A 57,671-nucleotide genomic window follows, 5' to 3' on the forward strand; every position below is an offset into this window, starting at 1 on the left:
GATCCCATCCCGAACTCAGCAGTGAAACGCGCATGCGCCGATGGTAGTGTGGCTCAAGCCATGCAAGAGTAGGTCACCGCCAGGGGCTTTATCCAAAACCCCGTTCTCGAAAGAGGACGGGGTTTTTCTTTGTCCAACGACATTTCACTAGGGGTCAGAGTCATAGTGCCATTCACTATGACTCTGACCCCTAATGGTTTTTTGCCTGGGCGGTCGCCGTTGGTGGGTGCGACCCGGTAAAGTAGCTGGTATGACGGTTGGCAACGAAGCCCTGCACACACTCGTTTTCGGGACGCCACCTGCGCCGGCCGGGGCATTCGTGTCTGCGCGTGTCGAAGCGCTGGTTGCCTTGCTACGAGAGCGCGTGGCGCGGCCGGCCGGCGCCCTGCTGGTGATCACTGGTGCCGCGGGCGCTGGCAAAACCTACCGCTTGGGAATTGAATCCGAGGCGCCCGCCAAGGGTGGCCGGCAGCTCCTGGTGATCGATGCCGGCGGCGGCCGGGTGACCGGGCGGGAATTGATCAAGATCAGTGCCGTGATGCTGGGCCTGGGTGCCATCACCGGCGCACCCGAGCAAGGCCTGGAGGAATGGCAATCCGCATGGGAACGCCGTCCGCGTGAACTTCCCCTGCCGTCGATCGTGGTCGACCACGCCGATGCGCTCGATGCGCAAGGGCTCGAAACACTGTCTGCCCTGCTCGCCATGGGTGCGCCGCGGGGCCTGTCGTTCGTCCTGGTGGGCCGTCCCCGCTTGCAGGCGCGGATTCCTCGTCCGCCGGGTGTGGATGTGGAAACACTTGGCTTCCCATCCCTCACCAGCGCCGAGAGCGAAGCGTATCTCCGTCATCGCTTTGCCCTGGCCGGTATCAATCGGCTGCCATTCACGCGATTGGCCATTCGCCTGATTGGAAGCTACGCCGGTGGCAATCCGGGATTGATCGACCGCATTGCCTCGCGCGCCTTGCAGCGCGGCGAGGCCACCGACGAAACGACCATCGGCGAACGCACCACGGTTCGCGCCGCGCACGATGTCGTGCCGCGGCATATATCCGACTGGCTGCGCCGCTACCCACGCACCGCCACGCTTGCCTCGGCCGCCATCATCGCCCTGGCCTGCTGGTGGCTGGTATCACGCTACGAAATCACCGGCGGCCAGGTACCGATCGTGACGGCGCCAGCCGTTGACGAAACAAAGGTGATCGATCGCTTCCGCACATCATTGCCGCCCATGGCCACCGCGAACGTGCAGGTGTGGAGCGAACTTCTGGCACGCTGGCAGGTGGCCTCGAAGGACGCCTCGGTGACCGATGCCATCCGTTGCAACGCGCAGATATATACCGGTCTGAATTGCCTGTCCGGACGCGGCAGCCTGGAACAGCTGCGTCGATTCGATCGGCCCATCGTGCTCGAGCTCAATGACCCCGCCAAACAGCAGGTCCTGCTCGTGGGCGCGGGCGATTCCGACGTGCGCCTGTTCACCGGCCGTAATTACCTGGATATCCCGCAAGCCTTGCTGGCGAAGGTTTGGAGCGGTCGCTTCTATGCGATCTACACCATTGATCCTGCCGTGCCGCTGCATACTCGTCTTGGCGACCGCGGCGCCGGCGCGGCGTGGCTTGCCATAAGGCTCAAAGCCGGAGGAGCCACCGGCAGCAACGCGGTGTTCGATCACAACCAGCAGCAGGCACTGCGCCAGGTGCAGCGCCAGTTCGGCATCAGCGACGACGGCATTGCTGGTCCGGAAACCCTGTTCGCGGTAGCGGCGGCCGATGCCGCCGGTCCGCATCTCGCCCGCAACGTGCGCTGACCGAACCCGATGTTCGTCCGCGTCGACACCCGCCGCCGAACCCGCATCTGCTGGGCGACCTTGCTGCTGGTGGTCGCCTGCGTGGCCTGCTTCATCGGTCTGGCCCTGGCAAATGTCCCACAGCGTGACCTGCTGATCCGTCAGTGGGGCACGGTGCCTGCGAACATCTTCAACGAAAACGTACCGTTCTGGCAGCAACTGGCCGATCCTGCGCTTCTGCGGCTGGGCACGGCGCTCTTCATCCACGTGCAGTGGCTACACCTTCTGTCAAACCTGCTGTTCCTGGTGATCTTCGGCATGCCGGCTGAGCGCACCCTCGGCGGATGGCGGTTCCTGGCCTTGTTCCTGGTGGGCGGCGTCATCGCCAATCTCGTCGGTGCCTTGTCGCTCTCCGGCGCGCGCGCGCCGATTATCGGCTGCAGTGGCTCGGTGTCTGCCGTGGTGGGCGCTTACTTTGCGCTGTTTCCCCGCACCCATCTCGGGTTGGTGTTGCCGCTTGGCGTGTACCTGGAATTCGTGCGTGTGCCGGCCTATGTGCTGATCGGCATCTGGGTGTTGGTGCAATTGCTCTTCAGTTATGCCGGCGCCAGCTACGGCGGCGCGGTGTGGTGGACCCACATCGGCGGCTTCCTCTTCGGCATCGTCTTCGCTTTCTTGTCGCGGCCGGCGATCGCCCGCCGGCTGCGTAACTAGGCTTCGTTCATGCTGGTTGCAGGTGCTGCTGCGCACCGGCCACATGGTGCCGCACGAAGGCGCGCAGGATATTCCTGGCGACGGGCGTCGGCGCCACACCGGCGTAAAGCGGTGCCGGAGGCTGGCCTTCAGCGGTGAGCGCACTGGACTTGCGGCGGATGTATGCGCGCATGATGTCGGCGCTGAATTCCGGATGGAACTGCGTGCTGACCGCGTTCGCGCCGTAGCGAAGCAACTGGTGTGGGTCGCGCGCCGACCGCGCCAGCACTATCGTGCCCGGCGGAACTTCCAGCACGCTTTGCTCGTGGGTCAGGTGCGCGCGGAACGACGCCGGCAGCTTCGATGCCAGCGGGTCGTGGTGGCCAGCGTCGAGCCGCTCCACCGCGTGCGTGCCCATTTCCCGGCCACCGGGAAGATAGTCGACCAGGCCGCCTAGCGCGTGCGACATCAGCTGGTGGCCGTAGCAGACGCCGAACATCGGAAGATCCACGTCCATGGCGTTGCGGATCCAGCCGGCGGCGCGTTCGCTCCAAGAAAGCCGCTCGGTCACCATGGATGCGGAGCCGGTGATCACTGCGCCGGAGCACTGGTCCGGTGGCGGCAATTCGTCGCCGCGCTCCACGTCCACCACATGCAGGCGGTCGTGGCCGACGCGCAGGCCGAGGCGGAACCACAGGGGAAAATCACCATGCCGCGCGCGGATGGGGTCGGGCGCGCGGCCAGTGCGGATGATCAGTAGCGGTTTGCTCATGCCGGGGTGTTGGTCTCGGGCAGGTCGTCGTCTTCGATGTCGGTAGGAGGCAGCACGGCCAGTACTTCGGCCACGGTGGTGACCCCACGCGCCACTTGCTCGGCCGCCGAGATGCGCAGTGGGCGCAGGCCTTCGCTGGTGGCCGCCTGGGAAAGCCGCGCCAGGTCCAGTTGCGCGGTGATCAGGCGGCGCAGCTTCGCCGACATCGGCAGCATCTCGTAGATGCCGGTCCGACCGAGGAAGCCGGTGCGCCGGCATTCCAGGCAACCCACCGGGGCGTATACGCGCTCAGGTAGCGGCAGGTCCCAGCCGCGCGTGAGCACCGCCCATTCGTCGGCATCCTGTGTGGCTTCGGTCTTGCAGTGCGGGCACAGCGTGCGCACCAGGCGCTGGGCCACGACACCCGCCAACGTGGACTGGATCAGATAATGGGGTACGCCCAGGTCCAGCAGGCGGGTGATCGCGCTGGGTGTGTCGTTGGTGTGCAGCGTCGAAAGCACCAGATGGCCGGTAAGCGAGGCCTGCACCGCCATCTGCGCGGTTTCAAGGTCGCGGATTTCGCCGATCATGATGATGTCCGGATCCTGGCGCAGCAGGGTGCGCACGCCGGTAGCGAAATCCAGGTCGATGGCCGGCTGCACCTGCATCTGGTTCAGTTCCGGCGACACCATTTCGATGGGGTCTTCCACCGTGCAGACGTTGATCTCCGGCCGCGCCAGGTGTTTGAGTGTGGAATAGAGCGTTGTCGTTTTGCCCGAACCGGTGGGGCCGGTTACCAGCACGATGCCGTGTGGTCGTTCCACCATCGCGCGCCAGGCGGTATCTTCGCTGGGAGAAAATCCCAGCTGCACGAATTGCTTGACCACGATGTCGGGATCGAAGATTCGCATCACCACCTTCTCGCCGAAGGCGGTGGGCATGGTGGAGATGCGCAGTTCCACTTCACGGCCCAGGGTGGAGCGTGTCTTGATGCGGCCGTCCTGCGGCCGGCGTTTCTCGGCCACGTCCATGCGCGAGAGGATCTTCACGCGGGCGGTCACGGCCGTCATCACCGGTGGCGGCAGTTCGAACACCTTCTGCATCACGCCATCGATGCGAAAGCGCATCTGGCCGGCATCGCGGCGCGGTTCCAGGTGGATATCCGATGCGCGCTGTTCGAAGGCATATTGCAGCAGCCAGTCGACGATGTGCACCACGTGGCGGTCGTCGGCACCGACTTCACCGGCCTTGCCCAGTTCCAGCAGCTGTTCGTAATTGATGATCTTGGAGGTGTCGATGCCCGCCTTGGCATCCTGGGCCAGCTGGATGGAGCGTTGCACGCCGTAGAACTCGACCAGGTACCGGTTGATGTCCAGGGGGCTGGACACCACCCGCTTGACCTCGCGCCGGAGCATGTGGGCAAGGTCGCCCGCCCAGGCAATGTCGAAGGGTTCCGCGCTGGCAAAGGTGACCTCGCCCGGGGACACCGCCACCGGCAGGATGCGGTGGCGCTGCGCGTAGGCGCTGGAGACCACCTGGGTCACCGCCGCCACGTTCACTTTCATCGGGTCGATCTTCAGGTAGGGGAGGTCCGCCTTGCGGGCCAGCCATTCCACCAGCCATTCCACGCTTATCGGCCTGCCAGGCTCGCGCTGATTGGCCAGCTTGGCGTTGGCAATCACCACCACGGGGTGCAGTTCCACCGTGCTGCGGCCGCCGCGGGCACCGACCCGCACACGCTGGGCGTCTTCGCCAAGGACCGCGCCATCGGCCACCAGGTTCGCCAGCACCTCGTCCAGTTCCAGGCGGCCACGGCGGCCGAGCAGGCTGGTCGATTGCGGATGGGCTGCCATGTATACCTCGCCAATGGACATTTACCCGCCGCCGTGCCGGCGGGTCGCGCCGTTATACTAGCCCGCTTTACCGCCGGACTCGCGCCACACCATGCAAGCGCTTACCTTCCAGGACATCATCCAGACGCTGAACCGCTATTGGGCGGAGCAGGGCTGCGTGCTCCTGCAGCCACTCGATACCGAGGTCGGCGCGGGCACCTTCCATCCGGCGACGTTCCTGCGCGCGCTGGGCCCCGAGCCCTGGGCTGCCGCTTACGTGCAGCCAAGCCGCCGGCCGACGGACGGACGCTACGGCGAGAATCCCAACCGCCTGCAGCACTACTACCAGTACCAGGTGGTATTGAAACCCAATCCCGACGACATCCTGGAGCTTTACGTAGGCTCCCTCAAGGCGCTGGGCATCGATCCCTTGGTGCACGACCTGCGCTTTGTCGAGGACAACTGGGAATCGCCCACGCTCGGTGCCTGGGGCCTGGGCTGGGAGGTATGGCTCAATGGTATGGAAGTGACCCAGTTCACTTATTTCCAGCAGGCCGGCGGCATGGAATGCCGTCCCGTCACCGGTGAGATCACCTATGGCCTGGAGCGCCTGGCCATGTACCTGCAGAACGTGGACAGCGTGTACGACCTCATCTGGACGCGTGCACCCCATGGCGCGGTGACCTACGGCGATGTCTTCCACCAGAACGAGGTGGAACAGAGCACCTACAACTTCCAGTACGCCAACGTCCCGGAGCTCTTCCACTGGTTCGACGTATGCGAAGGCGAAGCCGCCAAACTGATCGAAGTGGGCCTGCCGTTGCCTGCCTACGAACAGGTGTGCAAGGCCAGCCACGCCTTCAACCTGCTCGATGCGCGGCGCGCGATCAGCGTCACCGAGCGCCAGCGCTACATCCTGCGCGTGCGTACGCTCTCCCGCGGCGTCGCCGAAGCCTACGTTGCCCAGCGCGAAAAACTCCGCTTCCCGGGCTTGCGCCAGAAGGAGGCCGCGCATGGCTGAGTTGAACAAATCGCTGCTGGTTGAGCTGGGCACTGAGGAACTGCCGCCCAAGGCCCTGGATGAGCTGGCCGAGGCCTTCCTGGCCGGCGTGTGCGAGGGACTTGGCAAGCTCGGTGTCAGCTTCGATACCGAAGGGGCGAAGGCGCTGGCGTCACCGCGCCGCCTGGCGGTGTACCTACCTGGCGTGGCCATGGCGCAACCCGATCAATCGGTGGAGCGTCGCGGCCCGGCCGTGAATGCCTCGATCGATGCCGAGGGCAATCCGTCCAGAGCCCTGGTGGGCTTCGCGCAGTCATGCGGCGTCGATGTGTCGGCACTGGAGAAGCTCCAGACCGACAAGGGCGCGTGGTTTGTATTCCGTGCAGTGAAGCCCGGCCAGCCCACCGCGGAACTCATTCCCGACCTCGTGCGTGATGCGCTCAAGGCGCTGCCCATTCCCCGTCCGATGCGGTGGGGCGACCGTGACGACAGTTTCGTGCGTCCGGTGCACTGGCTGGTGATGCTGCTGGGCGCCGACGTGGTACCGGGCACCATCCTTGGGCTTGAAAGCGGCCGTCAATCGCGGGGACATCGCTTCATGCACCCGCGTAACGTGCACATCGCCGACGCCGATAGCTACGTCGATGCCCTGCGCAATGCGCGCGTTTTGGTCGACCGCCACGAGCGTCGTGCCCGCGTACGCAGCGAAGTGGCGCGCGTGGCCGCCGGTGGCGAGCCGCGACTGTCCGACGAACTGCTCAATGAAATCGCCAACCTCGCCGAATGGCCGGTGGGCGTGGCCTGCACGTTCGAGACGCAGTTCCTCCAGGTGCCGCCCGAGGCGCTGGTGACCACCATGGAAACCAACCAGAAGTTCGTACCGGTGTTCGATGCTGAAGGAAAGCTCACCGAGCATTTCGTCGGCGTCGCCAACATCGAGAGCAAGGATGTTGCCGAAGTACGCAAGGGCTACGAGCGGGTGATCCGTCCGCGCTTCGCCGACGCGAAATTCTTTTGGGAAGAAGACCTCAAATCTCCCCTGGCCGCGCAGCACGAGGTGCTGAAGTCCGTGGTGTACCAGCAGGCGCTGGGCTCGCTATGGGACAAGACAGTGCGCGTGGCGGAACTTGCGCGCGTGATCGCCAATCGCGTGGGTGTGGATGCCGGCATGGCCACCGCCGCCGCGGCGCTTGCCAAGTGCGACCTGATGACCCGGATGGTGGGCGAATTCCCCGAACTGCAGGGCGTGATGGGTCGTTATTACGCGCAGCGGCAGGGAGAGACCGCCGAAGTGTCTGAGGCACTGGACCAGTACTACCAGCCGCGCTTCGGTGGCGATGCCATCGCCCACGGCAAGGTGGCCCAGGTACTGGCGGTCGCCGAACGCCTGGATACACTTGCCGGGATCTTCGCCGTGGGCATGAAGCCCAGCGGCAACAAGGATCCCTTCGCTCTTCGCCGCGCGGCACTGGGCCTGGCCCGCACCCTGGTGGAGGGCGGCCTGGATATCGATCTGGCCGCGGCGTTTACCGAGGCACTGGAGCTGGTGCCCGAAGCGGCGTTCGCCGCCGGCATCAAGCCGAACAAGGATGGTTCCACCCCGGCGCTCGACATCGGCAAGCGTCGCGCAGCCCTGCGCGAAGAACTGGTGGGCTTCGTCTTCGACCGCCTGCGTGGTTATTACGCCGACCAGGGATTGGGTACCGAGTGGTTCGATGCGGCGCTGGCCGCACGGCCTGCGACCCTGCCGGATTTCGATCGGCGCCTGCGCGCGGTGGGCGCTTTCGCAGGCCTGCCTGCAGCGGCGAGCCTGGCTGCCGCCAACAAGCGCGTAGCCAACATCCTGCGCAAGCAGGAAGACGAAAGCGGTCCGGTATCCACCACGGTGGATGCGGCGCATTTCGAGTCGGATGCAGAGCGGGAACTGGCTGCGGCGCTGGAATCCGCGCGACGCGATGTCGAGGCTTCCGCCGACTACCAGGCCTCATTGGCGCGGCTGGCGCAATTGCAGGCACCGGTGGACCGGTTCTTCGACGAAGTGCTGGTAAACGCCGATTCCGCCGCGGTGCGTATCAACCGGCTGGCCCTGTTGGCCCAGCTTCGCGCGCTGTTCGGCGGCATCGCGGATATTTCCCGGCTGGGCTAGGCCCGGCCGGGCGTTTTACCTCACGCCACTTTGCTGCGGATGCGCTCGCCGACCTTATGGTTGAAGGCGACGATCATGTCCGTGTAAACCGGATCATTGGCCTGGCCTAGGATGTCGTAGAGCTCGCTGAGCAGGTCGGCGTTTTTCGGCAGTTCGAAATTGCCGCCGGCAAGTTCCACGTTCGACTTCAATAGCTTCACGGCGCTGGCCAGGCGATCGGCATCAAGGCCGCCGATCTCGGTGGTCCCGTCCGCGGCCAGCACGCGCGAAGGGCCGCCGCGCTCGTACGTCTCGCCGCTGCGGGTGGCTTGCCTGCCGCCTTCGCGCGCCGCGCCGTCGATTTCCATCGAGCCTTCGCCGGCCACCAGCCACACCAGGCTGATACCCAGGGTCTTCGCCATGGTGACGCAGCGAGCGCGTGACGGATCGGTATGGCCGTCGCGCCAGCTGCGCACGACTCCTTCTGAGAAGCCACAGCGACGGGCGATTTCGCTCACGCTGCCGACCATGCCGATGACTGTTTTGACGCGTTGGGCGAACGTGGCGCCGGCGTTGCTGTTCATGTCTTCCACTTCCATTGGCAAGGGGATATCGATCGTGGGCGGGCGAGGCGCCTGGCGACTGGGAACGCGAACCGCCCTGCGCAGGTTGACCGCGATCGGTCATCAACCGGATGAAAGATTGTTCATCCAGGAAATTCCCATGCGCGAGAGCCCGCTCCCGCACCGTGAAGTTACGCCCTGCCGGCTTTCTCCATACTTTCGCAAGTTCCGGCGGTCCATGAAAGTTTTTTCATTTCTCCTCCGGAACGCAGGATTTCGCCGGTATCCGGTGCGCGAAATAGCAATCATCCAATGACAAGAAACATTCTATTTATCAGGTGGTTGAGCTCAATGTTCCTCGACCTAGGAAAAATTCCTAGCAAGAACTTGTTGAATTTGCGTTGTGGTTGCGTGACGAATGGGCTATTTATTTACGCAGGAAATCGCGGCGGCTAACACCTCTGCGCAATATATTCCGTTTCGTCATGTTCCGGGTGGGGGAAACAAACCCGTTGCGTGGCGGCTCGGAGCACGTCGCGGCCCGCCCGCCTTGGGCAGTCGCATTTGGCTTGTTTGGCCCTTCGGGGTCATTGGGGAGATTTCAATGAATTTGGTCAACTCACAGCGCAGGCTTGTCCTGCGTCGTACGGCTTTGACTGTCGCGTTGATCGCCGGTCTGGCCGGTGGCGCCGACGTCCTGGCGCAGTCCAACGCGTCGGGCGTGATCTTCGGTCGCACCGACACGGCAGCGGGCACCACGATCCACCTGGAAAACGTCGACACCGGTTTCTCGCGTGACCTGACGCCGGGTTCGGACGGCCGCTACCGCGCATCATCGCTGCCGATCGGTCGCTACCGCGTGGCCCTGCAGCACGACGGCAAGACCGTCGATACGCGCGACAACGTCGAAGTGCAGGTCAACACCGGTACCGACGTGTCCTTTGCTTCCTCCGTGAACGCACAGAACCTGGAAGGCGTGGCCGTGGTTGCCAATGCACTGCCGGCGATCGACGTGTCCTCGGTGGACTCGCGCACGGTGCTCACTGCCGAGCAGCTGCAGAAGGTACCGGTAGCCCGCAACATTACCGCCGCCGCCCTGCTGGCGCCCGGCACCGTTGCCGGTGACTCGCGCTACGGCAACGTGGCTTCGTTCGGCGGCGCGTCGGCGGCTGAGAACCAGTACTACATCAACGGCTACGCTGTGACCAACTCGCTGACGGGTATTGGCCTCAGCCAGCTGCCGTTCGATGCGATCGACCAGCAGCAGGTGTACATCGGCGGCTATGGCGCCGAGTACGGTCGTTCCACCGGTGGCGTGGTCAACATCATCACCAAGCGCGGTACCAATACGTGGAAGGCTGGCGCGCAGGTGTTGTGGACTCCCGGCTTCGCCCGCCAGAATCCGCGCTCGGTGTACCTGCCCAGCGACGGCTCGCTCTATCAGTACCGCGGCAAGAACAACAGTGATACCCAGCAGTACTCGGCCTACGTGAGCGGCCCGCTGATCAAGGATCGCCTGTTCTTCTATGCCACGGGTGACTTCACCCGCCAGATTGGCCGGACCACCAACAGCATCGCGGCCGGCACAGATCAGAACTACGACAGCAAGGCCACCCGCTGGTTGGGCAAGATCGACTGGAACATCACCGACAGTCATATTCTTGAATTCACCGGCTTCGGCGACAAGACCGAGGAACACGATCAGGTCTATGCCTACGACTACGACACGCTGAAGAAGGGTAACTTCCTCGGTTCGTACGACCTGAAGAATTATGACGGCGGCGCCGGCGCAACCCCTGGCGGCAACTTCTACATCGGCAAGTACACCGGTTACATCACCGACAACCTGACCATCAACGCGCTGTACGGCGAAAGCAAGTCCGAACACGTGCAGAACCCGACCAGCGCGTCGGGTGCCACCTGCCCGTTGGTCAGCGGCACGTACACCAATGCCGCCGGCGATGTCCTGCGTCCGCCGGCGTGCTACTTGCTGGGCAGCCTGCTGTCGCCAGGCGCCAACGACAAGACCAAGGGCTGGCGCCTTGACGTCGAATACCACCTGGGCGATCACGATGTGCGCGTGGGCGTGGACAACCAGACGCTGAAGTCGTTCTCCGGTACGTCCTATGAGAACAACCAGCGCTTCATCTACACCGTCGCACCCGCCACTGGGTTGATCCCGAGCCGTCCTGATGTCGCCTTCGCACCCGGCACCCTCAACTACGTCGACTATCGCGTGTTCTCGGCGGCAGCGAAGGTGAAGGTGGAGCAGGAAGCACAGTTCATCGAAGACCGCTGGCAGATCACCGACCGCTGGCTTGCGATTCTTGGCCTGCGTAATGAGCAGTTCAAGAACTTCAACGGCAACGGTGACGTGTACGTGAAGCAGCGCCACCAGCTGGCCCCGCGCCTGGGCGTGAGCTGGGATGTGTTCGGCGATTCGTCGCTGAAGGTCTACGCCAACGCCGGTCGTTACCACCTGGCGGTGCCCGCCAATGTCGCCATTCGTGGCGCCTCGGCCCAGCTGTACAGCAGCCAGTACGGCACCTTCACCGGCATCAACGCCGATGGTTCGCCGCAGGGCTTCACGCCCAACGGCGGCACCTACTTCCTCAATGGCGCCAACAACGTTTCCCCGGATCCGCGCACGGTCGCCGCCAAGGGCCTGGGCGCCTACTACCAGGATGAATACATCCTGGGCTTCGACAAGCAGCTGGGCAACAACTACACGTTCGGCGCCAAGGTGATCTACCGCAAGCTGCGTAACATCATCGACGACATGTGCGATGCCCGTCCGTTCGAGAAGTACGCCGCGCGCAACAACATCGACATCTCCAACGCAACGATATCCGGTTGCTACCTGTTCAACCCGGGCAAGAACAATACCTTCCTGGTCGACACCGGTGGCGGCAACTTCCAGGAGTTCAAGCTCACCAAGGACGACTTCGTCACGCCCGAAGGCGTGGGCTTCCCGGACCTCAAGCGCAAGTACTACGCGCTGGACATGTACATGGAGCACCAGTTCACCGACCGTTGGTACGGCAAGCTGGAATACGTGTTCTCGCGTAGCTATGGCAACTCCGAAGGCCTGCTGAAGTCGGACATCGGCCAGCGCGACCCCTCGGTCACGCAGGACTGGGATGCACCGGAACTGATGATCGGTTCAAACGGTCCGCTGCCAAACGACCGTACGCACCAGCTGAAGGGTTACGGCTGGTTCCAGATGAACGAGCAGTGGTTGTTCGGCGCGAACCTTGCGATTCTTTCAGGTCGTCCGAAGAACTGCATCGGCGCGTCGCCCAACGATCCGATCCAGTACGGCGAGTCGTATTTCTACTGCGACGGGAAGATCGCGCCGCGTGGCTCGAAGGGTCGCCTGCCGTACACCTACCAGCTCGACCTGAGCGCGCAGTGGACCCCGGCGTTCGCCAACCACCAGCTTGCCTTCACCGCGGACGTCTTCAACGTCACGGGCAAGCAGCGCGTGACCTCTCAGTCGGAATACGGCAATACCGACGTCGGCGTGGCCGATCCGGATTACCAACGTCCGCTGAGCTTCCAGACGCCGCGTTACCTGCGCCTGGGCGCCCGTTGGGATTTCTCGCTGTAACCAAAACAACAATATGAGGTGCGGGCCTGCAAAGGCCCGCGAACTCCCCAGACTCTTGCCGCCGGCTTCCCACCGGCGGCTTTTTTTATCCCGGCATAGGAAAAATTCCTAGGGGTAATTTCTTACGTTTTCGTTGTGTCGGCGTTACTTCTGGGCTATATGGGAATCGTAAGTTCCTGCGCTGGCGGGGCTTGCGAGACCTCGCCGGGGAGCGACGGGGTCGGGACGTCGAAATCCACGGAGCCCTTGGTCACGCGACCACACCTTGACGTACTTGCCGGCCGCCGCGCCGGAATTTTGGGGAGACAACCATGAATCTCGTTCTCAAGCGACGCGGTACCGCCCTTAGGCGTACCGCGCTAGCTCTCGGTCTTGTCGCCGGTTTTGCCGGCTCGGCCGACATTTACGCGCAGTCCAATGCCTCGGGCGTGATCTTCGGTCGTGCCGAGGGCGGCACGATCCATCTGGAAAACACCGACACGGGCCTTACCCGTGACATCGAAGTGGGCGCCGACGGCCGTTACCGCGCCTCGTCACTGCCCATTGGCGTTTACAAGGTAAGCCTGGTACGCAATGGCGCCACCGTCGATAGCCGCAGCAGCGTGCAGGTGACAGTCGGCCAGGGTACTGACGTCTCGTTCGCCGGCGGTTCCAGCGCCGCCAACGCACAGAACCTGGAAGGCGTGCAGGTGATCGGCACGGCGCTGCCCTCGATCGACGTCTCGAACGTCGATTCCCGCACGGTGCTTACCTCCCAGCAACTGCAGAAGCTGCCCATCGGCCAGAACGTCAACGCGGCAGCCCTGCTGGCGCCGGGTTCGGTCAGCGCCGATAGCCGCTACGGCAACGCCATCTCGCTCGGCGGCGCCTCCGCGGCCGAGAATCAGTACTACGTCAACGGTTTCCCGGTCACCAATCCGTTGACCGGCCTGGGCTTCTCCAGCCTGCCGTTCGACTCGATCGACCAGGAGCAGGTGTTCACCGGCGGCTATGGCGCCGAGTACGGCCGCTCCACCGGCGGCGTGGTCAACATCATCACCAAGCGCGGCAGCAATACCTGGAAGGGCTCGGTCGAGGCGCAAGTGGTGCCGCGCAAGCTCAAGGCTTCCCCGCGGTCGATCTATTACCCCAAGACGGGTAATTTCCCCAATACGGACGGCACCATCTACCAGTACCGCAACGAGAACAGGACCTCGCAGGTGCTGTACAACGCATCCATCGGCGGCCCGCTGATCAAGGACAAGCTGTTCATTTACGCGGCCGGTGAATACACGCGCGACGAAGGACAGAAGGGCGTCAATAGCGTGCTGGCGCGCACGCAGAGCAACGACACCACCAAGGTCACGCGCTGGTTGGGCAAGATCGACTGGAACATCACCGATAGCAACATCCTTGAGCTGACCGGCGCCGGCGATGACAACATCATCGACAGCCAGATATACGGTTATAGCTACGCCGACGGATCCAGGGGCCGCTACATCGGCTCGGAGCACCGCAAGAACACCGGTACCGCCAATTCCTCTCCGGGCGGCACCATGTGGGTGGGCAAGTACACCGGCTACGTGACTGATGATCTCACCGTCAGTGCGCTGTACGGCAAGAGCAAGGCACCACATCTTGACGTCCCGCTGGGACTGAGCGGCGGTATTTGCCCGAACATTACCGACAACCGTACCTTCGGCTCGCCGCGTGTCAGCTGTGCTCCCGTGCAGGGCAACCTGATCGTGCCCGGTGCCAATGACAAGACCAAGGCGCTGCGCTTCGATGTCGAATACCGCCTTGGCTCCCATGACCTGCGCGCAGGTATCGATAACCAGACACTGGAATCGTTCGCCGGTCTTGCCAGCCAGGGTGGCGCTACCTGGGTGTATACCGACGCTCCCGACGACGGCATCATCGAAGGCTATCCGGACCTGGTCGTACCGCCCGGTGCTACTGAAATCGCCCAGCGCGTGATCTTCAGCGCTTCGGGCAACACCAAGGTGGAGCAGGAAGCACAGTTCATCGAAGACCATTGGCAGGTGACCGACCGCTGGCTGGCGTACATCGGCCTGCGAAACGAGCAGTTCAAGAACTTCAACACCGATGGCGACGTCTATGTGAAGCAGCGCCACCAGCTGGCGCCTCGCCTGGGTGTCACCTGGGATGTCTACGGCGACTCCACGCTGAAGATCTATGCCAACGCCGGCCGTTATCACCTGGCCGTGCCGTCCAACGTGGCCATCCGAGGCGCCGGTCCCAGCCGCTTCGAGCGCCAGTGGTTCTACTACACGTCGGTCGATCCCACCACGGGTGCGCCGGCCAACCCGACGGCCATCAGCGGCGTATCCTTCGCAAACGGTGCCAATGGTTCCTCACCGAACCCGGTGACACTGTCGAAGAAGGGTCTGTCGGCTTACTACCAGGATGAGTTCATCGTCGGCTTCGACAGGCAGCTGGGCACCGAGTGGACCGTGGGCGCCAAGGCCACCTACCGAAAGCTCAAGAGCATCATCGACGACTTCTGCGATGCCCGTCCGTTCCTGAACTACGCCGCCGCCAACAACATCGAGTTCACCAACCCGGCGTTTACCGATTACCTGTCCAACGGTTCGCCCTGCCTGTTGTTCAATCCAGGTTCTGGCGGTACGTTCAATGTCGATACCACGGGCAATGGCGACATCCAGCAGTGGAAGCTCAGCGGCGCGGATCTCGGCTTTCCGCACCTCAAGCGCAAGTACCTGGCAGTGAGCCTCTACGCCGAACACCAGTTCGCCGACAAGCTCTATGGCAAGGTCGAGTACGTATGGTCAAAGAGCTACGGCAACTCCGAAGGCCTGCTGCTTTCGGACATCGGCCAGCAGGATCCATCGGTTACGCAGGCCTGGGACTTCCCGGAACTGATGAACGCGGCCAGCGGCTACCTGCCCAACGACCGTCGCCACACGCTTAAAGCGTACGGCTACTACCAGCTCACTCCGGAATGGCTGTTCGGTGCGACCTTCGTCGCGGCGTCCGGCCGTCCGAAGAACTGCCTTGGCCAATACCCGGAAGATCCGTATGGCTATGGTGCGGCGTTCTTCTACTGCAATGGCCAGTTCGTGCCGCGCGGTACCGCTGGCCGCCTGCCCTGGACGTACAACCTGGGCCTGTCGACCGAGTACCGTCCGGCGTTCGCCAACCACCAGCTGGCGTTCTCGGCGGATGTGATCAATGTGTTCAACCAGCAGCGCATGCAGAACCGTGTGGAGACGTCCACGACGGCCGCTGGCAGCCCCCTCAACACCTACGGTCGAGCGCTCTCCTATAGCGATCCGCGTTACTTCCGTTTCGCCGTGAAGTACGACTTCTCGCTGTAACCCACAAAAAAAAGATGCAGTCGGGTCCAAGGGCCCGTGACTCCCCAGACCTGGCCGCCGGCTTCCCACCGGCGGCTTTTTTTTATCGCCGATTTGCCGAAAGATTCTGCGACAGGCCCTACTTAAGAAAAGTTTCATGCGATTTCATGCGCATTAATTTACGTTAAGAAACAAGCTGTTTCCTGCCGTATTGGCTGCCTGAATTGGCTTTCCTAGGAATTATTCCTAGGGAAACCTCATAAATCTCGTTGAGACGGCTTAATGAATGGGCTATAGATACGCCGCAATTATTTGCTAACGCGACATCTATCGGTTCGCAAATTTTTCGCAAGTAAGGGGGCGGGTAGCCGGGGAGCGGTTGCCTTGCTTGTTGGTCATTAATTGGTAAACGGGGATGCGCCGGCTCCATTGGTCGACGCAACAATCTGATTTGCTTGCCCAGTCTTCTGGGTCTTGGGGAGAAATACTCAATGAATGCTAATTCGCAGCGCAGGCTTTGCCTGCGCCGTACGGTGCTGGCTGTCGCCCTGGTTTCCGGCCTTGCCGGCACCAGCGCGGTCCTGGCGCAGTCCAATGCTTCCGGCGCCATGTTCGGCAACGCGCCGGCCGATTCCAGCAGCACCATCCTGATCGAGAACACCGATACCGGCTTTTCGCGTGAGGTTGCCGTTGATTCGAGCGGCCGCTACCGTATTTCATCGCTGCCCGTGGGCACCTACCGGGTCAGCCTGAAGAGCGCTGGCAAGACGGTATCCACGCGTGACAACGTGGCTATTAACGTCGGCGGCGGCTCGGAAGTCTCCTTTACCGGAGAAGGTACCGCCACCAAGGCACAGACCCTGGAAGGCGTGTCCGTGGTCGCTTCCGCGCTTCCGACCATCGACGTATCGGTGGCCGATGCGCGCACCGTGCTGACTGCCACCCAGTTGGCCCGCGTGCCCGTGGCCCGCAACATCACCGCCGCCGCCCTGCTGGCGCCGGGTGTCGTCGCCGGCGACTCGCGCTATGGCCCACAGGCACTGAGCATCGGTGGTTCGGCAGCTTCCGAGAACGCGACCTTCATCAACGGTTACGCCGTAACGAACACGCTGAACAACATCGGTTCAACCTCGCTGCCGTTCGACGCGATCGACCAGGAGCAGGTACTGACTGGCGGCTACGGCGCTGAGTTCGGCCGTTCTACCGGTGGCGTGATCAATATCATCACCAAACGCGGCACCAACGAGTGGAAGGGCAGCATCGCCGCCTATTGGGACCCGAAGTCGCTGCAGGCGAACCCGAAGAACATCTACTACCCGAACAATGGCAGTGCCCAGGGCGGCGTTCTGTTCACCGACCGCAATGTAAACAAGCGCTACATCGGTTCAGAGATGATCGCCATCGGTGGTCCGCTGATCAAGGATCGTCTGTTCTTCTACGGCAACGTGGAAACCACCCGCCAGGAAGGCGTGAACAACGGCAGCGTGCTGGTCGGTCCGAACACGCGCTACCAGCAACAGGTGATCAAGGACCCACGCTGGTTGGGCAAGATCGACTGGAACATCAACGACAACAACATCGTTGAACTGACCGGCATCGGCGACAAGGAAACGCGGGAATTCACCAACTATCCGTTCGACTACGACACCCTTCAGCAGGGTGATGTGGCCAAGAGCGGCACGTATCAGAAGATCGGTGGCGAGACTTACATCGGCAAGTATACCGGCTATGTCACCGACGACTTTACCGTCACCGCGCTGTACGGCAAGCAGGACAGTGTGAACTACCTGGTGCCGACGCTCGGCTACAGCACGGCGTATCCATTTGTAAGTGACGGCCGCACAGGCACGACGGCGAGTGGGCCCTATGCGATGACTTGCCTCCCCGGCCAGCCAGCACCGTGCAAGGTGTCCGACTTCAACAACCTGCAGTCGTCTATCCAGGATCCGGGTGCGATAAACAAGTCCCATGGTTACCGCGTCGACTTTGAGTACCGCATCGGAGGCCACGATCTGCGCCTGGGCTACGACCAGCAGACGCTGGAAGCCCAGAACGGTACCCAGGTCGGTGGCGTGGGCTATCGCTGGGCTTACGCGGAAACGTCCGATCCGGCCTCACGTCCTGCCAACAGCCCGTTCTTCCTGCCCATAGGCAGCAACGAATACGTGCAGCAGGTATTCAACACCACGGGCGGTTCGTTCCGCGTGGATCAGGAAGCGGTGTACCTGGAAGATCGCTGGCAGGTGACCGACCAGTGGCTGTTGTCTCTCGGCCTGCGTAATGAGCAGTTCAAGAACTTCAATGCTGACGGCGACGTGTATGTGAAGCAGCGCCATCAGCTGGCCCCACGCCTGGGCGCCACCTGGGACGTGTTTGGCGATTCCACCTTCAAGGTGTTCGCCAACGCCGGTCGCTACCACCTGGCCATGCCCAACAACGTGGCTTTGCGTGGCGCCGCGGGATCGTCGATCTACTCCACGTACTACAGTTTCAGCGGCATCGATGCCAATGGCGTGCCGCAGAACCTGGTGTCACTTGCCAATCCGGGCAACCACCAGGTGTGCAAGGGCGTCGATCATTACCCGTATCTCTCGGCCAACTGCGAATACGGCGATGCCCCGGACCCGAAGACGGTTGCTGCCAAGGGCATCAAGGCACACTTCCAGGATGAATATGTGCTGGGCATGGAGAAGGCCCTCAACGACCACCTCGTGTTCGGTGCGCGCGGTACCTACCGCAAGCTGCGTAGCGCCGTGGACGACACCTGCGCTGCCGTCCTGGGTGGCTCGTGCTATCTGTTCAACCCGGGCCGGGCCAATGACTTCCTGGTCGACAACGGTGACGGTACCTACACCACCGAACACTTCAGCAGCGAAGACCTGACGCACTTCCCGCTCAAGCGTAAATACGCCGCGCTGGACCTGTGGCTTGAGCATCAATTCGACGGCAAGTTCTTCTACCGCCTGGACTACACCTTCTCGAAGAACTACGGCAACACCGAAGGCCAGCTGCTTTCGGACCTTGGCCAGGCCGACGTATCGCAAAGCCAGGCCTGGGATGACGTATCACTGATGGTCGGCTCCAACGGCCTTCTGCCCAACAACCGCAAGCACCAGTTCAAGGCCTTCGGCTATTGGCAGGCCTCGGATGAATGGATGTTCGGTGCCAACGTGCTGGTCCGTTCGGGTCGTCCCAAACAGTGCCTGAGCTATATCGGTCCTGATCAAGCGGATCCGGTGAGCTACTTGGACAGCTATTTCTTCTGTGTGGATAGCACGAAGGTGCACCCGCGCGGCACGTTCGGCAGCCTGCCATGGGAATACAAGCTTGACCTGACCGCGGCCTACTCGCCGCGCTGGGTCACCGGTCTGCGCTTCCGCCTGGACGTGTTCAATGTGCTCAACAAGCAGGTCGTGCAGAACCAGGTGGTGCAATACCACGGTGGCAATACGGTCGAGCAGACCACGCCGGGCATCTCGCCAGCCTATGGCCGCACGATCTCGTTCTCCGATCCGCGCACGTTCCGCATCTCCGCGCAGTACGACTTCTCGCTGTAAGGCACCACAACAATAAGATCCAGCCGGGCCAAAAGCCTGTCGTTAACTCCCTAGACTTGGCCGCCGGTATCCCACCGGCGGCCTTTTTTTGCCCAAGACGGGGCGAAGTACCCCTTCTTAAAATATTATTTATCCAGATCAAGAGCTTGCGATGGCACTTGACGACCAGTACGCCTCCACGGTTTGCTAAGAAAACGTTGACTTCGCGTATTTATTGGCTTAGTTTCCGTCGCGGAGGATTCCTTTCGGTTTCCTGTCAATCGGAATTTCATGCGGCGCTTTGCGCCGGTCCGATGCAGGAGAAAAAGGGAGTTTCGGGGCCAAGGCGGCCCGGGACAGGGGAAAACGATCCGTGGGTGCGGGAACACCTGCGATAGTCGATACCCCAAGTGGCAAACGGGCGGGAACCCGTTAGCCAATCACTCGTCCCGGACCACACCAGACCCAGCTCCAAGGCCGGCTGCGCCGGCCCGTACGCTGTGATTTCGACCTGTGCGCAGCAGGGTCTTTTATTCTTGGTCTGGGGAGTGCTTTTCCATGCGTTCTAATTCAATGTTCCGCAGCCGTGCGTTCAAGCGCACGGTGCTTGCCGTCGCCCTGAGCTCCACGCTCGCCGGCGGCGTAGCGTTCGCGCAGTCCACCACCGGTAGCATCTTCGGCCAGGCGCCGGCAGCTACGGGTGAGACCGTCACCATCAGTGGCAACGGCATCAACCGCCAGACGACAGTCGACGCGTCCGGCCGCTACACCTTCGGCACGCTGCCCACCGGCACGTACACCGTGAACCTGGTGCGCGACGGTGCGGTGGTCGACAGCCGCAAGGATGTCGCCATCCGCATCGGTGCCGGTACCGAAGTTTCCTTTGCCGCGGGTAACTCGCCGTCGGGTGCGCAGACCCTCGAGGGCGTGACGGTTTCCGCCGCTTCGCTTCCGGCAATCGACGTCAGCGCAGTGGATTCGCGCACGGTGATCACTTCCAAGCAGCTGCAGCAGCTTCCCTTGGGTCGCTCCGCCGAGGCGATTGCCCTTCTGGCGCCTGGTGTGGTCTCCGGCAGTAATGGTGGCGGTAACTTCGCCAGCCCGACTGGCGGCCGACTGGTTTCGTTCGCCGGCTCGTCCGTCGTCGAGAACGCGTACTACATCAATGGTATGAACGTAACCGACCCGCTCAACGGCATGGGCGGCATCACGCTCCCGTACGGCTCGATCGACCAGCAGGAAATCCTTACCGGTGGTTACAGCGCTGCCTACGGCCGTTCGGACGGTGGCGTGATCAGCCAGGTGGGTAAGCGCGGCACAAACGAATGGCACTTCGGCGGCCAGTTGCTCTACACGCCCAAGTCGCTGCGCGGTGATCCGAAGAATGTGTACCAGCCGTCCGATGGCAGCCTTTATCAGTACCGCGAGGACAACAAGGGTTGGACCGCGGTCGAGAGCGCCTATGCCGGCGGCCCGCTTATCAAGGATAAGCTGTTCTTCTTCGGTTCCGTGGAAGCTGAGCGTACGCACGACCAGAACGTTGCCGTCAACAGTTCGCCTTCCAGCGTGACGGAGCGTCGTTACTCCGATCCGAAGTACTACGCCAAGCTTGACTGGAATATCAACGACAGCAATATCCTGGAATTGACCGGCGCCGGTACCAAGGAAGAGTTCAACGGCAATACCTACGTTTACGATTACGACACGCTCTCGAAGGGTGACTTCACCAACCAGGCGACGCATTTCAAGAATGCCGCCAACATGTGGATCGCCAAGTACACCGGCTACCTGACCGACGATCTGACGCTGACCGCGCAGTTCGGCAAGCAGGTGACGGACTACTACGAGCAGCTGGGCGACAGCTATAACCCTGACCTGATCTACATCTCGTCTCCTGTCAACCAGGACCCGGCCCTCAATGGCGGTCGTCCAGGCGGCATTCGCAATGCGCAGACGGTAATCCAGGCCAACGATCCCAAGCACCAGACTCGCGGCGCCAACTATCGCATCGACTTGACGTACAAGCTTGGTGATCACAGCATTGCTGCCGGTATCGATAACCAGCGTACGCAGGATCTGGATGACGGCGCCACCATGGCTGGTAACGCCGGCTTCATGTATCGCTACTACACGCATGCGCCCGATACGGACATTCTCGCTGGTCGCGTAGGTCCCCCGGGTGGCAATGGTTACTACGTTACCAAGTACATCCAGGAGTCGGCCGCTAGCGTCCGCGTTGACCAGCGCGCGCAGTATCTGGAAGACACCTGGCAGGTCAGTGACCGCTGGTTGCTGAAACTGGGCATTCGCAACGACCAGTTCACCAACTACAACAGCGACAACCAGCCGTACATCCGCCAGCACAACCGCCAGTGGGCCCCGCGCCTCGGCGCTAGCTGGGACGTCAATGGCGACTCCACCTTCAAGGTGTACGCCAATGCGGGGCGCTACTATCTTGCCCTGCCGACCTCGGTGGCGCTGCGCGGCGCTTCGGGCTCGACGTACACGGAGCAGTACTACACCTATACCGGCATCGACCCGACCAACGGTTATCCGACCGGCCTGACTCCAATCCAGACAGAGAAGGGTCCTGGCGCGCCGATTTCGGCGAACAATGAGTACGGCCAGGCGCCAGATCCGAAGACCGTGACTTCCAAGTCACTCAAGGCCCAGTATCAGGATGAATACATCCTTGGCTTCGACAAGGCCCTTAACGACCAGTGGAATTATGGTGCCAAGGCTACCTATCGCTCGCTGAAGAATGCGATCGATGACACCTGCAATATCCAGCTGTTCGAGGAGCGTGCCGAGGAGCAGGGGCTGCCGACGGACAACCTCCGTGGCTGTTACTTCTTCAATCCAGGTCGCGCGGTCGACTTCACCGTGGCCGACGGCAACGGCGGATTCCAGGACCTGCACATCAATAACCACGACCTCGGGTTCCCCCACGTCAAGCGCAACTATTACGGCTTGAACATGTACCTCGAGCATCCGTTCGATGGCACGTGGTTCGGTCGTATCGACTACACCTATTCGAAGAGCTATGGCAACACGGAAGGCCAGGTGAAGTCGGATATCGGCCAGGCTGATATCGCCGCGACACAGGACTGGGATTATCCTGAACTGATGGATTACTCCAACGGTTTGTTGCCGAACGACCGCAAGCATGTGTTCAAGATCTATGGCGGCTACCAGGTAACTCCGGAAATTCTTGTGTCGGCAAACGTGAGCCTGAGTTCGGGTGCGCCGAAGAGCTGTCAGGGCTTCTACGGTCCGCTTGAGTCGTCTCCCGCGTACCCCGGCAACTACTACCACTTCTGCGGCGGCGTGCCGTCGCCGGCCGGTAGTGCAGGCCGTACGCCTTGGCAGCATATCTTCTCGCTGAACGCTGAGTATCGCCCGGACTTCGCGGACAAGAAGCTTGCTTTCAACGTGCTGGTTTACAACCTGCTCAACGAGCGTAAGCCGAACTACTACGATCCGGCATTCGGTACGATTGCCGAGCCAGAGCCGACTTACAACCTGCCCGGCGGCACCGGCACGCCGGACTTCGAAACCCCGCGTTACGTCCAGTTCGGTATCACCTACGACTTCTGATCCATCGAGTCGGAAAAAACGGAAGACGCCGGGCCTCGCGCCCGGCGTTTTTTTTGGAGGCTGGTCCGAGAACGCCTCCTAATGAAAATACGATATAAGCCATTGTATATATGTAATAATTGTCGCCTGCCAAGGTAATCTCGCAAGACGGTCGGTTGACACTTCTCGGGACGCATGTCCTTGACTTTGCGAACGTGGCGTTTCCCGTTTATATTTGGATCTTCCCCCGGTAAGCATTCACGGACGTTCACGCGCCCTGTATGCCCATCGCGCTCTTTTGTCGTTTTCCAATGAGGTATTTCCATGCGCAGGATCATTCTGCCGTTGCTTTCGGCGGCTTCGCTGGCACTGGCCGGTTGTAATTCTTCTTCCGACAATGCCCAGCAGAACGCCGCTCCACCGGCACCGACTTCGGTTTCCGGGACGGTGAGCCTGCGTGATCCGTCGATCCAGGTGTCGCCAAACGCCAAGCTCGACGTGAAGCTCGTCGACGTTTCCCGCCAGGGTTCCTCGCCGGTCGCCACCAAGAGCTTCCAGCCGGTGACCCTGCCGCAGCAGTACAAGCTCGACTTCGATGCTGCTGCAGTCAACGCGAACGACATCTACGTGGTGCAGGCCTCCATGGTCGACGGCGACCGCACCTTCGACATGCCGCTGCAGGCGCCCGTGCTGACCAAGGGCAAGCCCGCCACCGCCGACATCGCGCTGCAGGCCAAAGCCACGCCGGGCGAGAAGGAAATGGCTGGCTTCAAGGATCTGCAAAAGCGCATCGGCGGCCTGAAGGTCACCAACGGCACGCAGTTGCAGGAAGGCGTATCGCGCGGCTGGCAGGTGTTCCGCAGCGGCACGGACGTCGTCTTCATCCGTGAGCTCGTCGACTACGGCGACAAGGGCTTCACCAGCACCGATTACGCCTACAAGAACGGTAAGGTTTGGGTGGCCGAGCAGCAGAAGAAGCCCAGCAAGGACGGCAAGGCCACCTCCACCGAGCGTGCCGCTTGGAACGACGCTGGAGAGCTGGTGTTCAAGACCAACGATGCGGGTGGCAAAACTTCTCCCCTCGGCGACGATGAAGCGGCCAACCTCAAGAAGCAGGGTGAGTCGATCCTTGCCAAGGGCAAGGGCGGCAAGTAAGCCTCGTTTTGTTCTGGACAAAAAAACGCCGGCGGAAGCCGGCGTTTTTCTTTGCCTGTTGGAAAGAGATCAGAACCCGATCTTCATCCCCAGGTTCACGCTGCTGTACTTCTGCGAGTCGTCGCTGAAGCGGCCGCTGTAACCGATCCAGCTGACCACGCTGTCGGAGAGCTGGGCCATCAGGCCGAGGTCGGCCGTGCCCCAGGTCTTGTCGGGGCTGAAGCCCTGCAGCACGAAGGTACCGTTCATCGATACCAGGCCTGCTTCGATGTCGCGGGGGTCGGCCTTGCTGTCGCGGTTGAAGGACACTTCGGCGTAGGGGTGCAGCGCCAGTTCGTGCGCCGTCCAGTTGCCCTGCAGGCGCCAACCCACGGTGGAGATCAGTGCCTTGCGCTCCTGGCGGCCGAATGTCATCGCTGAAGAGTCGTTGCCGTCTTCGTTGTACGGGTCGACCTTGTTGTTCTGCCATTCGAAGTTCACGAACGGGCCGGTCTTGATCGACTCCGAGCCGAACCACCAGCCGCCGGTCAGCGCGGCATCCAGGTGCGAGCCACTGGTGTCGCCTTCCTCGGTACGGGTAGCGGTGCCAAGGGCGAACTTTCGGTCGATGTCGTTGTAGCTGAGCTGGCCGAAGCTGCCGATGGCGCCGAAGTAACCGCCACCCTGGTGGTAGAAGGCGTACAGGGAGCCTGCCAGATCCTGCATCTTGTAACCGCCCTGGCCGCCGCGGAAATCCGCATCGGTCTGGCCCAGGCCCAGGGCGACGCCCGCGGACCAGTGCTCGGCAAGCTTGGCGTCGGCGCCCACGGTAAGGTTCACGTTGTCCGCGTCGGTCTTCACCGAGTTGCCGTTGCCTTCGTACTTCTGCTTGCCGTAGTCGACCACGGCGAACAGGCGGCTGTCGCTGCCGAAGTTGTCGGCCAGCATCTGGTTGGTCAGCGCGTGTACGTGCGCTGCATGCGTGGCCATCGGGGCCTCGCCCAGCAGGGAGATCTTCTCCGGTGCGCTCAGGATCGACACCGCGTACTGGCCCAGCAGGGCATGGGCGGCGCCGGTCGGGTGGATGCCATCGGCGAACAGGTAGTTCGAACCGGCATCGGGCGCCACCAGGGTGGCGGGAGAGCACTGGATGGAACTGGGCGTGGTGCAGGCCGGGGTGGTGACGTTGGTGAAGCCATACTTGCCGGGCTCGGCAATGATTTCGTTCAATAGGGAATAGGTGTTGATCGGCACGATGCCCTTGCCCAGCTGGGCGATGCCGCCGTTGAGCACGCCGTTATAGGCCAGGGCCAGGGTGCTGGCGCCGGAGGCAGCTTCTGCGCCCTGCGACATGGCGGCCGGTGTTTTGCCGATGTCAGGAATATTGAAAACGACGATGGTCTTGGCGCCGGCGGCCTGCAGCGCCTTGATCGCGCCTACTTCCTGCGTAGCGGCCACGGCGGCGGTCTGAAGCGCGGCGGCCTGTGAGGGGGCGGCCGCGGCACCGAGCAGATCGTTGGCGCCGATCCAGACGCTGTACAGAGCGTGCGGGTCGGCATGGCCGCCGTTGGCGGCGAGGTAACCACCCACCTGGTTCAGTACGGAGGGCGCCGGCGGCAGGGCAACATCGGTGGCCACCATGGCACCGCCATAGGCGTAGTCCGTGCCGCCGCTCAGTGAGGCGGTGAGGTTATAGCCGTAGGCGTTGGCGATGTTCTCGATCGCCGTGGTGCTGGGGTTGGTGGTGAAGCGCTGCGGCGAGGTCGGCGGAATGCCGAGCTCGGCCGAGATGTTGCCGGCATCGCTCAGGCTGTCGCCAAATGCGACCACCTTGGTGAAGTCGGTGGCCTGGGCCGCAGCGGAAAACACCAGCGCCGTGGTGACGGCCGCTGCAAGGTGGCGAAGACGTGGCATGCGTAGGACCCCTGGTCGAGCTGTGTTAGAGAATCGTTACGTTAATGCAACACATACGGAAGCGCATGTTGCGGTGCGCCATAAGAAATCGCTCAAGTCTGGGCAAAGAAAAGCCGGCTTTCGCCGGCTCTTCAATGTTTCCTTGCGTCATCGAATCTCGCGGCGCACGTCGTATTCGGCCTGCATGCTCACCGCTTCAACGCTTTGGAAAACGCATCGGCGAACGCACTATTGCCCGGAGCCGGGGTAGGCTTCGGCGCTATAGGTGCGCGGCGATCACCGCCACCACCACCACGCGGCCCACGATTGTCGTTGCCGCCACGGTTATCGCGGCCACCATCACGCGCCGCGGGCTTGCCACCACGTGCCTCACCGGGCACATCATCCAGTCGCATCGACAACCCGATCCGCTTTCGCGGCAGATCCACTTCCATCACTTTGACCTTGACGATGTCACCGGCCTTCACCGCGTCACGAGGATCCTTGACGAAGGTGTGCGACAGCGCCGACACATGGACCAAACCATCCTGGTGCACGCCGATGTCGACGAAGGCGCCGAACGCGGCTACGTTGGTGACGCGGCCTTCCAGCACCATGCCCACGGCGAGGTCTTTCAAGTCTTCCACGCCTTCGGCGAATGACGGCGCCACGAATTCCGGGCGTGGGTCACGGCCGGGTTTTTCCAGCTCTTTAAGGATGTCGCGCACCGTGGGCACGCCGAAGGTTTCGTCGGTGAACTGCTCGGGTTTCAATCCGCGCAGGAACGAGGTGTCGCCGATGATGTTGCGCACCTCGCGGCCGCACTGCTTCAGGATACGCTCGACCACCGGGTAGGCTTCCGGATGCACGGAGCTTGCATCGAGCGGATTGCTGCCATTGGCGATGCGCAGGAAGCCTGCGCACTGTTCGAAGGCCTTGTCGCCCAGGCGTGGCACCTTCAACAAGGCCTTGCGGCTGTCGAAAGCGCCGTGTGCGTCACGATGCTTGACCACGTTCTCGGCCACGCTCGACGACAGGCCCGCCACGCGGGCCAGCAGCGGAGCGGAGGCCGTGTTCACATCCACGCCCACGGCGTTCACGCAGTCTTCCACGCGCGCATCGAGCGCGCGGGCCAGCTTCACCTGGTTCACGTCGTGCTGGTACTGGCCCACGCCGATCGCCTTGGGTTCGATCTTCACCAGCTCCGCCAGGGGATCCTGCAGTCGGCGGGCGATGGATACCGCGCCGCGGATGGATACATCCAGTTCCGGGAATTCCTTCGAGGCAAGTTCCGATGCGGAATAGACCGAGGCGCCGGCTTCGCTCACCACGATTTTGGAGAGCTTTAGGTCGGCGTGTTTCTTCATCACTTCGCCGGCGAGCTTGTCCGTCTCGCGTGAGGCAGTGCCGTTGCCGATGGCGATCAGGTTCACGCCATGCTGCTTCGACAGCGCCGCGATGCGGGCGAGGGACTGGTCCCACTGGTTGCGCGGTTCGTGCGGGTAGATGGTGTCGTGGGCCAGCAGCTTGCCGGTGGCATCGACGATGGCGAGCTTGCAACCGGTGCGGATGCCCGGGTCAAGGCCCATCACCACCTTGTTGCCGGCGGGTGCGGCGAGCAGGAGATCCTTCATGTTCTCGCTGAACACGCGGATGGCTTCGTCCTCGGCGCCTTCGCGCACGCGGCCGAAGAGGTCGAGGGTAAGGTGAAGATGCAGCTTCACGCGCCAGGTCAGCCGTACCGTTTCACGCAGGAAGTCATCGGCCGGGCGTTTGCGGTCGACGATGCCGGCGCGCGCGGCCACACGGCCCTCGCCCTCGGCGTGACCCTGCTCGGCATCGCTTCCAGGCACCAGGTCCAGTTCGAGGATGCCTTCGTTGCGCGCGCGCATCAGTGCCAGTAGACGGTGCGAGGGAATTTTCGCCACGCTTTCCATGTGGTCGAAGTAGTCGCGGAACTTCGCGCCTTCGTTTTCCTTGCCTTCCAACACGCGGGCCTTGATCTGGCCGACGTCCCACATCCAGTCGCGCAGCTCGCCCACCAGATGGGCGTCTTCGGCGATGGTTTCCATCAGGATGGCGCGGGCGCCGTCGAGCGCGGCGCGGATATCGGCCACGCCCTTTTCTGCATCCACGAAGGTGGCGGCCAATGCATCGGGATCCTGCGTGGGATCCTCGCGCAGCGTCGTGGCCAGCGGTTCGAGGCCCGCCTCGCGTGCAATTTGCGCCTTGGTACGGCGCTTGGGCTTGTAAGGCAGGTAGAGGTCTTCCAGGCGCGCCTTGGTGTCGGCTTCGCTGATATCGGCCTTCAGTGCGTCGGTGAGCTTGCCCTGCTCGGTAATGGAGTCGAGGATGGCCTTGCGGCGATCTTCCAGTTCGCGCAGGTAGCGCAGGCGCTCTTCGAGCAGGCGCAGCTGGATGTCATCCAGCCCGCCGGTGACTTCCTTGCGGTAGCGGGCGATGAACGGCACGGTGGCGCCGCCGTCGAGCAGTTCCACCGCCGCGCGCACCTGTTCGGGCTTGGCGGCGACGTCCTGGGCAATGCGTTGTTCGATCGAGAGCATGCTTGATGCGGGTTCCGTTGATACGAACCCCGCATCATAGCAAGCGCGGTCAGGCGCTGAACGAGCCGTCGTCGCTGCGCGGTGCAGGCTGTTGCGGGTTGTTGCGGGCGGCGCTGGCGCGCCCGTTCACCACCAGGGTGCTGGCCATCATGTCGTGCAGGGCCTGCTTGCGCTCGGTCCATCCGGCCATCATGAAGCCGATGCACAAGGTCAGTGAGCTGATGATCTTGCCGAAATGACGGCCGGTGGCCCGCAGGAAAGTGATCCGCCGGCCCTCGTAATCGGTAACGCGGATGCCCATGGCGAGCTTGCCGGGCGTGGCCTGCATGGCGGAGCTTTCACACAAGGCGAAGTAGGCCCAGGTCACCAGCGACTGTACGCCGATCACCGGCAGCATCGCACTCCAGAAGGCGCCGTAGGCAGCCATCAGCACCGCCGGGTCGTTATTGGCGTTTTCGATGGTGTGCATCATCGCCAGCTGGGCGGCAGTGCCACCGAGCAGGTTGCCGATGATGATGTTCGGGATCCACAGGATGAACCCGTCCAGGATGTAGGCCACCAGGCGCTTCCAAAAGCCGGCGTAGGGCTGCGGGTCGGCCACCCATGGCTGCGCTGGCGGTGGCGGTGGCGGCATTGGCGTGGCGCTGCCCCCAGCGGGAGCTTCACCCGGGAACAGGTCGCCGGCCGGCTGCCAGTCGGTGAGGCCCGCGTGCCAGGCCAATTCCCCGGGCTTGAGCGACCCCTCGCGCAGCCACTGGCGGATGTCGGCCTCGCTGTAGGGGCCGAACCGCTCGCCGTTTCGGCCAATCCAGACTTCCATGATGAACTCCGTGTAGGACTGGCCCGATGATCGCACGGGGCGTCAGCCGTCCGTAACCGTCGGAAGTCAGGCGGCGCGTCGTTTGATGTGTACCAGCAATAGCGAGATCGCGGCGGGGGTGACGCCGCTGATGCGCGATGCCTGGCCGATGGTCGCCGGCTGGCCGCGCTTGAGTTTGAGCAGTACTTCGGCGGAGAGCCCGCGCACACGGTCGTAATCGAAGCCGGCGGGGATGGCCAGGGCCTCGTGCTTGCGCTGGCGGGCGATTTCCTCGTGCTGGCGCTCCAGGTAACCGGCGTATTTGGCTTGCACCTGGACCTGTGTGGCCACGTGCTCGTCGGCCACGGCCGGGCCCATGCCGGGAACGGCCATCAGCGCGGTGTAGTCGATCTCCGGACGACGCAGGAGGTCCAGCGCATTCGTCTCGCGGCTGAGCGGCAGGCCCAGGGTGGCCGTGACGGCGGCACCCAGGGCGTTGCCAGGCGCTGCCCAGGTGGCGCGCAGGCGGGCGGTCTCGGCGTCGGTGGCCTCGCGCTTGGCGAGCAGGCGGGAAAGGCGCTGGTCGTCGACCACGCCTAGTGCGTGGCCGGTTTCGGTAAGGCGCAGGTCCGCGTTGTCCTCGCGCAGGTGCAGGCGGTATTCCGCCCGCGAGGTAAACATGCGGTAGGGCTCGATGGTGCCGTTGGTGGTGAGGTCGTCGATCAGCACGCCGATATACGCCTCGTCGCGCCGCGGGAACCACGGGGCCTCGCCACGCGCCTGGCGGGCGGCGTTCAGCCCGGCCACCAGGCCCTGCGCGCCAGCTTCTTCGTATCCGGTGGTGCCGTTGATCTGGCCGGCGAAGAACAGGCCGCCGATCGCACGGGTTTCCAGCCACGGGTTCAGGCCGCGCGGGTCGAAGTAGTCGTATTCGATGGCATAGCCCGGCCGCGTGATGTGCGCGTTCTCGAAGCCGCGGATGGAACGAACCAGTTCAAGCTGCACGTCGAAGGGCAGCGAGGTGGAGATGCCGTTGGGGTAGACCTCGAAGGTGTCCAGCCCCTCGGGCTCGACGAATACCTGGTGCGAGGACTTATCGGCGAAGCGGACCACCTTGTCTTCGATGGAAGGGCAATAACGTGGACCGATACCCTCGATCTGGCCGCTGTACAGTGGGGAGCGATCCAGTGCGCCACGGATGATCTGGTGCGTGCGCTCGCTGGTATGGGTGATCCAGCAGCTCACCTGGCGCGGGTGTTCGCTACGGGTTCCCATGAAGGAGAACACCGGCGCAGGGTTGTCACCGGGTTGTTCATCCATCACCGAGGTGTCGATGCTGCGCAGGTCGATGCGCGGCGGCGTGCCGGTCTTCAGGCGATCGGCGCCCAGGGACAGTTCGCGCAGGCGGCTGGCCAGGGTGGACGCCGGGGGATCGCCCGCTCGGCCGCCCGCGTACTGCGCCGGGCCGATGTGGATCTTGCCGGCCAGGAACGTGCCTGCGGTGAGCACGACGGTCGCCGCATGGAAGGCCAGGCCCATCTGCGTACGTACGCCGACCACGCGGTCGCCTTCGAGCAGGAGGTCGTCCACGGCTTGCTGGAAAAGCTCAAGGTTCGGCTGCGTTTCAACCATCCGGCGGATGGCGGCCTTGTAGAGCACGCGGTCGGCCTGGCAGCGCGTGGCCCGTACAGCCGGGCCTTTGGAGGCATTGAGCGTGCGCCACTGGATGCCCGCACGGTCTGCCGCATGCGCCATCGCCCCGCCCAGGGCATCGATCTCGCGCACCAGGTGGCCCTTGCCGATGCCGCCGATGGCCGGGTTGCAGCTCATCTGGCCGATGGTTTCGATGTTGTGCGAAAGCAGCAACGTACGCGCACCGCTGCGCGCGGCCGCCAGGGCCGCCTCGGTACCGGCGTGGCCGCCGCCCACGACGATCACGTCGTAGCGGGTGGGATGGGTGAGCGACATGGAGAAAAGTGACGCGTAAGGGCAGGAGATGCCGATTTTAACCCGTGTAGGGCCCGTGTACGGCAACCATGGTCAAGACGGACTGATCGAATGCCAGACGCGCATAAACGAGCTTAACGAATGCCTTTCTGGCATGGCTGATGCATGAATGGCCGGGCACTTCCCCCGGGCAGATGCTGCGCATGATGCGCGCTGAGGTCAGGCGACAGGGGCCGGACCGCGTGCCGGGGAGGGTAGCAAGCTGGAAAAGGAGGATCTGGCGCCCGGCGGTCTCAGGAACAGGGGGAATCCAGGATGACCGTGTGCCGGGCGCCAGAAACCGTTTAAGGCTGGCATCAAAAGAACCGCACTTGTTGCGGTTTTTTGTTACCCCGAATATTTACGCTGTTCGAATGAACGGCGTGTGACTTTTTCGTTGTCGATATGCCGGTATGCGGCATCTCGTGACGCAGTACGTCAGGTTTTTGTCTATGCCTTAAATAGTGTGATGTAGATCACATTCGTGGCATGACCCATGCATCGTCCTGCTTACCAAGTGCTTCGGGAGGAGAATTGCCATGGGATCTCATGAACTGGAACCTGTCTACAGGCACCACGATCTGCTGATCGAGCTAGGTCGTCTGGAAATGGCGATGGAGCACCTGGAAGGCCGCGACGAGGAAAAACGTGCTGCCGTGGCGCCCCGCCTTGAGCAGCGTATCGTCCGCGTCCGCCAGGAAATTTCGCTGCTCGCTGCCTGACCGGCTCGCGTTTGACAGCCAGGAGCGCCCCGCCACGCGGGGCGTTTTGCTGTTCAGTCCCCGACCACGCGATCCAGGATGTCGGCCAGGTCCCGTGAAAGCCCTTCGTGGCCCTGCATCCGGTTGACCGCCGTGCGCGCCAGTTCACGTTGGGGCTCAACCAGGCGCGCCCAGCCGTTGAACGCAGTGCCCAGCCGCGCGCTCACCTGTGGATTGATGGCATCGATCTGCAACAGGCGATCGGCGAACCAGTCATAGGCGGCGCCATCGACGCGGTGGAAGCCGGTGGGATTGGAGCGTGCGAAAGCGCCCATCAGCGATTGCACCCGATTGGGATTCTTGAGGTTGAACGCGTGATCGGTTTCCAGCCGCTGCATGCGGGCAAGCGCGCCTTCGCCGGGCAGGGCAGCCTGCAACATGAACCACTTGTCCAGGGCCAGCGGATTGGCATCGTAGCGTGCGCGATAGTGTGCAAGCTGGCTGGCAGCGCCGGCTTCGTCCGTACGCGCAAGGGTGGCCAGTGCCGCGAGGCGGTCGGTCATGCCGGGGGCACTCTCGTATTGCCGCGCGGCAAGCGAAGCGGCCCTGGCCGGTTCCACCGCGGCGAGAAGATCGAGCACGCGGCGTTGCAGGCGCCGCCTGGCTTGCGCAGCTGAGTCCAGATCAGCGCTGGCACGGGCGAGCAGACCCGCATAACGCGCCTCCAGATTGCTGGCGCCCACACGCATGGCCAGGCGCGACAGCAGGCGCTGGCGCGCCCCGTGTACGGCGACCGGATCGTGCCGTGGCTGGCGATCGGCAAGCTCGATCTCGCCTGGCGGCGTGAGCAATTCGGCCAGCAAGGCATCATCCATCGATGGATCGGCAAAGATCGACGCGATCGATGCAGTCCAGGCATCAGTAGCACCGTGGGCGTCCCCACCCGAAAGGCAGGCATCGAACGCCAGCGCGGCCAGCTGCTGCCCGGCCTCCCAGCGATTGAAGCCGTCCACGTCGTGGCGAAGGAGCAGTGCAAGCTCGCTGGGCGCGTAGTCGTACTCCAGCATGACCGGAGCGGAGAAACCACGCAGCAGGGAGGGCACGACTTCCTCACCGATGTCCTCAAAGACGAAGTCGCGCTCGGCATGGCTGAGCACGATCACGCGTTCGTCGGCCGCGGCCTGGCGCGATTCACCGGGCATGCGCAGTGGCAGCATGCGCCCGTCATTGGCGAACAGGGCCAGTTTCACCGGGATCGGCAAGGCCTGCTTGGCGCCCTGGCCCGGCGTGGGTGAGGTCTCCTGGGACAGGTGCAGCGTATAGCGGCGTTGGCCCGGATCGAACGAGCCGCGGCCGCGCAGGCGCGGCGTGCCGGCTTGTGCATACCAGGCCAGGTAAGGGGTGAGGTCCACGCCGTTTGCATCGCCCAGCGCGGCCAGGAAATCCTCGATGGTCGCGGCCTCGCCGTCGTGGCGTTCGAAATAGGCATCCATGCCGCGGCGGAAACCCGTCCGCCCCAGCGAGCCTGCGATCATGCGCACCAGCTCTGAACCTTTCTCGTACACCGTGGCCGTATAGAAATTATTGATCTCGCGGTACTCGGCCGGGCGTACCGGATGCGACAGGGGGCCTGCGTCTTCGGGAAATTGCGCGCGGCGCAGCAGGGCGACGTCTTCGATGCGCTTCAACGCCGCCGAATTCATGTCGGCAGAAAAACTCTGCTCGCGATACACGGTGAGCCCTTCCTTGAGGCTCAACTGGAACCAGTCGCGGCAGGTGACCCGGTTCCCGCTCCAGTTGTGGAAGTACTCATGTGCCACCACCGCTTCCACGTGCAGGTATTCATCGTCCGTGCTGCTGTCAGGGTCCGCCAGCAGGTATTTGGCGTTGAAGATATTCAGGCCCTTGTTTTCCATCGCACCCATGTTGAAGTCATGGGTGGCGACCACGTGGAAGACATCCAGGTCGTAGTTGCGTCCGTAGGTTTTTTCATCCCACCGCATCGAACGCACCAGGGCATCCATGGCGTAGTGGCAGCGATCGACCACATCGGCCTCGGCCCAGATGTGGATCTGCACGGCGCGGCCGTTGGCGGTGACGTAGTCGTGGCTGATCCGCTCCAGGTGCCCTGCCACCAGCGCAAACAGGTAACTGGGCTTGGGATGCGGATCGACGAAGCGTGCCCAGTGGCGGCCGTCGCCAAGTTCCCCGCAGCCGGCGGGGTTTCCACCGGCCAGCAATACCGGGAAGCGCCGGGCATCGGCGTTCAAGGTGACGGTGTAGCGCGCCAGCACGTCCGGGCGGTCCGGGAAATAGGTGATGTGGCGGAAACCCTGGGCTTCGCACTGGGTAAGCAGGAAGCCGGCCTCGCGGCTGCCGGAGAGGTAAAGACCCTCCAGCGCGGTATTGGTCGACGGCTTGATGCGGACACGGGTGGTCAGCACGAACTCATCGGGTACGTCGTGCACTACCAGGCCGCGCTCGCTCGCTTCGTAGCGCGTGGGCGGCACAGCTTCGCCATCGATCAGTACTTCGAGCAGTTCGAGGTCTTCCCCGTCGAGCTCCAGCGGGGCGCCCGGTTCGCCATCGCGGCTGAGGTCGAGCCTGGCGATCACCTCGGTCTGGTCGATCCCCAGGGAAAAGTCGAGATCCACGTGGGCCACACGCCAGGCGGGTCGCGCGTACTCGGCCAGCCGCACGGCGGGGGCGGCACTATCGTTGCGTGCATTCATGTCGTTGATCGCGCCAAGGCTGAACCGGCAGGCTAACATGCGGCTTTTCGGCTTGGCAGGACCTTTCGATGAACCGATTCAGCATCACCCGGGCCTTCATGGGGGGATTTCCCCTGGTTGTGCTTACCGACCATGAGCGGGGGCTGGTATTGCGCGTGGCCGAACGCGGGGCCACGGTAGTGGGCATCGAGGTGCCCCTGGCTGGCGGAGCCTTCCAGGTAGCCGACGGTTTCCATGACGAGGCAGAACTGGCGGCCGGCAAGAGTGCGCGTTTCGCCATCATGGCCCCATTCGCCAACCGCATCGTGGATGGCCGATACCGGTTCGATGGCGTCGAACACGACATGCAACCCGGGGTCACGGCCGACCGGGGTGTGCGCCACGGCTTCCTGCGCACGGCCGATTTCACCATCGCCGATGAATTCGTCGGCGAGGACAGGGTTTCGGTGGCCTTCTTCAATGGCAGCATCCGGCCGGGTGTGTACCCGGGCTATCCCTTTGCCATCGACACTACCATCCGCTTCACACTCGACGCCGACGGCATCACCCTGCAAGCGGTGCTTCGCAACGTGGGCGACGAAGACGCGCCCTGCTTCTTCGGCTGGCACCCGTATTTCCGCATGCCGAACGGCCAGGTGGACGAATGGCTGCTGCAGGTCGACGCGGCATCGCTCGTGCGCACGGATGCCGGCACCATCCCGCTGCCGGGCAAGGCCGCGTTCGCATCGTTGGACGAGGTCGACCCATCGCTCGATTTCCGCGCCATGCACGCTATTGGCGCTACCCGGGTGGACAATGCCTACGCGAACCTGCAGCGTGAAGCCGATGGTCGTGCGCGCATGCGGCTGCGCGATCCACAAGGCGCGCTGGAAGTACGCGTCTGGCAAACCGACGGCGTGGGCCTGGTGTTCACCGGCGACACGGTGCCGCGCGAGCCGCGCACATCGGTTGCCATGGAACCGATGGAAACGCTGACCAACGCTTTCAATCGTGATGACAGTGCGGATCTTGTGCGCCTGGCGTCCGGCGCCGAGCGCAGCTTTACCTGCGGGATCGAACTGACATGGTAACGGCGCCCACGTTCGACCATGTTCGCGATGCCGCCGCGCGCATCGCAGGCCATGCGGTGGTGACACCGGTGATGCGCCATGACGCCCTTGATGCCCTGGCGGGAGCGGAGCTGTTCTTCAAATGCGAAAACCTGCAGCGGGGCGGCGCGTTCAAATTCCGCGGTGCGTGCAATGCCGTGTGGGCACTGGACGAAGTCGCCGCCGCGCGGGGGGTGGTAACGCATTCGTCCGGTAACCACGGCACCGCGCTGGCGATGGCGGCGGCTACGCGAGGCATCGCCGCGCATGTCATCGTGCCCGAAGGCGCCGTGCGCGCGAAGCTGGCGTTGATCGAAGAGGCCGGTGCGGTGGTGCACCGCTGCGCGCCGACCCAGGCCGCGCGTGAGGCCATGACCGCGCAGGTGCAGGAGGAGACCGGCGCGGTGCTGGTGCACCCCTATGCCGATACGCAGGTGATGGCCGGGCAGGGCACGGCGACCCTTGAACTGATGGCGCAAGCGCCTGGCCTGCACATGATCGTGATACCGGTAGGCGGTGGCGGCCTCGCAGCCGGCACCACGATCGCCGCGCAAGGATTGGATGCTTCGGTGGTCGTCCACGCGGCCGAGCCCGCTGGCGCTGCCGATGCCAGCCGGTCGCTAACGTCGGGCAGGCGCGATGTCGACTTCGTGCCCGATACGATCTGCGACGGCCTTCGCGCTGCCATCGGCGAAACGAACTTCACCGTGCTATCCGGTCATGGCGTGAAGGTGACCACGGTGACCGACGAAGAGTGCATCACCGCCATGCGGTTGGTGTGGACACACATGAAGATGATCGTTGAAGTCTCAAGCGCTACCGTATTGGCGGCCGTGCTGAAGGAACCGCGGTTATTCGCCGGCAAGCGGATCGGACTGGTGCTTACCGGTGGAAACGTGGATCTGGACTCACTTCCCTGGTGAGCGGCCCAGGCCCGTCACGGCCACGAGGCCTGCGACGATGAAGGCGATGCCCACGACGCCCATCGGCGAAACCGTTTCGCCAAGCAGAAGCCAGGCCAGGCCCACGCTCGTCACCGGCACGGCCAGGGTTGATATTGCCGCCACCGCGGTCGGCAACCGCTTGACCACGAGTGCCCAGAGCGCCCACGCGATGCTGGAGGCGGCCACCACGCTATAGGCGAGCCCGGCGATGAACGCGGGCACCCATTCGATCGGGCGTTGCGGTATGCAAAGGGCCGCGATCGATAACGCGACGGCACCGAAGGCCATCTGCCAGGCGGTGAGGGAGAGCGGTTGAACCGGATGCCTCTGGAACAGCCGCTTGGAGGCGACCGTGGCGCCCGCCCAGCAAAGCCCGCCCGCCAGCGCCAGCAAGGTGCTGGTGGCATTGCCCAGCCCGTTCCAGGGCTCGATCACGCAGACCAGCCCGATGGCCGCAAGGGCTACACCCGTCCACTGTCTTCGCGTGGGCGCCTCGCCCAGCCCGACCCAGGCGATCAGCACGGCCCAGAAGGGCATGGCGTAGGCCAGCAGCGCCACGTGTCCGGCGCCACCGGCGATCAGCGCAAGCTGGCCCAGGCCCTGGAACGCAGCGGTCTGCAACAGGCCGATAAGGATCGTCGGTCCAAGCGGCGGCGGCCGCAGCGACTGACGCGTCACCGCCATGCCGGCGAACAGCAGCACAGCCCCGCCGACATAGCGCAATGCGGCAAAGTCGAACGGGCCGGCGTGGCGCAGCACCTGCTTCATCACGATCCAGCTATAGGACCAGATCAGCACGGTGACACCCATCGCGACCAGGGCGCCGCGTCGGCTGGACATGTCGTTCATGGATGAGTGCGGGCCGTGCGAAAACCACGAGCTTACCCGACACCGAAACATTCACGGGCCCACCATCGCCCTCGCGTTTGCATTCGACGACATGAAGGTCAAGGCGCCGCGGGATACGGCGCGGTTGTCGGCAACGCTCGGATAAGCCGGCAAGCAGGAAGCCGCTTGCCGGCCGTGAAGCCTACCGTCCCTTGCCGGCGGCCGGCGCTGCCGCGGCGGAGCGTGCCGGCGCGCTTGTCTGGCGTACCGCCGGGCTGAATGAGCGGGCCCCGTAGGCCGGGGCATCGTAGTAGTGCCGGTACCCATTGCCATGCATGTCGATCGGGAACGGCAACGCATGCCCGAAGTCCTGCGGGCCAAGTTCCGCGACGAGGTCGGAGTTGTCGTAGTCGGCGTAGATATTCCACACGTTGGCGTAATACGTGTAGGTATTGCCGGTGGACCCGGCGGACAGGTGGCGCAATTCGCGGTGCAGGCGGGTCTTGGCCCGCTTAAGGGCCACGGCATCGGCATACTTCACTTTCAGCTTTTGCATTTCCTGCCATCCCTGCTGACGCTCGGCCTCGGTGGCATGCTCGATCGCCGAACGTTGGGTGGCCGCGTAGACTGGCGTCTTGCGCTCGGCGGCAAGGGTAAGCCATGCCAGTCCCAACGGACGGTTCTTCGGCAGCTGGTCGCCGTTGAAATAGGCCACGCCCAATGCGTACTGGGCTCGCTTGCTGCCCCAGGACGCCGCTTCCTGCAGGTTGTAGAGCGCCGCATTCCGGTTACCGTCCCAGAAAGAGCGAACGCCTTCGCAGAAGTAGTAGTTGCCAGGAAGCATGCGTTCGAGCCCATCGGGGCAGGGCTGCTGGTCCATGGCGGCGTTTTTTTCCTGGCCTGGAAGAGGCTTGGGTTCCTCACCTGCCATGGCGGTCATGCCGACACCGGAAAGCGCAAGTGCAATGACAAGACTGATTCGTTTCATGACTTCCTCCATTGCTCCCCCGAGCTGGGCTAGATCTTACGCCTGCTTTGCGGCGGCGCGGATGAAGCTCATTTCATCCAGGAAGTTGCCGGAAAGGCGCAGGGCCATGCTCGAAACATCCTCCGCGGGGCGCGTTATTCGCGTGGCCTCCGCGAGCCGCGGAGCTTGTCGATCGGGAAACTCGCCACTTCGCCGCCGGCGCTGGCCCGGGCCTGGCCGTCGGGAGCGCCCCACGCGTGCGCCGTGACCACTTCCCAGGTAGCCGGGATACGGCCATCCACGCGCAAGGCCTCGTAGCGCTCGAGCATGCGCCGATAGTGCCCCTTGCCGGTGAGTCCGCGCTGGCGTGATGCATCGGCGTTGGTGGCACCGAGGCCTTTGAGGTCCTTCATCAGGCCGGTGGGGTCGGCGTAGGTGAGGGTGTATCGCTCCACACTGAGCACCGGGTCCTTGAAGCCTGCCGAAAGCATGGCATCGCCGACATCGTGCATGTCCAGGAAGCGGGCCACATGAGGCTGCCCGTCGCTTTCGGCCCACGCCTGGCGCAACTCCTTGAGCGTGTCCGGTCCAAAGGTGGTAAAGGCGAAGAAGCCACCCGGACGCACCACACGCACGCATTCGGCGAAGAGCCGCGGAAGATCCTCGCACCACTGGAAGCACAGGTTCGAATGCAGCAGGTCGACGCTGCGGTCGTGCACGGGCAACGCATGGGCATCGGCGCAGACGCGGCCGAAGGGTTTGAGCCATCCGGAGTGGGACTTCGCCTGCCGCAGCATCGGCAGTGACAGGTCGATGGCCACGACCTGTGCCTTGCCATAGGCTTTCTTGAGGAGCGCCGTGCCCCGACCGGTACCCGCGCCGACATCGACGATGCGTTCGGGCGTTTCGGTAAAGAACGCCAGCCGCTCGAGCAGGCCCTGCTGCACTTCGCGTTGCAACACATCGTGTTCTTCATAGGTAGCCGCCGCCCGCGAGAAACTGCGTTGCACCTGGCGGTGGTCGAAATGGAAGTCGCTCATGGCAGTGTGTCGATGAAGGTCGTGATGGCGGAGGCAACAACGTCGGCGTGGCCGATGAAGGGGGCGTGCCCCGCATGGGGGATATCGATGAAGCTGCCGCCACATAACGCCGCGGACGCCTGCATGGCGGCAGGATGGATCACGCGGTCGCGATGGCCGGCAAGCCAGAGGCTCGGGGGTTTAAGCATGGGCAAGCGCCCGCGCAGATCGGTGTTTTCGAGCAGGGCGATGCCTTCCATCAGCACGCGGGCATCGGGTTCGCCGCGTGAGAACACCAGTTCACGCAGGTGGCGTGCCTCGCCGCGCGGATCGCCGCTGCCCATGGCTTCCAGGGCGATGAAACGTTCCAGCGTGGCGTGGTAATCGCCGGCCAGGTCGCTGGCCAGTTGGCGCACAAGGGCTGGATCGCTGCCGTGGGGCCAGTCGTCGGCACGGACGAAGCGCGGGGAGGTATCGACCATCACCAGCGTCGTCACTTGCCCGGGCAGGTCAAGCGCGGCGGTCAGCGCGACCAGTCCGCCCATCGACCATCCCAGCCACGCTGCTGGCGGCGTGGCCGAAGCCACCGCGCGCGCGATCGCCAGCGGCTCGAGCGGCAGCAAGGACGAGCGGGAGCGGCCGTGGCCGGGAAGATCCACGACGTACATCGTGAAACGGTCACGCAAACGCTCGACCAGTGAATCGAACACGCCGCCGTGCATCGCCCAGCCGTGCAGCATGACCAGCGACGTAGGTCCCCGGCCCTGGACATCGATGGAAAGCTTGCTCACGCCTTGGTCGCCGGCCGGAGCGATGGATCCAGTGCGATGCGGTCGTCGAAGACGAAACATTCGCCATTGAAATGCACGCCGCCGACTTCCTCGAAGTATTTCAGGATGCCACCTTCAAGCTGGTAGACATGGTCGATGCCGATATCCTGCATGTGGATGGCGGCTTTCTCGCAGCGGATGCCGCCGGTGCAGAACGATACGACCGTCTTGCCGGTGAAACGCCCCCGGTCGGCGGCAACCGCTTCGGGGAAATCACCGAAGCTCGCCAGCCGGTAGTCGACCACATGGCTGAAGGTGCCCTGGTCCACTTCGAAATCGTTTCGGGTATCGAGCATCACCACTTCACGCCCGTCGTCGTCGCGTCCGGTATCGAGCCAGCGGGCGAGCGTTGCCGGGGGCACCGAGGGTGCACGCCCAAGTTCCGGCCGCACCAGCGGATGGCGCATGGTGATGATTTCCTTCTTCAGGCGCACGCGCATGCGCCTGAAGGGTGGCAGCGCCGAATGGCTTTCCTTCGGTGCAATGTCGGCGAAGCGCGGATCGGCATGCAGGAAGACCATGAACGCGTCGACCGCCTCGCGGGGGCCGGCCAGGAACAGGTTGATGCCTTCCGGCGCCACCAGGATCGTGCCCATGAGTGCCAGCGCCGTGCATTGTTCGAGCAGGCGGTCACGCAAGGCCGGTGCATCGTCGATGCCGACGAACTTGTAAGCGGAGATATTGAGCGTGGACATGACCGCCTATTGTACCGCGTGGCCCCGTGCGGCCCCGGGCACGGCCCGTTCCAATGCATCGAGCAGGCGATCGACGTCCGATGGCTCGTGCAGGGCCGAAAACGTCAGGCGCAGCCGGGCTTTGCCTGCAGGCACGGTGGGTGGCCGGATGGCCGTGGCAAGGATACCGTCCGCCGCAAGTGCAGCGGCCACGCCGCTGGCGAGGGTCGCCTCGCCCAGGATCAGCGGCTGGATCGGCGTAGCCGACGGCAGCAATGTCAGGCCCAGTTGACCAGCACCGGCCCGGAACCGCGAAACGAGGCTCGCAAGCCTGGCGCGGCGGTCGTCGGCAGCCTGGGCGAGGCCAACCGCCACCCGGCTGGCCGCGGCCAGCGCCGGAGGCATGGCCGTGGTGTAGATATAAGTGCGAGCAAATTGCACCAGCCCATCGATCAGGCTGGCGCTTCCGGCCACGAACGCACCGGAGGTGCCCAGGGCCTTGCCCAGCGTGCCCATCAGCACCGGGACGTCAGTCGCGTCCAGCTTCGCCGCGGCGACACTGCCGGCCCCGTGTTGGCCGACCACGCCCAGGCCATGGGCGTCATCCACATGCAGCAAGGCGCCTTCGCCACGGCAAATGCCGGCCAGTTCCACCAGTGGTGCGATATCACCGTCCATGCTGAATACACCATCGGTCGACACCAGCGCCGCCTGGGCGGAGCGCAGGGCCAGTTGCCGCGCCGCCCCGTCGGCATCGCCATGGGGATACCGCCGAAGTTCGGCGCCCACGGCGCGCGCGCCATCGATCAGGCTGGCATGGTTCAGGCGGTCCTGGATCGATATCGATCCGGCGACGGAACCCAGCAACACCTGCATCACGCCGGCGTTGGCCATCATGCCTGTGGAAAACAACAACGCTTTCTCGCGTCCGGTCCAGGCCGCCAGGGCTTCCTCGAGCGCCGCGTGTTCACGCGTATGCCCGTTGACCAGGTGTGCGGCACCCGAGCCCGCCTGGATCGCGCGAGTGAGCGCGGCAACCACATCCGGGTGATGGGCCAGGCCCAGGTAGTCGTTGCTGCCGAATATCAGGTAACGGCGCCCCTCGACCATGGCATGCCGTCCGTCGCCGGCATCGACCGTGCGCAGGCGCCGATAAAGGCCGTCCGCTTCCCGCTTGCTGGCCGCCGCCGCCAGTGCAGCCAGCAGCGAAGGCCTCACGCGGCGCAGGGTTCGACGATATCGGCGTGCACGGTACTGGTGTCGGCGGCGATGTCCATCGCATGGATGCCCAGCCGCTTGAACAACTGGCGGTCGTGTTCGACGTCGGGATTGCCGGTGGTCAACAGCTTCTCGCCGTAGAAGATCGAATTCGCCCCGGCGTGGAAGCAAAGCGCCTGCACGGCATCGTCCATCTGCTGGCGTCCGGCCGACAAACGCACCATCGAAGCCGGCATCAGGATCCGCGCTACCGCGATGGTGCGCACGAAGTCGAACGGATCCAGCGGCGCGGCATCGGCCAGCGGCGTGCCCGGTACCCGCACCAGCTGGTTGATCGGCACCGATTCGGGGTGCTGGGGCAGGTTGGCCAACGCCTGCAGCAGGCCAGACCGGCCGTCAGGCGACTCGCCCATGCCGACGATGCCGCCGCAGCAGGTTCGAAGGCCCGCGTCGCGCACGTGGCCGAGCGTATCCAGGCGATCCTGGTAGTCGCGCGTGTGGATGATCTCGCCGTAGAACTCCGGCGCGGTGTCCAGGTTGTGGTTGTAGTAGTCCAGCCCGGCATCCTTCAGTGCGGATGCCTGCGGACCGGTGAGCATGCCCAGGGTGGCGCAGGTTTCCAGGCCCAGCGCCTTTACCGCGGTGACGATCTGCGCCACCTTTTCCACATCGCGATCCTTCGGTGCACGCCAGGCGGCGCCCATGCAGAAGCGGCTGGCGCCGGCCTCGCGGGCGGCTATCGCCCGCGCCACCACGGCATCCACGCTCATCAGTTTTTCGGCCTTCACCCCCGTGTCGTAACGCTGGGCCTGCGGACAATAGGCGCAGTCCTCCGGGCAGCCGCCGGTCTTGATCGACAGCAAGGTGGATACCTGCACCGCCTGGGGGTCGTGATGCTCGCGATGAACGAGGTGGGCGCGATGGAGCAGTTCGCCGAAGGGAAGATCGAACAACGCCTGGATTTCCTCGCGGGACCAGTCGTGGCGGAGGGTGGCAGGCATCGGCGACTCCGGGGGATGGGGAAAGGCGAAGTGTGGAAAGGGCGTGCCATTGTGTCAACCAACATAATCATCAGAAGGTTTACAGCGGTCCTCGACCGCCTGATTCCCGCCCGTTGCCTGCTTTGCGACGCGCCAGGCGACGGCATGGACCTGTGCATGGCGTGCCTGGCCGACATGGGCGCCAATCATCACGCCTGCCGGCGTTGCGGCCTGCCGGTCCCACCGAGCCTGTCGCTATGCAGCGGCTGTGTCCGCCAGCCACCCCCCTGGTCCGGCGCCTGGGTACCGTTCCGCTATGCATGGCCACTGGACCTCCTGGAAGCGCGGTTCAAGTTCCATGGCGATCTCGCGTGCGGACGGGTGCTGGCGTGGATGTGGTGCGCTGCCGAGCCGCCACCACAGTTGCCCGATGCGATCGTGCCGGTCCCCCTGCATCGTTCCCGGCTTCGGACGCGTGGCTACAACCAGGCACTGGAACTGGCGCGACCGCTGGCCCGGCACCTGGGGTTACCCCTGGTCCCTTGCCTGGGGCGTTCGCGGCGCACCGTGGCCCAGACCGAACTCGACGCCCAGGCGCGACGCGGCAACCTGCGGGATGCCTTTTCCGTCGCAGGCCCAGTGCCTGCGCATGTGGCTGTCCTGGACGACGTGATGACCACCGGTGCCACCATGGAGGCCTGTACGCGAGCTTTGCTGGCAGCCGGCGCAACAACCGTCGATGCCTGGGCGCTGGCGCGCGCGTAAGGGGCTACTTCAGGGCCAGCGCCAGCACAATGCCCACCCACAACACCAGACCCACCCAGTTGTTGTGGCGGAAGGCGGCAAGGCACGCCAGGCGCTCACGGCCGCGGGTGAGCCATTGCTGCCAGCCGAACAGGCCGCACGTGGCAACGATCGACAGCCAGTAGGGCCAGCCCAGCGAGGCACGCGTACCCACCATCACCATGGCCAGTACGAACGTGCCCATCAGGATCCACAGGATGGCCAGGTCCGCATCGCCGAAGAGGATCGCGGTGGACTTCGCGCCCACCTTGATGTCGTCTTCGCGGTCGACCATGGCGTATTGGGTGTCGTACATCGTCGACCACACGATATTGGCCAGGAACAGCAACCATGCCACCGGCGGCACCGTGTTGGTGACCGCGGCGAAGGCCATCGGGATCGACCAGCCGAAGGCAGCGCCCAGCACCACCTGCGGCAGGTTGGTATAGCGCTTGGTAAAGGGATAGATCGCCGCCAGCGCGGCGCCGGCGAACGACAGGTAGATGGTAAGCCGGTTGGTGAAGAGCACCAGCACGAACGACGCCAGCAGCAGCACGCCGAACACGGCCAGCGCTTCACGTGGTGTTACCCGCCCCGTGGCCAGCGGCCGCCCGGCGGTGCGCGCCACGTGCGGATCGAGCTTGCGATCGGCGAAGTCGTTGATGGCGCAGCCCGCCGCGCGCATGAAGAACACGCCCAGGGTAAAGATGACCCAGGGCCCGAAGGGCGGGAAGTCACCGGCGGCGATCCATAGTGCCCACCAGGTGGGCCAAAGCAATAGCAGCGCGCCGATCGGCCGGTCCATCCGGGTGAGTACCAGATAATCCCGGGCCTTCCCGCGCCATGCGGGGGGCAGGCGGGAAAGCAGCCAGTCGACCACCTTCGATGCACCCGCAGTAGCGTCCGCCGGACGTGCAGACGGCGGTGCCGCGGCGGCTGGCGCCTTGCGGGCCGGGGCTTTCCTGGTGGCGGCGGTCGCGGGGCGACGGCGCGGTTTGCGCGGCGGACTCATCGGCATGAGTCTAGCGCCGCGCGATGTCCCGGTTAAGCGTCAGATCTCATCTTCATCTACTTCTTCATCGCCTACATCCGGATCGGCGTCGTGTTCGGGCTTGTAGTGGCCGGGCTCCCGCATGTCGCCGTCGGGGCGTTCCTTGCCGGGTTCGGCGATGGGTGGCTGGGGGTTCATGGGGTTGTTGGGCATGGGAAATTCCTTACATGGACAGACGCTTTACCATCCCGGACCCCACGTGAAGCGGCCGAAATTCATTCGTGATGCCGAGGTAAGGCCAACACCGCCCACGTAACGCAAGGCAGCGCCGACCGTATCAAAAGCAGGTGCGGCGTAGCGGGCTGCCCCCGCGAGCAGGAGATAGGCTGAAAGAAGCACACCGGTGCGCGCCAGTTCGGCGGCCCCTTCCCGAATTCCCGGCGCGTCGTCGTGGACGGCATCGCGGGTGGCGGTCACGGCGGCCAGTGCCGCTGGCACGAACGCGGTAAGCGTAGCGATCGTGACGGCACCCGCCGGCGTGGCAAGCTTGCGAAAGCCCGCGGGCAAGTAAACAAGTGCCCGACACGCCGCCTGTCCTGCCTGCCGCGCAACGCGGCCAACATGTCCGGCAGGCCCATCGCGAAGTCGCGGCAGGATGGAAGCCAGGTCTTCGCGCATCAGGATCGCGCCCTGGCGCTTACGGACTCCGGGAAGGGAAAGCTGCTGCATCGCATGGCCGGTCGTTACGGTGGCGAGCAAGCCGCCGGCGACCTCGATGCCATTGTCGATATCTCCCGCGAGCTCAGGCCTTCCAGCCAACACCAGGGACGCATGGGCAAAGGCGCGCACGAGGTTGCGCAACGTCAGCGGAAGCGTCGTGGCGACGAGATAGGGCGCAGCAGGTATCTTTGAAGCAAGCGTGGCCGGGACATAGGTCATGCCTTCGAACATGTGCTGGAACTGTTCGTCAAGCACGACAATCGCCGAGCCCAGGCAGGTACCGTACAGGGCGGCAGCCGCGGCCGTATCGCCGGTCAGTTCGGCAAAGCCCTCGAAGCCCCAGAGGTTGAGTGCCAGTGTTACCAGGGCCGAAGGGAGACCGTCGCGCAATGCATAGCGTGCGACGTCGGTCCAGGCATCGCGCCCCATGGCGCGGCAAAGTAGCACTTCCAGCTCCTGGGCTGATACCCCTGCCTGCGCAAGTTCGCCAGCGATGCGATCGGCTATGTCTTTATCGTCCACGATCGCCGCGACGGCTTCCCGGAGCGATGAACCAGGTACATTGGCGACCTCTTTCATCGATTGAGCGGGAAACGCAATAGAGGAGTGTGCTTCGACGCGTGAGACTTCGGCGGCCAAGGCAGGGTAGCCATCGACATCGAGGACTACGTGGGGCAAGGCGTTGCAGCCATTGGCTAGGGAGAGCATGCGTCGGATCCGTCATCTGGGTGGACGTGACCCTACGCATGCATCCAAACCGACGCGATCAAGAAGCGCTTGTCGTCGTAGCAAAATTGTCGGAAAAAGACCTTACGAAGCGAGCGCGGCCAGGCCGCTGCGCGCTACACCGTCCAAGGTTGCGCGGCTAGCCAACTGGGCCAGGAATTCATCCACATCGTCCGTGTGGCCGCTGAATTCGGCCACGCAGTGCTCGCCATCGCTGGTGAGCACGCGGGCGTGGTTGCTGGCCCAGGCCAGCCCTGAGGCTGCGAAGCGCACCACCACCAGTTCGCGCTCCACATGGTCGCGAGTGGTGAGCTCCTCGATGGTAATCACGTCCACCAGCTTGCGCGACTGCTTGACGATCTGCTCCACCACGGCGTCGTCGCCATAGACCACCAACGACAGCCGCGACGCTTCCTCATCGCCCGTGGCGGCAACGGTAAGCGATTCGATGTTGTAGCCGCGCGCGGCGAACAGGCCCGCTACCCGCGCCAGTGCACCGGCTTCGTTCTGCAGCAGGATGGAAATCAAATGCCTCATGCTCAGAACATCCCCGTGGGACTGGCGACAGTGGGGGACGGTGCGGCGGGCGCCGCACCGCGGTTGGCAATGAAGTCGCCGGTGACCATCTCCGCGTAGCAGGCGCCGGGGCCGACCATGGGGTAAACGCCGGCATCGGGGTCGATCATCACTTCAAGGAACGCAGGGCCTTCGAAGGCAAGGAACTGGGCGATGGTGGATTCGATGGCTGAAGGGTCGTCCAGGCGCCGGGCCCAGTCGAAGCCGTCGGCCTCGGCGGCCTTGACGAAATCCTTCTTGTGCAGGCTCTTGTCGGAAGCTGAGAACCTTCCCTTGAAAAAGAGTTTCTGCCATTGCCGCACCATGCCGTCACCGACATTGTTCAGCACCACCACCTTCACAGGCAGGTTGTAGGTGGTGACGGTTTCGAGCTCACCTATGTTCATGCGGATCGATGCATCGCCATCGATATCGATCACTACCAGGTCCGGTCGGGCGAATTGCGCGCCGATCGCGGCGGGCAGGCCGAAGCCCATCGTTCCCATGGATCCTGAGGTAAGCCAGCGGCGCGGTTCGCGAAAATCGAAATATTGCGCCGACCACATCTGGTGCTGGCCCACACCCGTGCTGATGATGGCGTGCCCCTTCGTGATGCGGTTGATCGCCTCGATCACCGCGTAGGGCTGGATCAGCGGGCTTTCCCGGTCGTAGTTGAGGCAGTGCCGGGACTTCAGCTGTGCAATGTGTTCATGCCAGGCGGAATAGTCCGCCTGGAAGCCATGGGCGATACCCCATGCACGCAGGCGTTCGAGCGATGTGCGCAACGTGCCGGCGTGGAACCAGTCCGCTTGCTTGACCTTGCCGATCTCCGCCGGATCGATGTCGATCTGGGCAATGGTGCGGGCCCGAGGCGCGAACTTGCCAGGCACGCCCACTACGCGGTCGTCGAAACGGGCGCCGAGCGCGAAGATGAAATCGCAGTCGTCCACGGCGTAATTCGCATAGGCCGTGCCATGCATGCCCAGCATATGCAGGGCCAGTGGATCGGTGGTGTCGAAGCCGCCAATGCCCATCAAGGTGGTGGTCACGGGAAAGCCGAAACTGTGCGCGAAATCGCGCAACGCGTCGCGGGCCCCATCGGTGATGATGCCGCCACCGGCGTAGATAAGCGGCCGGCTCGATGCCTTGAGTGCGGCGAAGAACTCCGCGCAGCGGGCGTCGCTGAGCGGCGTCTGCTCGATGGCGCGCAGGCGCGCGCGATAACCGGGCACCGGCAACTGGCCCGTGCCTTTGAAGGTAACCACGGTGTTTTGCACGTCCTTGGGAATATCCACCACCACGGGGCCGGGACGGCCGCTGCGGGCGATGTGGAACGCGGTGCGCAAGGTGGCCTCGAGGGTGCCGGCATCGGTCACCAGGAACACATGCTTGGCACACGCGCCCATGATGGTGCTGATCGGCGCCTCCTGGAAGGCATCGGTGCCGATGGCCGCGGTGGGCACCTGGCCGCTGATCACCACAAGCGGGATGGAATCGGCGGTGCAGTCGCGCACCGGGGTGACGGCGTTGGTGGCGCCGGGGCCGGATGTCACCAGGGCCGCGCCCACTTTGCCCGAGGCACGCGCATAACCTGCGGCCATGAAGCACGCGCCCTGTTCGTTGGCAGGCACGATCAACGGCAGCGGCTCGCTGCCGTCGGCCCGGGGGTTCTCAAGGTTGTGGCGGAAGAGCGCGTCGTACACCGGCAGGATGGCGCCGCCGGAATAACCAAACAAAACATCCAGGCCTTCGTCGGCCAGTACCTGCACCACGACATCGGCACCGGTCAGTGCCTGACCTGCGCGGGGATGGGTCTTGGGGCTAATGTCGCCGGGGGTGTCCAGTTGCGCGTTCACATGAGTCCTTTGGGGAAGCTTTCGTCAAGGAGATCGAAGTGCTTCTTGGCGAGCGCCGTACGCGCCGGCGTGCATCACGCCGGCGCGCGGGTGCATCACGGTGTTGCGGCAGGTGCCGAGGGGGCCGGATCCTTTGAACCCTGCAGCCACGGCATGCGCGCACGAAGCGCCGCGCCGACTTTCTCGATCGGGTGATCAAGGTCGGCCTGCTTGAACTTCTTGTAGTTGGGAAGGCCAGCCTGGTATTCGGCGGTCCATTCCCTCGCGAAGGTGCCGTCCTGGATGTCCTTGAGCACCGCCTTCATGCGCTCCTTGGTGCTGGCGTCGATCACCCGGGGGCCACGCGTGTAGTCACCGTACTGGGCGGTTTCGGAGATGAACTCCAGCATCCGCTTGATGCCGCCTTCGTAGAACAGGTCCACGATCAGCTTCAGCTCGTGCATCACTTCGTAGTAGGCGATCTCCGGGCGGTAGCCCGCCTCGGTGAGGGTTTCGAAGCCCTTGATCACCAGTTCCGTGGCGCCGCCGCAGAGCACGGCCTGTTCGCCGAAGAGGTCGGTTTCGGTTTCTTCCTTGAAGTCGGTTTCGATCAGCATGGCGCGCGCGCCGCCGATACCCGCGGCGTACGACTGGGCTTTCTCCGCCGCCTTGCCGGTGGCATCCTGGTGTACGGCGAACAGGCACGGCACGCCGCGGCCGATCTCATATTCACGGCGCACCAGCGCGCCGGGGCCCTTGGGCGCAACCAGCACCACGTCGATGTCCGCACGGGGCTTGATCTGGCCGAAATGGATGTTGAAGCCGTGGGCGAACAGCAACGCCGCGCCGGGCTTGATATTGGCCTCGATGGCGTTGCGGTAGAGGTCCGGCTGCACCATGTCCGGCGTCAGCACGGCCACGAGGTCGGCGCCGCGCACGGCTTCACCGGGCTCGGCCACGGCGAAGCCGTCGACGTAGGCACGGTTCCACGAGGGGCCGCCCGGGCGCAGGCCCACGACGACGTCGAGGCCCGAGTCCTTGAGGTTCAGCGCATGCGCGCGGCCCTGGCTGCCGTAGCCGAGCACGGCGATGCGCGCGCGGGCGAGAGGGGCGGTGGTGGCTTGCGTGTCGGTCATTACATTCTCCGCTATGGCGTTCAAGGGCGGCGGGGGTGCCGCGAGGCTTCAATTGCCGATCAAGGCTTGGGTAAGGCGTTCTTCATCGCGAATGGGCCGGCTGGCAGGTACCGGCGCTTCGGTATCTTCGAAGGCGGTGGTCACCGCGCCCTCGGCGGCCGAGCCCACCAGGCGGGCGAACTTGGCCAGTGCGCCACGGGTGACCTTCGGTGCCGGCGGATGCCAACTGCTGCGACGCGAGGCAAGGTCAGCGTCGGTGCGAAGTTCCCGGGTACCGGCGTCGATGAAGATCGCATCGCCTTCGCGCAGCAATGCAATCGGGCCGCCGCGCGCCGCTTCCGGAGCGATGTGGCCCACCATGAAGCCGTGAGTGGCACCGCTGAAACGGCCATCGGTGATCAGTGCCACATCGTTGCCGAGGCCGCGGCCGACCAGTGCGGCGGTGACCGCCAGCATCTCGCGCATGCCCGGGCCGCCGGCGGGGCCCTCATTGCGGATCACCATCACGTCGCCCGCGCGGATCTTGCCCGCCTGCACGGCGGCAAACGCCTGCTCTTCGCTTTCGAACACGCGGGCGGGGCCGGCATGACTGGTGCGGCCGAGGCCAGCCAGTTTCAGGATGCAGCCTTCAGGCGACAGGTTGCCGTAGAGGATGCTATAGCCGCCGCGCGGCTTGATCGGCTTGGCGACGGTGCGCACCACGTCCTGGCCCTTGGTGGCCGCGGGGGCGGTGTCGAGGTCGGCGAACAGGGTGCGGCCGGTGACGGTAAGGGTGTCCTTGAGCATGCCGGCCTTGCGTAGCTCCTGCGCCACGATGGCCGTGCCGCCGGCGGCGGTCAGCTCCACCGCGCTGTACTTGCCGGCGGGTTTCAAGTCGGCGATCACCGGCGTATGCGCCGAGGCCGGCTCGAAATCCTCGATGGACAGCGCCACGCGGGCCTCGTGGGCGATGGCCAGCAGGTGCAGCACGGCATTGGTGGAGCCGGCGGTGGCGGCGACCATGCGCGCGGCGTTGTCGAAGGCGGCGCGGGAGAGGATATCGCTCGGCTTGCGGCCTGCGATCAGGTTTTCCATGGCAAGTTCGCCGCAGCGGCGCGCGGCATCGCGTTTGGTGGGATCGGTGGCGGCGATGTCGTTCAGGCCGACCGGGGTGAGGCCCAGCGTAGTCAGCACCATGGCCATGGTATTGGCGGTGAACTGGCCGCCGCAGGCGCCGGCACCGGGACAGGCATGGCGCTCGACGTCAGCCAGTTCCGCATCGTCGATCTTGCCGGCGCCATGCGCACCCACAGCTTCGAACACCTCCTGCACGGTGATGGACTGGCCGTTGCGGGTCCCGTGGTCAATGCTGCCGCCGTAGAGAGCAACACCGGGAATATTCAGCCGCGCCAGTGCCATCGCCGCGGCGGGGATGGTTTTGTCGCAACCGCACAGCACCACCATCGCATCCAGGCAGTGGCCATCCACCGCCAGCTCGATCGAATCGGTGATCAACTCACGGCTCACCAGCGATGCGCGCATGCCTGAGGTGCCCATGGCGATGCCGTCGGTCACCGCGATGGTGTTGAACTCCACCGGTGTGCCGCCTGCCGCACGTACGCCTTCGGCAGCGGCCTCGGCGAGGTCGCGCAGGTTGAGGTTGCAGGGGGAGACATTTGACCAGCTGTGCACGATGGCCACCATCGGCCGGGCGATGGCATCGTCGTCCAGTCCCGTGGCGCGCAGCATGGCGCGTGCCGGTGCACGGTCCGGGCCGGTCTTGATCGCGTCACTGCGCAGCGCGATGGGTATCTTCTTCGTATTCATGCAGCCTCCGCTTTCGCGTTGCAGGCGTCGAGCACTGCGTTAAGCACGTCCTGCGTACTGGCGGTGCCGCCGACGTCGCGGGTGAGGTTGCCGTGTTCGAGCACGGCGTCGACAGCGGCTTCCACGAGCGCAGCCTCCGTGGGCAGGTTGAGCGAATGGCGCAGCAGCATCGCGGTGGAAAGGATGGTGCCCAGCGGATTGGCCAGGCCTTTACCTGCGATGTCCGGTGCCGAGCCGTGGATCGGCTCGTACAGGCCGCATGGCTTTTCGCCCAGCGATGCCGAGGGCAACAGGCCGAGGGAACCGGCAAGCACGGCGCCTTCGTCGGTGAGGATGTCGCCGAACATGTTCTCGGTGACGATCACGTCGTAGTCGGCAGGACGCGTGAGCAACAGCATGGCCATCGAATCGACCAGCTGGTGTTCCAGCGACACATCGGGATAATCCTGGCCGATGCGGATGGCCACCGAACGCCACAGGCGCGAGGTCTCCAGTACGTTGGCCTTGTCCACCGAGGTCACCTTGCTGCGCCGTGTGCGGGCCAGTTCGAAGGCATGGCGCATCACCCGCTCGATCTCGGCCACGGTGTAGCGGCATTCGTCTGTAGCCTCGGTTTCCGAGCGCGTCTTGGCACCGAAATAGATGCCGCCGGTGAGTTCGCGGATGAACACCAGGTCCACGCCCTTGGTTTTCTCAGGCTTCAACGGCGACAGCGCGGCGCTGCGCGGATGCAGCTTCAGTGGCCGAACGTTGGCGAACACGCCCAGCGCCTTGCGGATCGCCAGCAAGCCCTGTTCGGGACGCACCGGGGCGTTCGGGTCGGACCACTTCGGACCACCTACGGCGCCCAGCAGCACGGCGTCGGCCTTCTCGCAGGCAGCGCGGGTAGCGGGCGGCAGCGGGTCACCGACGGCGTCGATGGCGGCGCCACCGATCAGCTGTTCGTCGAAGGAAAATTCATGGCCATGGCGCTCAGCCACGGCCTTGAGCACGGCCACACCGGCGGCCGCTACTTCCGGGCCAATGCCGTCGCCGGGCAATACCACGATGGTCGCCTTCATGCGGCCTGCTCCAGGTTCTTTTCAAATGCGGTAATGGCGTTGTCCTGCTGCAGCAGGAAGCCGAGCTGGTCCACGCCGTTCAACAGGCAGTGGCGCGAGAATTCATCCAGTTCGAAGCGGATCTCGCCGCCGTCGGGCAGGCGGATGCTGCCGGCGGCAACATCGATACGCAGTTCGATGCCTGGGTGTTCCAGAAGCCAGCGGTGTTCGGCTGCGCTCACCACCACGGCCAGCAGGCCGTTCTTCAGCGCGTTGCCGCGGAAGATGTCGGCGATCTCGCTGGAGATCACCGCGGTGATGCCGTAGTCCAGCAAGGCCCAGGGCGCATGCTCGCGAGAGGAACCGCAACCGAAGTTGCGGCCGGCCACGATGATGTGGCAACCGCGGGCAGCGGGCTTGTTCAGCGCGAATTCCGGGTTGTCGCTGCCGTCGGCCAGGTAGCGCCAGTCTTCGAAGGCGTGCTTGCCAAGGCCCGTACGCTCGGTGGTGGTAAGGAAACGCGCCGGGATGATGCGGTCGGTGTCGATGTTTTCATTGGCCAGCACCGCCGTGCGGGAGTGCACGTAGGCCAGCGGTCGCGAGCTGCTCATGCGGCGGCCTCCTGGTCGAGATAGTCACGGGGGTCGGCGATCACGCCGGCAACGGCGGATGCCGCGGCCACCAGTGGGCTGGCCAGCACCGTACGTGCCCCCTTGCCCTGGCGGCCTTCGAAGTTGCGGTTGGAGGTGCTCACCACCAACTGGCCCGGCCGGGCCAGGTCGCCGTTCATGGCGATGCACATCGAGCAGCCCGGCTCGCGCCACTCGGCGCCGGCGGCAAGGAACACCTCGTGCAGGCCAGCGGCCTCGGCTTCGCGCCGCACCTTTTCCGAGCCCGGCACCACCAGCATCCGCACATGGTCAGCCACCTTGCGTCCGCGCAGGATGCCGGCGGCGGCGTGCAGATCCGACAGGCGTGCATTGGTGCAGCTGCCGACGAAGACGACATCCACATGCTCACCCGTCATCGGTTTGCCGGCCGTGACGCGCATGTAGTCCAGGGCCTTTTGCTCCAGCGCATCGGCGGCCTTGGGCACGTTGCCGGCGATCGGCACCACCATGCCTGGGTGGGTGCCGTAGGTGACGCTGGGGGTGATGGTGCTGGCGTCGATATGCACGTCCTGGTCGTACTTCGCTCCTTCGTCGGACGCCAGGGTGCGCCAGTGCGCCACGGCCTTGTCCCAGGCTGCACCCTTTGGTGCGCGCTGGCGGCCTTCCAGCCAGCTGAAAGTGGTGTCGTCGGGAGCGATGAGGCCTGCACGGGCGCCGGCCTCGATCGACATGTTGCACACCGTCATGCGTTCTTCCATCGACAGTGAACGAATGGTCGAACCGCGGTATTCGATGACATGGCCGGTACCGCCGCCGATGCCGATCTGGCCGATGATGTGCAGGATCAAGTCCTTGGCGGTGACGCCACGCTGCAGTTGTCCTTCGACGTGGATCGCCAGCGACCTGGGCTTGCGCTGCAGCAGGCACTGCGTGGCCAGCACGTGGCCGACCTCGGTAGTGCCGATGCCGAAGGCCAGTGCACCGAAAGCGCCATGGGTGGCGGTGTGGCTGTCGCCGCAGACGATAGTCATGCCTGGATGGGTGGCGCCCACTTCAGGGCCTGCCACGTGCACGATGCCGCGGTCGGGACTGTCCCAGCCCAGCAGGTCGACGCCGAACTCAGCGACGTTCGCCTCGAGCTTGGCCACCTGGCTTTCCGCTTCAGGCGTGTAATACGGACGGCGGCCGTCGGCATCGGCGGGGAGCGTGGGTGTGGAATGGTCGAGCGTGGCCAGGGTGCGGTCGCGGCGGCGCACGGTGAGCCCGCGCGAGCGCAGTTCGTCGAAGGCCTGGGGGGAGGTCACTTCATGCACCAGGTGCAGATCGATGTAGAGCACGCCCGGTGTGGCCGCGGTCTCGGCGACCACCTGGTGAGCGTCCCAGAGTTTGTCCAGCAGGGTACGGGCGCTCATGCGGCCACCTTCGCTTCAGTATTTGCGTGCACTGGTGTAAGCCAGCCCCATTGGTCTTCGGTACGCCCGTTGAACAGGCCGAAGAAATCGTCCTGCAGTTGGCGAGTGACGGGGCCGGGGACGCCGTCGCCGACGCGCTTGCGGTCCACCGAGCGCACGGCGGTTACTTCGGCGGCGGTGCCAGTCATGAACACCTCGTCGGCGAAGTACAGGAACTCGCGCGGCAGTGACTGCTCGACGACGCTGTAGCCACGGGCGCGGGCCAGGGTGAGCACACTGTCGCGAGTGATGCCGCACAGGATGCTGGCGGCCACCGGCGGCGTGTGGATCACGCCGTTGCGCACGATGAAGAGGTTCTCGCCGGCACCTTCGCTGAGCAGGCCATCGGTGCCCAGGGCGATGCCCTCGGCGTAACCGCCGCTGATGGCCTCGCGGGCGATCAGCTGGCTGTTGAGGTAGTTGCCCGCGGCCTTGGCGCCGCTGGGAAAGGTATTGGGCGCAGCGCGGTTCCATGATGAAACGCACACGTCCACGCCTTTCTCCAGCGCGTCGCTACCGTGGTAAGCGCCCCAGGGCAGGGCGATGATGGCCACGTCCACCGCGGTATCCAGCGGCGGTGCCAGGGCGAAGGTGAAGCCGCTGCGATAGATGATCGGCCGCACATAGGCCGACTCCAGCCCATTGGCGGCGATCACCTCACGGCAAGCGCGGTCGATGGCTTGCGCGTCGTAGCCGTGGTCCAGGTCGTACACGCGCGCGGACTGGAACAGCCGCGTGGTGTGGTCGCTCAGGCGGAAGTACTGCGGACCATCGGGCGTGGCATACACGCGGATGCCTTCGAAGACGGATGATCCGTAGTGCAGCGCGTGTGCGCCGACATGAACCGTGGCTTCGGCAAAGGGCTTGATGCTGCCGTTGTGCCAGATGAGGGAAGGGGCTTGCATGGGTCGTGCTCCTGGTTCAGCGTTGAGCGGCCACGGCCGCCTTTTGCGGCGACTGGCGTTCGATGCGGTTGACGATGGCCAGCACCGCATGCGCGGTGGCCTCGACGATGTCGGTGCTTACCCCATTGCCCCGGTACTCGTGCCCCAGGTGGGTGGCGGAGAGGCTGGCGTGGCCCTGGGCGTCGCCGCCCTGGCTGATGGCCCGTACCTGGAAGTCCACCAGTTCCAGCGGCTGGCCGGTGGCGCGCTGCACGGCGCGCAGCATGGCGTCGACAGGGCCGTCACCGATGGCGGCCTCGCTGGCTTCGCGTCCGTCGTCGTGGCGCAGTTGTACCGTGACCGAGGCACTGCCGCCCACGTGCGAGTTGGCGTGCATGTTCTCGATGTGCCACGGGCCCTGCGTCTCCGGATCGACGCCGCCGGCCAGGGCTACCAGGTCCGCATCCACCACTTCGCGCTTGCGGTCGGCCAGCTTCTTGAAGTTGGCGAATACTTCATCCATGGCGGCGTCGTCCAGCTCGAAGCCCAGGGTAGCCAGCCGCTGGCGGAGCGCGTGGCGGCCGGAGTGCTTGCCCAGCACCAGCGAGGTGCTGGCGCCCACATCTTCCGGCCGCATGATTTCGTAGGTGCCGCGATGCTTGAGCATGCCGTGCTGGTGGATGCCCGATTCATGGGCAAAGGCGTTGTCGCCGACGATCGCCTTGTTGCGTGGCACCGGCTGCTGGGTGAGGTTGGCAAGCAGGCGCGAGGTGGGGTACAGGCGCTCGGTGACGATGCCGGTATCGACCTTGAAATACGGTGCACGGGTGCGCAGCGCCATCACGATTTCTTCCATGGCCGCATTGCCGGCGCGCTCCCCGATGCCGTTGATGGTGCATTCCACCTGGCGGGCGCCGGCGCTGATGGCTGCCATGGAATTGGCCACGGCCAGGCCCAGGTCGTCGTGGCAATGGGCCGAGAAGATCACGTCCCTGGGCCTGCGCACGTTGGCCTGCAGGAAGGTGAAGAGCTCCATCATCTCCGCCGGCGTGGTGTAGCCGACGGTGTCGGGGGCGTTGAGCACGATCGCGCCAGCGTCGGCGACGGCGTTGAACACTTCCACCAGGAAATCGTGCTCGGTGCGCAGGGCGTCTTCAGCGGAGAATTCCACCTCGTGGCACTGGTCTTTTGCCCGCAGGATCGCCGCAATGGCGATATCGACCACTTCCGCCTTGGTCTTGCCCAGCTTGTGCTCGCGATGCAGGGGGCTGGTGGACAGGAACACATGGATACGCGACCGGCGGGCCTGGGCCAGTGCCTTGCCAGCGGCATCGATGTCGCCCGGCTGGCAGCGCGCCAGGGCGCAGACCGTGGGCGCTTTCATCGCCTTGGCCACTTCCGCCACGGCGGCGAAGTCGTCCGGCGAGGCGGCGGGGAAGCCGGCTTCCATCACGTCGACGCCCAGTTCCTCCAGGGCGTGGGCCATGCGCATCTTGGCGCGCCGGTCCATCGAGAAGCCCGGGGCCTGTTCGCCGTCGCGCAAGGTGGTATCGAAGATGCGCACGCGCCCTACGTCCGGCTCGCCGTCATTTTCGTGCGTGGTGTGGTTCGGGTGGCTCATGGTCTGCTCCGCTTGGGGCGGTGATAAGTGGCAACAAAAAACCCCGCTACCTTCGGAAGGTGCGGGGTTTTGAGGAGTCTTCAGGTTTGTTTCTTAGTTACCTGGACACATGCCCTCAGCCCGCACCTCCGTTGGTAATAAGGAGTACGAGTACAAGGGCAAGGAGAAGCGTGCCGCGAAGTCGAAGCGCGGCGCCGGCCGCCTGCTGGCGGGTGTGTTCGGCGATGCGGCTGATGTTGGTGCGCTGCGACATGAGACCGACCTTAAGGGGCCTTTGCCACGCCTGTCAACAGTTCTTCGTGAAACTATTTTTCCTAGGAATTCCTTGCGGGCACGCCGGACGTATGGACGTCCAGATGTCCGTGC

At 64.3% G+C, this 57,671-nt stretch carries 41 protein-coding genes and 1 rRNA gene; 14 read left to right on the forward strand and 28 right to left on the reverse strand.

Annotation, left to right across the window (positions count from 1 at the left end; translation table 11 throughout):
- From rrf to VGM61_RS07865, 3 genes are all read left to right on the forward strand, one after another.
- A 5S ribosomal RNA gene (rrf, locus tag VGM61_RS07855) occupies positions 1 to 85 on the forward strand; the annotation flags it as partial.
- A 234-nt stretch (positions 86 to 319) separates the two neighbouring features.
- The gene (locus VGM61_RS07860; protein ID WP_331522207.1) at positions 320 to 1,807 is read left to right on the forward strand and encodes an AAA family ATPase; all 1,488 of its coding nucleotides are present in this window, start codon (positions 320 to 322) and stop codon (positions 1,805 to 1,807) included.
- A 9-nt stretch (positions 1,808 to 1,816) separates the two neighbouring features.
- Positions 1,817 to 2,500 carry a rhomboid family intramembrane serine protease gene (locus VGM61_RS07865; RefSeq protein ID WP_331522208.1) on the forward strand — a complete coding sequence of 228 codons (684 nt, stop codon included), beginning with the start codon at positions 1,817 to 1,819 and terminating at the stop codon, positions 2,498 to 2,500.
- A gap of 7 nt (positions 2,501 to 2,507) precedes the next feature.
- Here VGM61_RS07865 and VGM61_RS07870 read toward each other — a convergent pair whose 3' ends face one another.
- Together VGM61_RS07870 and VGM61_RS07875 are read right to left on the reverse strand one after the other, a co-directional pair.
- Complete coding sequence (locus VGM61_RS07870) at positions 2,508 to 3,251, reverse strand: glutamine amidotransferase (protein ID WP_331522209.1); 744 nt, start codon at positions 3,249 to 3,251, stop codon at positions 2,508 to 2,510.
- On the reverse strand, positions 3,248 to 5,083 hold the full coding sequence (locus tag VGM61_RS07875; RefSeq protein ID WP_331522284.1) for a GspE/PulE family protein: 1,836 nt from the start codon (positions 5,081 to 5,083) through the stop codon (positions 3,248 to 3,250). The genes VGM61_RS07870 and VGM61_RS07875 overlap by 4 nt, the downstream gene beginning before the upstream one ends.
- Positions 5,084 to 5,174: 91 nt before the next feature.
- On the opposite strand from VGM61_RS07875, the gene glyQ reads away from it, so the two are divergent.
- The gene (gene glyQ / locus VGM61_RS07880; protein WP_331522210.1) at positions 5,175 to 6,083 is read left to right on the forward strand and encodes a glycine--tRNA ligase subunit alpha; all 909 of its coding nucleotides are present in this window, start codon (positions 5,175 to 5,177) and stop codon (positions 6,081 to 6,083) included.
- Positions 6,076 to 8,208, forward strand: coding sequence for a glycine--tRNA ligase subunit beta (glyS, locus tag VGM61_RS07885; protein WP_331522211.1), 2,133 nt, complete (start codon positions 6,076 to 6,078; stop codon positions 8,206 to 8,208). Before glyQ ends, glyS begins: the two co-directional genes overlap by 8 nt.
- Positions 8,209 to 8,228: 20 nt before the next feature.
- On the opposite strand, the gene VGM61_RS07890 is transcribed toward glyS, so the two are convergent.
- Positions 8,229 to 8,771 carry a helix-turn-helix transcriptional regulator gene (locus VGM61_RS07890; RefSeq protein ID WP_331522212.1) on the reverse strand — a complete coding sequence of 181 codons (543 nt, stop codon included), beginning with the start codon at positions 8,769 to 8,771 and terminating at the stop codon, positions 8,229 to 8,231.
- 583 nt (positions 8,772 to 9,354) lie between these two features.
- Between VGM61_RS07890 and VGM61_RS07895 the strand changes: the two genes are divergently transcribed.
- The 5 genes from VGM61_RS07895 to VGM61_RS07915 all read left to right on the forward strand — a co-directional run bounded on the left by VGM61_RS07895 (position 9,355) and on the right by VGM61_RS07915 (position 23,944).
- Entirely contained in the window at positions 9,355 to 12,360 is a 3,006-nt protein-coding gene (locus VGM61_RS07895) for a TonB-dependent receptor (RefSeq protein WP_331522213.1), read from the forward strand.
- A gap of 311 nt (positions 12,361 to 12,671) precedes the next feature.
- Positions 12,672 to 15,698 (forward strand): TonB-dependent receptor, encoded by a 3,027-nt coding sequence (locus VGM61_RS07900; RefSeq protein WP_331522214.1) that lies wholly within the window; start codon positions 12,672 to 12,674, stop codon positions 15,696 to 15,698.
- Positions 15,699 to 16,168: 470 nt separating this feature from the next.
- Entirely contained in the window at positions 16,169 to 19,234 is a 3,066-nt protein-coding gene (locus tag VGM61_RS07905; RefSeq protein WP_331522215.1) for a TonB-dependent receptor, read from the forward strand.
- Positions 19,235 to 19,771: 537 nt separating this feature from the next.
- Positions 19,772 to 22,810: a TonB-dependent receptor gene (locus VGM61_RS07910; protein ID WP_331522216.1), complete on the forward strand. Its 3,039-nt coding sequence runs from the start codon at positions 19,772 to 19,774 to the stop codon at positions 22,808 to 22,810.
- Positions 22,811 to 23,113: 303 nt separating this feature from the next.
- On the forward strand, positions 23,114 to 23,944 hold the full coding sequence (locus VGM61_RS07915) for a DUF1481 domain-containing protein (RefSeq protein ID WP_331522218.1): 831 nt from the start codon (positions 23,114 to 23,116) through the stop codon (positions 23,942 to 23,944).
- Positions 23,945 to 24,013: 69 nt separating this feature from the next.
- On the opposite strand, the gene VGM61_RS07920 is transcribed toward VGM61_RS07915, so the two are convergent.
- The 4 genes from VGM61_RS07920 to mnmG form a co-directional block, all read right to left on the reverse strand.
- Complete coding sequence (locus tag VGM61_RS07920; protein ID WP_331522219.1) at positions 24,014 to 25,837, reverse strand: autotransporter outer membrane beta-barrel domain-containing protein; 1,824 nt, start codon at positions 25,835 to 25,837, stop codon at positions 24,014 to 24,016.
- 188 nt (positions 25,838 to 26,025) lie between these two features.
- Entirely contained in the window at positions 26,026 to 28,380 is a 2,355-nt protein-coding gene (locus VGM61_RS07925; RefSeq protein ID WP_331522220.1) for a Tex family protein, read from the reverse strand.
- A 49-nt stretch (positions 28,381 to 28,429) separates the two neighbouring features.
- On the reverse strand, positions 28,430 to 29,200 hold the full coding sequence (locus VGM61_RS07930; protein ID WP_331522221.1) for an RDD family protein: 771 nt from the start codon (positions 29,198 to 29,200) through the stop codon (positions 28,430 to 28,432).
- 66 nt (positions 29,201 to 29,266) lie between these two features.
- The gene (gene mnmG, locus VGM61_RS07935; protein ID WP_331522222.1) at positions 29,267 to 31,147 is read right to left on the reverse strand and encodes a tRNA uridine-5-carboxymethylaminomethyl(34) synthesis enzyme MnmG; all 1,881 of its coding nucleotides are present in this window, start codon (positions 31,145 to 31,147) and stop codon (positions 29,267 to 29,269) included.
- Positions 31,148 to 31,704: 557 nt separating this feature from the next.
- Between mnmG and VGM61_RS07940 the strand changes: the two genes are divergently transcribed.
- Complete coding sequence (locus VGM61_RS07940; protein WP_250624483.1) at positions 31,705 to 31,887, forward strand: hypothetical protein; 183 nt, start codon at positions 31,705 to 31,707, stop codon at positions 31,885 to 31,887.
- Between the two features lie 53 nt (positions 31,888 to 31,940).
- On the opposite strand, the gene pepN is transcribed toward VGM61_RS07940, so the two are convergent.
- Positions 31,941 to 34,598, reverse strand: coding sequence for an aminopeptidase N (gene pepN / locus VGM61_RS07945; protein WP_331522223.1), 2,658 nt, complete (start codon positions 34,596 to 34,598; stop codon positions 31,941 to 31,943).
- A gap of 68 nt (positions 34,599 to 34,666) precedes the next feature.
- Here pepN and VGM61_RS07950 point away from each other — a divergent pair, with 68 nt between their 5' ends.
- Together VGM61_RS07950 and VGM61_RS07955 are read left to right on the forward strand one after the other, a co-directional pair.
- Entirely contained in the window at positions 34,667 to 35,668 is a 1,002-nt protein-coding gene (locus tag VGM61_RS07950) for an aldose epimerase (protein ID WP_331522224.1), read from the forward strand.
- Positions 35,662 to 36,609 (forward strand): pyridoxal-phosphate dependent enzyme, encoded by a 948-nt coding sequence (locus VGM61_RS07955; RefSeq protein ID WP_331522225.1) that lies wholly within the window; start codon positions 35,662 to 35,664, stop codon positions 36,607 to 36,609. The genes VGM61_RS07950 and VGM61_RS07955 overlap by 7 nt, the downstream gene beginning before the upstream one ends.
- Here VGM61_RS07955 and VGM61_RS07960 read toward each other — a convergent pair.
- The 7 genes from VGM61_RS07960 to bioB all read right to left on the reverse strand — a co-directional run bounded on the left by VGM61_RS07960 (position 36,595) and on the right by bioB (position 43,167).
- On the reverse strand, positions 36,595 to 37,479 hold the full coding sequence (locus tag VGM61_RS07960; RefSeq protein ID WP_331522226.1) for a DMT family transporter: 885 nt from the start codon (positions 37,477 to 37,479) through the stop codon (positions 36,595 to 36,597). The genes VGM61_RS07955 and VGM61_RS07960 overlap by 15 nt on opposite strands.
- A 181-nt stretch (positions 37,480 to 37,660) precedes the next feature.
- Positions 37,661 to 38,446, reverse strand: a complete 786-nt coding sequence (locus VGM61_RS07965; protein ID WP_331522227.1) for an SEL1-like repeat protein — start codon at positions 38,444 to 38,446, stop codon at positions 37,661 to 37,663.
- A 134-nt stretch (positions 38,447 to 38,580) separates the two neighbouring features.
- Positions 38,581 to 39,465: a malonyl-ACP O-methyltransferase BioC gene (bioC, locus tag VGM61_RS07970; protein WP_331522228.1), complete on the reverse strand. Its 885-nt coding sequence runs from the start codon at positions 39,463 to 39,465 to the stop codon at positions 38,581 to 38,583.
- Positions 39,462 to 40,235 carry a pimeloyl-ACP methyl ester esterase BioH gene (bioH, locus tag VGM61_RS07975; RefSeq protein ID WP_331522229.1) on the reverse strand — a complete coding sequence of 258 codons (774 nt, stop codon included), beginning with the start codon at positions 40,233 to 40,235 and terminating at the stop codon, positions 39,462 to 39,464. The genes bioC and bioH overlap by 4 nt, the downstream gene beginning before the upstream one ends.
- Positions 40,232 to 40,969 (reverse strand): sulfurtransferase, encoded by a 738-nt coding sequence (locus VGM61_RS07980; protein WP_331522230.1) that lies wholly within the window; start codon positions 40,967 to 40,969, stop codon positions 40,232 to 40,234. The genes bioH and VGM61_RS07980 overlap by 4 nt, the downstream gene beginning before the upstream one ends.
- Positions 40,970 to 40,975: 6 nt before the next feature.
- Positions 40,976 to 42,166 (reverse strand): aminotransferase class I/II-fold pyridoxal phosphate-dependent enzyme, encoded by a 1,191-nt coding sequence (locus VGM61_RS07985; protein WP_414694825.1) that lies wholly within the window; start codon positions 42,164 to 42,166, stop codon positions 40,976 to 40,978.
- Positions 42,163 to 43,167 carry a biotin synthase BioB gene (gene bioB / locus VGM61_RS07990; protein WP_331522231.1) on the reverse strand — a complete coding sequence of 335 codons (1,005 nt, stop codon included), beginning with the start codon at positions 43,165 to 43,167 and terminating at the stop codon, positions 42,163 to 42,165. The genes VGM61_RS07985 and bioB overlap by 4 nt, the downstream gene beginning before the upstream one ends.
- Before the next feature lie 15 nt (positions 43,168 to 43,182).
- Here bioB and VGM61_RS07995 point away from each other — a divergent pair, with 15 nt between their 5' ends.
- Positions 43,183 to 43,911: a ComF family protein gene (locus VGM61_RS07995; RefSeq protein ID WP_331522232.1), complete on the forward strand. Its 729-nt coding sequence runs from the start codon at positions 43,183 to 43,185 to the stop codon at positions 43,909 to 43,911.
- Positions 43,912 to 43,915: 4 nt separating this feature from the next.
- Here VGM61_RS07995 and ubiA read toward each other — a convergent pair whose 3' ends face one another.
- The 13 genes from ubiA to VGM61_RS08060 form a co-directional block, all read right to left on the reverse strand.
- Positions 43,916 to 44,809: a 4-hydroxybenzoate octaprenyltransferase gene (ubiA, locus tag VGM61_RS08000; protein WP_331522287.1), complete on the reverse strand. Its 894-nt coding sequence runs from the start codon at positions 44,807 to 44,809 to the stop codon at positions 43,916 to 43,918.
- A 171-nt stretch (positions 44,810 to 44,980) separates the two neighbouring features.
- Entirely contained in the window at positions 44,981 to 45,133 is a 153-nt protein-coding gene (locus tag VGM61_RS08005; RefSeq protein ID WP_331522233.1) for a hypothetical protein, read from the reverse strand.
- 27 nt (positions 45,134 to 45,160) lie between these two features.
- Positions 45,161 to 46,348, reverse strand: coding sequence for a hypothetical protein (locus tag VGM61_RS08010; protein ID WP_331522234.1), 1,188 nt, complete (start codon positions 46,346 to 46,348; stop codon positions 45,161 to 45,163).
- Positions 46,349 to 46,450: 102 nt separating this feature from the next.
- On the reverse strand, positions 46,451 to 46,903 hold the full coding sequence (gene ilvN, locus VGM61_RS08015; protein WP_331522235.1) for an acetolactate synthase small subunit: 453 nt from the start codon (positions 46,901 to 46,903) through the stop codon (positions 46,451 to 46,453).
- A 2-nt stretch (positions 46,904 to 46,905) separates the two neighbouring features.
- Positions 46,906 to 48,777, reverse strand: coding sequence for a biosynthetic-type acetolactate synthase large subunit (gene ilvB, locus VGM61_RS08020; protein ID WP_331522236.1), 1,872 nt, complete (start codon positions 48,775 to 48,777; stop codon positions 46,906 to 46,908).
- Positions 48,778 to 48,872: 95 nt separating this feature from the next.
- A complete protein-coding gene (ilvC, locus tag VGM61_RS08025; protein ID WP_331522237.1) occupies positions 48,873 to 49,892 on the reverse strand; it encodes a ketol-acid reductoisomerase in 1,020 nt (339 codons plus the stop codon).
- Positions 49,893 to 49,940: 48 nt separating this feature from the next.
- Positions 49,941 to 51,698 carry a dihydroxy-acid dehydratase gene (gene ilvD / locus VGM61_RS08030; protein WP_414694826.1) on the reverse strand — a complete coding sequence of 586 codons (1,758 nt, stop codon included), beginning with the start codon at positions 51,696 to 51,698 and terminating at the stop codon, positions 49,941 to 49,943.
- Entirely contained in the window at positions 51,695 to 52,759 is a 1,065-nt protein-coding gene (leuB, locus tag VGM61_RS08035) for a 3-isopropylmalate dehydrogenase (protein ID WP_331522238.1), read from the reverse strand. The genes ilvD and leuB overlap by 4 nt, the downstream gene beginning before the upstream one ends.
- The gene (gene leuD, locus VGM61_RS08040; protein WP_331522239.1) at positions 52,756 to 53,349 is read right to left on the reverse strand and encodes a 3-isopropylmalate dehydratase small subunit; all 594 of its coding nucleotides are present in this window, start codon (positions 53,347 to 53,349) and stop codon (positions 52,756 to 52,758) included. The genes leuB and leuD overlap by 4 nt, the downstream gene beginning before the upstream one ends.
- Positions 53,346 to 54,761: a 3-isopropylmalate dehydratase large subunit gene (leuC, locus tag VGM61_RS08045; protein ID WP_331522240.1), complete on the reverse strand. Its 1,416-nt coding sequence runs from the start codon at positions 54,759 to 54,761 to the stop codon at positions 53,346 to 53,348. Before leuC ends, leuD begins: the two co-directional genes overlap by 4 nt.
- Entirely contained in the window at positions 54,758 to 55,705 is a 948-nt protein-coding gene (locus tag VGM61_RS08050; protein ID WP_331522241.1) for a branched-chain amino acid transaminase, read from the reverse strand. The genes leuC and VGM61_RS08050 overlap by 4 nt, the downstream gene beginning before the upstream one ends.
- Before the next feature lie 16 nt (positions 55,706 to 55,721).
- A complete protein-coding gene (locus VGM61_RS08055) occupies positions 55,722 to 57,305 on the reverse strand; it encodes a 2-isopropylmalate synthase (RefSeq protein WP_331522242.1) in 1,584 nt (527 codons plus the stop codon).
- 115 nt (positions 57,306 to 57,420) lie between these two features.
- A complete protein-coding gene (locus tag VGM61_RS08060; RefSeq protein ID WP_331522243.1) occupies positions 57,421 to 57,558 on the reverse strand; it encodes a hypothetical protein in 138 nt (45 codons plus the stop codon).
- Positions 57,559 to 57,671: the final 113 nt, after the last annotated feature.

Source organism: Pinirhizobacter sp. (genome assembly GCF_036499745.1).
Lineage (GTDB): Bacteria > Pseudomonadota > Gammaproteobacteria > Xanthomonadales > Rhodanobacteraceae > Pinirhizobacter.

What these genes read in the sequence shown, in the direction of transcription:
- VGM61_RS07865 (WP_331522208.1), top strand. Translation starts at nt 1,817, where the DNA reads ATGTTCGTCCGCGTCGACACCCGCCGCCGAACCCGCATCTGCTGGGCG.
- VGM61_RS07870 (WP_331522209.1), bottom strand. Translation starts at nt 3,251, where the DNA reads ATGAGCAAACCGCTACTGATCATCCGCACTGGCCGCGCGCCCGACCCC.
- VGM61_RS07875 (WP_331522284.1), bottom strand. Translation starts at nt 5,083, where the DNA reads ATGGCAGCCCATCCGCAATCGACCAGCCTGCTCGGCCGCCGTGGCCGC.
- glyQ (WP_331522210.1), top strand. Translation starts at nt 5,175, where the DNA reads ATGCAAGCGCTTACCTTCCAGGACATCATCCAGACGCTGAACCGCTAT.
- glyS (WP_331522211.1), top strand. Translation starts at nt 6,076, where the DNA reads ATGGCTGAGTTGAACAAATCGCTGCTGGTTGAGCTGGGCACTGAGGAA.
- VGM61_RS07890 (WP_331522212.1), bottom strand. Translation starts at nt 8,771, where the DNA reads ATGAACAGCAACGCCGGCGCCACGTTCGCCCAACGCGTCAAAACAGTC.
- VGM61_RS07895 (WP_331522213.1), top strand. Translation starts at nt 9,355, where the DNA reads ATGAATTTGGTCAACTCACAGCGCAGGCTTGTCCTGCGTCGTACGGCT.
- VGM61_RS07900 (WP_331522214.1), top strand. Translation starts at nt 12,672, where the DNA reads ATGAATCTCGTTCTCAAGCGACGCGGTACCGCCCTTAGGCGTACCGCG.
- VGM61_RS07905 (WP_331522215.1), top strand. Translation starts at nt 16,169, where the DNA reads ATGAATGCTAATTCGCAGCGCAGGCTTTGCCTGCGCCGTACGGTGCTG.
- VGM61_RS07910 (WP_331522216.1), top strand. Translation starts at nt 19,772, where the DNA reads ATGCGTTCTAATTCAATGTTCCGCAGCCGTGCGTTCAAGCGCACGGTG.
- VGM61_RS07915 (WP_331522218.1), top strand. Translation starts at nt 23,114, where the DNA reads ATGCGCAGGATCATTCTGCCGTTGCTTTCGGCGGCTTCGCTGGCACTG.
- VGM61_RS07920 (WP_331522219.1), bottom strand. Translation starts at nt 25,837, where the DNA reads ATGCCACGTCTTCGCCACCTTGCAGCGGCCGTCACCACGGCGCTGGTG.
- VGM61_RS07925 (WP_331522220.1), bottom strand. Translation starts at nt 28,380, where the DNA reads ATGCTCTCGATCGAACAACGCATTGCCCAGGACGTCGCCGCCAAGCCC.
- VGM61_RS07930 (WP_331522221.1), bottom strand. Translation starts at nt 29,200, where the DNA reads ATGGAAGTCTGGATTGGCCGAAACGGCGAGCGGTTCGGCCCCTACAGC.
- mnmG (WP_331522222.1), bottom strand. Translation starts at nt 31,147, where the DNA reads ATGTCGCTCACCCATCCCACCCGCTACGACGTGATCGTCGTGGGCGGC.
- VGM61_RS07940 (WP_250624483.1), top strand. Translation starts at nt 31,705, where the DNA reads ATGGGATCTCATGAACTGGAACCTGTCTACAGGCACCACGATCTGCTG.
- pepN (WP_331522223.1), bottom strand. Translation starts at nt 34,598, where the DNA reads ATGAATGCACGCAACGATAGTGCCGCCCCCGCCGTGCGGCTGGCCGAG.
- VGM61_RS07950 (WP_331522224.1), top strand. Translation starts at nt 34,667, where the DNA reads ATGAACCGATTCAGCATCACCCGGGCCTTCATGGGGGGATTTCCCCTG.
- VGM61_RS07955 (WP_331522225.1), top strand. Translation starts at nt 35,662, where the DNA reads ATGGTAACGGCGCCCACGTTCGACCATGTTCGCGATGCCGCCGCGCGC.
- VGM61_RS07960 (WP_331522226.1), bottom strand. Translation starts at nt 37,479, where the DNA reads ATGAACGACATGTCCAGCCGACGCGGCGCCCTGGTCGCGATGGGTGTC.
- VGM61_RS07965 (WP_331522227.1), bottom strand. Translation starts at nt 38,446, where the DNA reads ATGAAACGAATCAGTCTTGTCATTGCACTTGCGCTTTCCGGTGTCGGC.
- bioC (WP_331522228.1), bottom strand. Translation starts at nt 39,465, where the DNA reads ATGAGCGACTTCCATTTCGACCACCGCCAGGTGCAACGCAGTTTCTCG.
- VGM61_RS07980 (WP_331522230.1), bottom strand. Translation starts at nt 40,969, where the DNA reads ATGTCCACGCTCAATATCTCCGCTTACAAGTTCGTCGGCATCGACGAT.
- bioB (WP_331522231.1), bottom strand. Translation starts at nt 43,167, where the DNA reads ATGCCTGCCACCCTCCGCCACGACTGGTCCCGCGAGGAAATCCAGGCG.
- VGM61_RS07995 (WP_331522232.1), top strand. Translation starts at nt 43,183, where the DNA reads ATGGGGAAAGGCGAAGTGTGGAAAGGGCGTGCCATTGTGTCAACCAAC.
- VGM61_RS08005 (WP_331522233.1), bottom strand. Translation starts at nt 45,133, where the DNA reads ATGCCCAACAACCCCATGAACCCCCAGCCACCCATCGCCGAACCCGGC.
- VGM61_RS08010 (WP_331522234.1), bottom strand. Translation starts at nt 46,348, where the DNA reads ATGCTCTCCCTAGCCAATGGCTGCAACGCCTTGCCCCACGTAGTCCTC.
- ilvN (WP_331522235.1), bottom strand. Translation starts at nt 46,903, where the DNA reads ATGAGGCATTTGATTTCCATCCTGCTGCAGAACGAAGCCGGTGCACTG.
- ilvC (WP_331522237.1), bottom strand. Translation starts at nt 49,892, where the DNA reads ATGACCGACACGCAAGCCACCACCGCCCCTCTCGCCCGCGCGCGCATC.
- ilvD (WP_414694826.1), bottom strand. Translation starts at nt 51,698, where the DNA reads ATGAATACGAAGAAGATACCCATCGCGCTGCGCAGTGACGCGATCAAG.
- leuB (WP_331522238.1), bottom strand. Translation starts at nt 52,759, where the DNA reads ATGAAGGCGACCATCGTGGTATTGCCCGGCGACGGCATTGGCCCGGAA.
- leuD (WP_331522239.1), bottom strand. Translation starts at nt 53,349, where the DNA reads ATGAGCAGCTCGCGACCGCTGGCCTACGTGCACTCCCGCACGGCGGTG.
- leuC (WP_331522240.1), bottom strand. Translation starts at nt 54,761, where the DNA reads ATGAGCGCCCGTACCCTGCTGGACAAACTCTGGGACGCTCACCAGGTG.
- VGM61_RS08050 (WP_331522241.1), bottom strand. Translation starts at nt 55,705, where the DNA reads ATGCAAGCCCCTTCCCTCATCTGGCACAACGGCAGCATCAAGCCCTTT.
- VGM61_RS08055 (WP_331522242.1), bottom strand. Translation starts at nt 57,305, where the DNA reads ATGAGCCACCCGAACCACACCACGCACGAAAATGACGGCGAGCCGGAC.
- VGM61_RS08060 (WP_331522243.1), bottom strand. Translation starts at nt 57,558, where the DNA reads ATGTCGCAGCGCACCAACATCAGCCGCATCGCCGAACACACCCGCCAG.